The following is a 43,584-nucleotide window of genomic DNA, read 5'->3' on the forward strand; positions in this document are numbered from 1 at the left end:
TGCGCGATCGCAAACGGGCAGAGAGGTTCGCCGATACGGGGCTAGCGATACCGCACGAAGGTTGACTCACATCATGACGAATTCGTCTGAAAGGGTTTTTTATGCCTGACGGGAACATTGTCGATTCGGTGTTTTCGGCCACTTACAAGAAAGGAGTAAGAATGGCCTCGGAGATTTATTGCGGCACTCTTTGCTAAGTTATTGATTCTAAATGGTGGCCAGAGACGGACTCGAACCTCCGACCCTCTGGTTCGAAGCTTACTGTTCAGGGTAGAGGAACCGGTCGAGGATTGCTTCGCGAACTCGACCGGTTTTGCTGCTTGTACGGGTCCTGCTGAACAGATAGAACCCACTGCCCCGGAGAGCTGCGAACCTCTTCAGGCCTCCGAATTGTAAGGCTTCAATGCTTGCGTAGCCACGGAAGCAGATACCGGTTGTGAATCTCCTCGTACACCTTGAGGACGACACAAACAATGAGTGTCGTGATCGAAGTCAGCACCACGGTCTCCAATACCTTATGAAGGAGCACTGATATGTACTCCTCCGGCCTCAGCCTACCACCCTCCCCCCGTTGAGGATCGAGGGACAAGCACAGGCAAGTACGTATCGACAGGCCTAACGGTACACCCCCTCGTCGATCTGATGTAGCGTCTGTTCAACTGGTCTGCGACCTTCATCAGTATCTAGCAGCTCAGGCGGAGCATGTCCGTCTAGGGCAGAAAGGGAAGTCTGCAGCCAGGCGCTGGCCTTCTCCGGATTGGCGAAGACTCGTTCAGCAAGCGCGATCAGCTCTTCAGCGCTCATGGCGAGATTCTACGCTTGCCTGAGCTGCTGGAAGGTGACAGCGATATGGCTACGGCTGCAGCTCGAAATGGGTGCCTATGTAGGTCTTAGCAGCGATGCAGAGTGGGGGCTTTAGTGGGGCCTTTTGCTTGATCCCCATGCAGCAATCCAGTAGGCAATGTATGATTGTCGACAGTGGGACTCCTGCCTGGGCCACCATAAGACCCTGAAAATATTGCTGTTTTGAAAAGATACACTCCATGGCGGGGGGTGACGCATCCCGTGGGCCCTTGGTAACAGCGCAGGCTTCCGTTCTACCACGGCTCAAAGGCAGCAAAGTGACGGGTGTGGCAGATGAAAACGCGCCGGAAGGGACACCTTAGGAAATTCAAGTGAGCCGATCTGCAAATCCTGAAGATCTCCAACGTCAGGAGTCCATCGTAGGCAGATGTGCGCGAGACTCCGTCTGAGGAGCCTGCGTATGTAAAGAAGACAACGAGGTCTTTGCTAATAATTCCAGCGGCATATATCGAGCGGTGTAGAACAGGAAAGAGACGTTCGTGCCGGAGCCAAGCTTTAGGCGAACGGGTCGCGTCCCGTCGGATAGACGAGCCGCGATGATGACGACCTGAGCGGCCGCATGCTGTTAGTTGTCCGAGCTGGTGTCACCAGGGCGATATGCGGCCCTTTGACGTCGGCAGCCATGGCAGATGAGTTGTCGAGACAGAGCAGGTTCAGAGCATTGTCGATCAGCATATCGAATTCGCCGAGAAAATCCTCGGCGAGGACTCCGCGAAATAAGTGGAGATCGACGGAATGGGAATTCTGGAAGTCAAACACGATTACCTTTTGATTGGCGACAGCATGGGAGCCGACTTCCAGCAGGTCGAGTTGAGCGAAGGGCGCGGATGCAAGAAATCCGACTCCTGCTACCCGGCGGAGCTCTGAGTATTCAGATAAAGCTCAGTAGCCAGGGCGGGATCGACCATCGTCATCTGGGTGCCGGTGTCCAACAGAAGTCGTACGGGCCGGTATGGTTGATTTCAACCGGAACAACAATCATGGAACGCTGCACCATAAGGAGGCGTAAACTGGTGACGTTTCCCGGACAATGCGGTTTCTGCATAGCTCGCGGGAAACGTGGCGAGGGCAAGACTGGCGGAAGCAAGCCACTTTAGAGTTGTCATGGAGAATCACCTCAGCCGGTGTGGCTGGATGAACTCTCCGCGTATCGCTCCGTACAGTCATGAAGGGCTCCTGATCATCTGCTGGATCGCAGGTGACAAAAATATGACGGAGCATAAGTCCTGTGTTTTCACATTCGAGAACATCGAGGTACGCGAGCGTGAGTTCTGCATCGTTGAAAAGGGCGAAGTTCTGGCCGTGGAGCCAAAAGCATTTGCGTTCTCCTCTTCCTCCTCCGTAATCCACACGAACCGGTTTCAAAAGATGAGTTGTTGGACGCAGTGTGGGTGACTGTCGGTATCGGAAAACTCGCTTACCCAATGCGTCGCAAGTTTGCGCCGTGCCCTGGAGACGATATCCACGAACCGCGTTATATCGCCACGGTGCCCACGATCGGCTACCGCTTTCTTCACGACGTTCAGGTCGCTGAGGACGACCAAATCCGCCTCGGACGCGTTCCGAACGGCCACGCTACGGAGCCCGGCGCCATCGAGACCGTGAGGCCGCCGATCCACGAGAGGAAACCTCGACCCGGGGTGCTGTCGCCGCAGAGGTGGGCAGCCGTACTTGTGATCCTTGCTGCCGTAATCATCGTCGTTGTCATCGAAGCGGGACGCTTTCGGGATTCGGCCCTGCAAAATCCATCTTCGGTCAAGATCCACTCGCTGGCCGTACTGCCATTTGAGAATCTCTCGAAAGATGCCGAACAGGAATACTTTGCCGATGGGATGACGGCTGAACTGATTACCGGGTTAGCCAAAATATCTTCGATCCGCGTAATTCCGCCTACCTCAGTCATGCGGTACAAGCGTATTCGCAAACCACTGGGTGATATTGCCCGCGAACTGAACGTCGACGCGGTAGTGGAGGGTGAAGTGTTCCGTTCGCAAAACCGCGTGCGCGTGACGGCCCAACTCGTCGATGCATCAACAGATCGGCACCTATGGTCCGAGACTCATGACCGCAACCTGCGCGACCTGGTGAGTCTGCAGGCAGACGTTGCTCACTCCATTGCCAGGGCGATCGGGGCGCAAGTGACCCCGGCAGAAGATAGCCACCGCGCGTCAACTCGTCGCGTGGATCCTGGCGTATGAGACATACCTCAAGGGCCGCTTTTTCTCGAGAAGAGAACTATGGCGGGATTCAATAAGGCAGTGAACTACTTCCAGCAGGCGGTTCGTGCCGATCCGCGCTTTACCAAAGCCTATGCCAGCCTCGCGAAGACATACAAGGCCCTTGGTACCTATGGGATATTCCCGCCGAACGAGTGTTTTCCAAAGGCCGTCGGAGGTGGCCTTCGACGGTACCGCGCGTAGGCCGTACCTTATGTGAAGGTTGAACTTATCACCGTTCCTCGACGTAATGAATCCCGCATATCCTGTTTGAATGCATGAATGTGGGGGCAGTTCAATTCCCAGGACGGAACCGAAGACCGGAGGTGTTCACTGCTCCATCGTGAACAGCACAGTGGAGCAATCCACTTCTCCATCTGCACGTCAGAAGCTGATTATGCAACAGTTGACTGGCTCCGACCCTGAGGATTTCTGCCTACCACGGCTCAAGGACGACAAATCGATCGGCGTAGCTGATGTAGACGCGTCGGAAGAGCACCGTAGGCAGCAGCCCATCCACCTCTACCTTGGGAACATCTTTCCTCGTGGCTATCGGAGTTATGAAAGATATTCGATGAAATGTGAGTGTACCGATTTGCAGATCCTGAGGGGCTAAGACGGAAAACACTCGTTCCATTCCGTCTGGACCGCGGTCATGTATCGGCACACTTACGGAGAATCCACCCGCGACCTCTTTGCCGATGTCGTAAAGGAGAGGGGTGGTTATACCGGAATCGAGGAGAAGTAGCAGCGGCCGGGCTGGAACCCCGGACAGATGAGCCGGAATGATGACTGGTTCGGTGGACAAGACCCCACCTTCAGGATGGGGAGGCGTCACCAGAGCGATATGCTTACCTCTCACCTCCGTCTGCATGATCTTCGCGTCGTCGAGGCAAAGTATGCCGTGGGCGTTATCAATGAGCACGTCTAAATGCTTCAGAAAATCCCCGCCAAGAATTCCGTGAATGTGAGGATCGGCTACCTGCAGATACCCGAGGTTTTGAACGACAACCAGGGCGTTTGCGGAAGCGTGCGAGCCGGCTTCAAGAATTTCCAGGTGCGAGAAGGAAGGATGCGTACGGAAGCTGACGCCGACGAATCCTACCGTACCTTCCATCTTCAAGTGGAGTTCAGCGGCGAGTGCCGGATCGACGATGGAGACCTGTGCGCCTGTATCGACCAGAAAGTCGTACGGGCCTGTATGGTTGATCGCGATCGGCACAATAATTTGGGAGCGCTGAACCAGACGGAAGCGTAAACTGGCGACATCTCCCGGGCAGTGTGGTTCTGCATGAAGACCGGGCAGGATCGCCGCTGCAAGGGTTGTGGAGGCGAGCCATTGGAAGGTAAGCATCGGAGATCTCCTCAGCCGGATTGGCTGGGAGAACTTTGTGGCGGTGGCTCTGCATGGTCATGATGGGGTCGTGATCATTCCCTGAATGGGGGTGATGAATTCGTGATGGGGCACAAGCCTTTTGTTTTCACCTTTGCGGATGTGGAAGTTCGAGAGCGCGAATTCTGCATCGTCAAGTCGGGCGAAACGTTGGCGGTCGAGCCGAAGGCCTTTCGAGTGTTGGTATTTCTGCTTCGAAATCCGCATCGCTTGATTACCAAGGACGAACTGCTGGATGCAGTCTGGAACGATTGCGCTGTCTCGGACAACTCACTCACGCGCAGCATTGCGCTTCTGCGGCGTCTGCTGGGGGATGACACCCACGAGCCGCGCTACATTGCCACAGTGCCTACCGTCGGCTATCGCTTTCTTTGCGAGGTGAAGGTTGCGGAGAACGGCTTCGGCGAAGAGGATGCGGCTGATCTGCCGCACCTGGATCACGGCAACCGATCTAAGCCGCTAGAGCAAACGCCTATTATTCAGAGCAGATTACACGGTCCGCAGGGCCAAGCTGCTACCGCGGATGAGCGAGCCGGTGGTATGGCGGCGTTTCCCGCCTCAGCCAATTCAGAAATCGCCCCAAGCAAGGTCCCCATTTCCTGGCCCTTGTGGTTCGCCCCGGCCACTGCACTCATGGTTGTTGTTGTTATAGTGGCCTTGTTTGTGTGGCAGTCTTTGTTGGGCCGACCAACGATCGAGAGCGCATTGCAATTAACGGATGACGGCAATCCGAAATTGTTGACCAGTGCGCTGCTATCTGACGGTTATCGAATCTTCTTTAACGAGTTGAGAGCTGGAAGCCCGGTCATCGCCCAAGTTGCTGCGAGTGGCGGAGAGACTGGCCAGATAATCTCCAGAATCCAGAGCCCGAGGCTCGCCGCATTAGCGAAGGATTCGTCGAGTCTTTTAGTTCTTGAAGAATCCAACTTCTTCGGTTCTTTGTGGTCATTGCCTTTACCAGCCGGGGAGCCGCGTCGTTTACGGAATGTGGTCGCACAAAACGCGAACTTCACTCCGGATGGACATCTAATCTTCGGCAAGGACACCTCGCTGTTTATTGCGGAAAGGGATGGGTCGGATCCCCGTAAGCTTTCCGATCTGCCGAGCTATGTCGATAGCCCGGTAATTTCCCCGGACGGAAAGAGGATAAGGCTTACCGTGCAGGGCAGCTATACAAAGTCTTTATGGGAAGTGAACTCAGACGGAAGCAACGCACATCCCTTATTGGCGGGCTGGGAGGAAGAAGGCACGGCCTGTTGCGGGCATTGGACGGCGGACGGAAGGTACTTTGTCTTTCAAAGCCGCAGGCAGGGCCGCACAGATCTATGGGCGATTCGAGAGGGTAACGGGTGGTCGGCACGCTCCTCATCCCCACTGCGCTTGACCAACGGTCCGCTCTCCTATGAACTTCCTTTTCCGAGTCCGGATGGAGAGCACATATTTGCGATCGGGCTCAAGCCGCGTGGCGAACTGGTCCGTTTTGACAGCACTTCACAGCAGTTCGTTCCTTATCTTTCCGGTATCTCCGCGCTCGACGCGACGGTATCCCACGACGGGAAATGGGTAACCTACATGACTTATCCTGATCGCAGTCTGTGGCGCAGCCGTACAGACGGCAGTGAAAGACTACAGTTGACCTACGCACCTACCGTGGTCGCGTGGCCACGGATCTCGCCCGACGGAACAAAAGTGGCCTTTTCTTCGTCTGACGTCAACTGCTCCTCGTGCGTTTATGTGCTCCCACTGGAGGGCGGCACCCCTATCAAAGTCGCAGAAAATGCCCGAACATCGGGTTGGTCGCCGGACAGCACCTCTTTGGTCACAATATTCACGGGCCAAGGCAGCGCTAACAAAGTGTGTTCCGTTACCAGTTTTGAGGGACTGGAAATGATCGATCTGCGGACTGGAAAAATCACTTTGATTCCCGACTCCCGTGAAATGGGAGGCCCCTTTTGGCCGTCAAGCAACACGCTTGTCGCACCGAGTTTAAAGCCTGGCAAGGAGGGCTTCGCTACCTTTGATTTGAAAACCCAGAAATGGTCGCTACTAGTGAAAGGCGTGTTTCAGCATTGGATGACGTCGATCGATGGCGAATATCTCTACCTGATGACAGTGGGTAACGATCCAAAGATCGTGCGCGTTCGCCTCTCTAACGGATCATTCGATACGATGGCGAGTTTGAGAAGCTTCCGTCCGGTAGTCGACGAGGATACTGACAAGTGGTTGGGTGTTGCAGCAGACGGCTCTCCCCTATTGACTCGAGACATCGGCACCCAAGAGATCTACGACCTAAACATAAAATGGAACTAAATGACAAGAGACCAGTGAGGAGAGACGCCGGTCAGGAAGCATTTGGCTCAACCGGGAGTGGTATTCAGGAAAAAGTAGTTGTGTTGATCAGCTTATGGGATCGCACACAGTATTCCGTGCTAACCCGTTTGAAGATGTGATCCAGTTCCACAGGACTCCCAGGAAATGATCACCGGCTCGTCGCAATGGATATGCGGGAGGGTGGACCTCCCGTTGAGATTATGTCTAAAAATCAAGTTCTTCTCTTTAGGGGTGTCCAGAGAGGGAGATGTTTCTCTTTTTGAAAGAACGCGGCGGCGAGATCATGAACTGAGAGCCAGAGATCTCAGTTGACGCCCCTAACCCGCGAGAAAAAGGAGCTCAGGTCACCCATTACCGCTCAATGAGTGACTCGGCGATTTATCAACAGTTGACCCGGATGAGATATGGCTCGACTTCCGGTTTGTCGCAAACTCGCCAAGTATTTATGGGTCGTTTCGAAAGGGGGCGCAAAGCCGTCACTCGGTTTGGCCCTTTTGAAACACTGCAATTACTCTAAACCCCACTCCTCATTCCACAAGGCTCGCCACGCCTCCGTTTTCTCCCCAATGAAAACATGATGGCCAAATGCTCCAAGAAAGCTGTTCCACAAGGTGTGGGCTATGAAACAGAGGAGGAAAAATGAGAAAGCGAATAAACAGACAGCAGTCGTGAAGGACACGCGACCCCGATGCCCGCTGAAAAACCTCGGTCAGATTGGCGAACGGCCAACCTGCAGGCTGTATAGTTACTCAGAGAGGTGGTCTTGCCGAAAATCGACAACGTTTCGCGCAGGACCCTATGAGCCGCAGACTCAGACTAAGATATGGGAGCTTTCTGGATTGATAGGTTTGAAGGTTACTGGGGGTAGAGCTTTTCCTTCTTTCGCTCGATCGGCTCTGATAATTGGCCACCCAGGACATGAGCTTCGCGTATATGGTTGGCTTGCATCTGCCCACCCACAGGTTTTCGTGCTCACCGACGGATCGGGCACATCCGGGATGGGACGTTTGGCCTCTACCTTGCAAGTGCTGGCGAGAGCCGGGGCGTCGTCGGTTGAGGCTTCTGCCGTCTTTTCAGACGCGGGCATCTATCAGGCAATCCTCAATTCCGAGTACACGCGCTTTACCGCGATCGCGGACGATCTGGCCGACCGATTTGTGCGCGATCAGATCGAGCTTGTTGCGAGCGACGCCAACGAGGGGTTCAATCCTACCCACGACCTCTGCCGCGAGATCACGTATGCGGCGGTTGAGAAGGTCCGGTTACTTACAGGCCGCATCATTCCTCACTACGAATTTTGCTTGACCGAGTGGGAGCAGGAGTTGCTATTGGCCCATGACGATCGGTGTGTCCACACGACGTTAAGCGATACCATACTGGCCGAAAAGATTGATGCATCGCGTGCATATAGAGAACTTCTTGATGAAGTAGAGCAGGCGCTTGCTGTCGGTGGTCCGGAGTACTTTCGTGTGGAGTGTCTGAAACGTGTCGAGGGTTGGGCTTCAATTGACGCTTGCAAGCCTCTCTATGAGAGATGGGGTGAGCAACGTGTGGTGGAAGGTAAGTACAAATTCGTACTGCGCTTTCGGGAACACATCCTGCCGATCTTCCTGGCACTTCGAGCTCATGTTGAGGTGACTACTGCGGATTCAACACAAATGGAATCGCTTAGCTGCTCCGCATAGCAAAACATGGAATTCTCCGCCTTGAAGATTCTTCTTGCGAACATCTCATTCGCGAACTATACGGGGACAGAAGTAGTCATTCGGGATCTTGCCTCAGCATTCCGCTCCGCGGGGCATCAGCCCATCGTCTTTTCGCCGAGACTCGGAAAAATCGCGGAAGAGTTGACGGGGATGGGTATCCAGGTGACAGACGATCTCTCGCGTCTCTCCGTCACACCTGACATTATTCATGGACAGCATCATCGGGTACTCGTTGAGGCGCTTCTGCGATTTCCGGCGACCCCGGCAATCTCTATCTGCCACGACGCCACAAACGCCATGGACGAACCATATTTGTTCCAACGTGTGCGCCGCTACCTCGCAGTTGACGAACGCTGCCGGCAACGCGTGGAGCGTGCGTTGGGCACAAACGTGGGCCAAATTGGAATTGTGCCCAATGCAGTTGACCTGGCAAGATTTCAGATCCGTGATCCTCTGCCGCCTCGGCCCTGTAAGGCCCTCATCTTCAGCAACTATGCGAGGCGTAATACCCACCTGAAGGCAATCAGGACAGCTTGCCGCCAGACGGGACTGGATTTGGATGTGATCGGAGAAGGCGTCGGAACACAAAGCACTGCACCGGAGCGCGAACTGCCCAGGTACGACCTGGTCTTCGCAAAGGCGCGCTGCGCGCTGGAAGCCCTTGCGGTGGGCAATGCGGTCGTACTTTGCGACTTCGGGCGGGTGGGGCCGTATGTAACATCAGGAGATTTGGATCGTCTGCGATTGATGAACTTCGGACAAGGGGTGCTCACAGACCCGCTCGATCCAGGAAAGATTGCAGATCAGATTGCAAATTATGATCCGGTTGACGCCATGACGGTGACGCGGCGCATCAGGGCGGAGGCCGGCCTTGATGCGGCATGCGCGAATTGGATCAGGCTCTACACAGAGGCCATTGAGGAGTTCGATCCGCGGGACGTGAACCGTGTTACCGAATACCGGGAATTTGCAGACTATCTCGCTACGTGGCACTACATCAAACGCGTGGAGTGGGAGAAGGAACAAGCCCTTCGGCTCAAGGCGATTCCGTTGGTTGGAGCGCAGGCAGTTCAATTCGCCCATTGGGCTTATAAGCGATGGATCTCGCCATAGAGATGCCTAAAGATTGTGTTGAGAACGATTCATCGATCGCATCAGGAGACGCTTCTATCAGTAATTCGATCTTAGATCGCGGCCTCACAGTGTGGCTAACTGGCCTTAGTTCCGCTGGCAAAACGACTTTGAGCGATGCTGTCTTCAGGGAGCTTTCCAGCCGGGGATACAGGGTCGAGCAGTTGGATGGTGATGTAGTGCGCCAGCATCTGAGCAAGGAGCTCGGATTTAGCCGGGAGGACCGGGAGGAGAATATCCGCCGGATTGGCTTTGTTGCTGAACTCCTGACGAGGCAGGGGGTCATCGTCCTTGTTTCAGCGATCTCGCCGTACAGATCGATTCGGGACGAGATGCGGAAGCGCATTGGACATTTCCTGGAGGTTCATGTAGACGCTCCCTTGGAGGTCTGCGAGCAGCGCGATCGGAAGGGGATCTATCGTGGCGCTCGCGCGGGTGAGCTTCGTTCTGTCACTGGTATCGACGACCCCTACGAGGTACCGATCGCCGCGGAAGTGGTATGCCAGACGAACCTGGAGACAGTGGAAGAGAGCTCGACAAGAATCCTGCGGACCGTGGAGGACCGGTTCAAGCGGGTTAAGTCATCACGCTCGTGCGAAGAAGAAATGGCTGTCTAAAAACCAGGAGGCCGGTCTTCGAAGCGCGGGCTTCCAGGGCAGGATTGCTTTACTGAGAAAAAGCTACTGCAGGGAAATCGTCGCGGTCGGCGCGCAGACAGCCGCGGAACCTCCAACGTTAGAGCCTTTACGGTTGTCTCCTGCCGACACCACAGTGCCACCGCAAGTGACCCCAGTCATGTTGTTGTAGATGCTGTTATTGGAGATGCGGATCGTCGAGCCGGTTTGTGCCTGGATGGCGACTCCATTGCCAGAGATTGTGCTTTTGTCGATATTCGCGATGCCGCTTCCCGAAGCCTGCACGGCTGTGCCGTTTCCTGTAAGAAGGTCGTTCAGGGCGGTGATCGTCCCTCCTGAGGCAAGCAGTCCTGTCCCGGAGTTCTGCGTTACAACGGAGTCGCTGATGTCTACATTTCCAGACTGCGCATATACTCCATTGGCAAATCCTGTGATTGACACCTTACTCAAGGACACGTTCACCGGACTGGATGTCGGGTTGACCATGATGCCAGCCGCGCCTCCGTTCAAGTTCGTGTTGCGTACGACCAGGTTAGCGTTGCCGGTGCTGGCGACCACGATCCCATTTACCGTTTCCCCCGTAATAAAGCTGTCTTCGACGATGACCTGCCCGGCGCTGATATAACGGACACCTGACAGTCCAGTACCTGATCCGTTGATGGAAAGGTGCTTGAGGACGACTACATCACTTGAGCCAGCCGCGACCACCACGCCATCGACGTAAGAGTTCAGAACGCCCCCGAGCGACGCCTCGCCGTTGATCGTGAGGGCCTTCGCAATCGTAACCGTGCCGAATCCGCCTGGGTCTAGCACTGATATTTCTCCGCCCGCGGCGGTCTTGGATATTGCGCCCGCGAAGGTCTTGCAGGGAGCGGTACGGCTGCAGGGATTGGCATCATCGCCAACGCCCGATACCCAAGTTCGGGTGGCCTGCGCATTCGCAGCGGAGGCAACCAGGGTGAGAACAAGAACAGCAGAAAGTTTCAAACTAACGACTCGCATACTTCTCCGTTGATGGGGATTTCAAAGAAAATAACAGGGTGCAACCAGCCTCACCATATCATTCCGAAGGAATAAGCGGACTACCACTTATAGTCCAAGTCCTTCAGCAAATCACCCGCGCCGCGACGGAAGGCGGCTTGTTCGGCTACAGTCATCTCGTCTTTCCAGACTCCGATCCGCGCAGGTTCAGGCGGCGCCATCGTCAGCCTCTGCTGGTGCAGCCGCTGTTCATGTGAGACAACGACGTCACCATTTCTTCCGTACCGTTCCCGGTGCTCCTTGAGCCTGCCAGGCGCCCGCTCCCAGTAACGAAGCATGATCGGATCGAAGTCGAGTTGAATAAACCTGCAGATTTGCTCCAGGACCGGTTGAGGGTCTCGAACAAGGCTCTCGTAACGCACTTCCAAGTAAGAAGTACCGCTTGCCTGCCGGGCCCGGCGAATCATTCTCCGCCAGTACTTTGCCAGCGCAGTCATATTCTGCGAAGGTGCGAACCAGGTACGACGGAGTGATAGAGCCACATCTCTGCCATCCCGAATGATGTGAATCCAGTGGGCCTCCGGAAGCCGCTCCTCAATCCGTCGAATATGCTCGCAATAGGTCGGTGTCTTATCCCCATAGCGCACCTTGCCATGCTTGGCCGCGTACATTCTGTAAAAGGCCCGGATGCCATCTGCCTGATCGAAAGGCTCAATCCTCTGCAGCTCCCGCCACAAGGCCCCCGCATCGAGGCCGAAGTCGCCCCAGTTTGGCGAATACCCTGGGAACCCTGTGATGAGCTTGAAGAACCTCTTTCGTGCCCTGAGGCCGATTCGAAATCGGCAAATTTTCGGAAGAAATCCGGTCTCTGGTGGGATCGCGAGAGCAGGGTGTGCGTCGAGCATGAGCCTCAGGAGCGTGGTGCCAGACCGAGGTGCGCCGATAAGGAACGGAAATGGTGGGTGAGTTGTCATAGCAAGATGGGAATCGCGGCTGGAACGTTGGAATGACAGGAAGGGCATTCTGTTGCGTCAGCTCGCTGAACTATAAAGAATGTCTTCCTCCGTTGCGTGGAGGCCTTTCCTCATGCTTCCAGATCGGCCGATGTCGAAGGCCAGAAAGAACAGGGCGACCCCAATCAAAACACTGAGACGGGAGGCGCCGCTCCATCGATGAGCCAGGCCTACCTGAAGAGCGACGAGCACAGCCACCATCGCCATCGTTGTAAGGAGAGAAGGCCAAAGAATGCGAAGTTGCTCGCGGATGGGCATCGGAAGGCGGCGTGCGATCCAAGTCAGTTCCAATGGAACAGTGATGCCGACAGCCAGAGCGGAAGCGTAGGCTATGGCTTTTGTTCCCCAGGGGAGTGCCGCTACCGTTGCACACAAAACGGCGCCAGTCATGATGGCCTCAAGAACAAAACGAATACGTGGGTAGCCGGTGGCCAAAAGAATGGACAGATTAAAATTAAGCAAGGCCGTGAACGCTGCAATCAGGGCAAACGCCTGAAGCAGGGGTACAGCCGGAGTCCAGCGTGGCCCTAGGAAAGCGGGCATCCATTCTCCTGCTATGGACGCAACGGCTGCGAACGCAGGAAAAACGACTATGCCCAGAAGCCGGGTGCCGCGTTCAATCACAATGCGCAGGCGACGTTCGTCCTTCTGAAGACGCGACAGGATCGGGGAGAAGGCGCTCCCAATCACCGTGGGTACCAATGCGGAGACGGTGTCGATTTGTCGACGTGCGAGTGCGTAGTAGCCGAGGGCCTCCGCTCCCAGCCAGAACCCGATCAGCAACTCGTCAACCCGTGTCCGCGCCAACAGCATCAGATTGATTCCTCCGACAGGCGCGGCAACCCGCATGATCTCCCTGTACCGTCGCCATGAACTTTGTCTCAATAGCCGCCACGGCGCGGCGGAGATGCAGAGAACAGCCATCATCAGCGCCTCTGCCAGCTGCCGGGCGATGAGGCTCTTGACGCCCATTCCCTTGATCGCGAGAACGACAGCGATCAGCGAGCCTACAAGTTGACTGCTTGTCGTGACAAATGCGACGCGCTTGTAGGCGAGATCCCGCCTCCATAGGGCGACACTGATGTTTGAGATGGCGTTGAGTGGCAGACTCCATGCAAGGATCTGAACCACGTTCACGACCTGAGACTCAACTCGCGTTTTAGACAGAAGGTGCACAAGGGCGCGGCCCCCCAAGCTCAAGACTCCGGCCAAAACGAGACTCCAGACGAGCATCGAAAGGAAGGCAGAGCCTTTATGTCCGTCTTCCAGGTTATGGCGCTGCACCAGCGCCGCCATCATTCCCTGGCCTGAGAGCAGTTGGGCAACGGAGACGAGTGTACCTCCCAACGCATAGATTCCGAGAGAGACCGGACTGATATACCGGGCCAAAAGAAACAAAACCGCAAACTTGATGGCGTGAATACCCCAATGCTGGAGGCCGGTCCAGAGTAGGCTTCGCTGTATCTGCAGGTGAAGATCCTTCCCTGCCGCAGGGCGCATTAACGACACGCACTTACCTCAAGCACAAGACAACTTTCACGGAGCGGCAGGCAAAAAACAGAAGGTCGCATAGGAAAAAGCCACTGCTGTGATACATCAATGCAAGTGACAGGTGCATATTCATTATCTCCTATCGCTGGACTCAGTCTTGTGCATCTCACGCCGAAAGATCGGCGCCCTCTACGGAGCCAAAGACTCGGAAGCGATCTGTCACCACAAGGGGGCAAAATCTTTCGCCTGATCTTCGAGCCCCTCTGTCTCATAGCCCACACCGGGCCACCATAAACCATAAAGAAGAAGCTTGTTACACAGCCTAATGGTGCAGCCCGCCGTCTGCGCGGCACGTATCCGCTCTCAGCCTGTGCGACCACTTCTAGTACGTTGTGCCTGTCGGGGCAAGATGAAGCTTCTTTACGCATGCCCAAGGCCCATATGGCTGTAACTGAGTGACAGTACGAGCTTCGACAGCCGACTGCTCGCGCCTAAGACTGCGGTGCGAGCGGTGATTGGGCTGGCGTGGGGTGCCGTTGGCGCCACAAGCCAAGTGGCTTTTGCGGCGGAGACTGTCGGTGATCCGAATGCGGGCGCACTCCACACCCTCAACGGGGTTCAACACGGGTGGTCTGCCAATCGAGAGCGTTTGCGTCCGGTAGGGTGCTTGCCTGTAGAACAGGTTTCACGGTTTTGATTTTGATCGAACATTCCCCTAAAGGATAGGGTAGAGACAATGATGGATAAATCCCGAACCTTCTTATCTGTGGGCCGTGTAGCCAGCTTCGGTATTGTTGTGGCACTAGCCGCGTTCGCAACTCAGCCGGTTGTGGCGCGTACTCCTGCGTTGATTCCTATGCCTGCGCATCTGGAGCCCTCGGCAGGAACCCTGATACTCCAAGACGGCGCAGAGATATCCTATCCTGCAATGGACGATGGAGCACGGTTCAGCGCTATGCATCTGGCGGAGCTTTTGAAGCGCACTCGCGGGCTCAGCCTAAGGGTCGTGGAGAGTGTCGGCACGCAAGACAAGGCAGCCATCGTATTTGAGCGTACTGCCGACCCCATGACTAACCGGAACAAGGAGGCCTATGACCTCGTAGTCGGAAGGAATGCGGTGAAGATTTCTGCAGCAAGCTCCGCTGGTCTCTACTATGGCTCGGTCACTCTGTGGCAGCTCGTTACCGACGCAGCAGGTGATAAGGGCACGGTGCAGTTGGAGTGTGTCGCTATTCAAGATGCGCCCGAACTGCCGTGGCGCGGCATCATGCTGGACTCAGCGCGACATATGCAGTCCGTGACGTACATCAAGCAGTTGATCGATCGGATTTCGCTGGAGAAGTTGAACGTTCTGCATTGGCACCTCACCGATGACCAAGGATGGCGGCTCGAGATAAAGCGCTACCCCAAGCTCACTCAGGTGGGTGGCTTCCGACGTCTGCCCCATGTCTTCGGTTCTGCAGCTAAGCCTACAGGACCAAACTACGGCGGCTTCTATACGCAGGCGGAGGTGCGTGACCTGGTGAAGTATGCCGCACAACGCAATGTAATGATCGTGCCGGAGATCGAGATGCCGGGGCACGCGTCCGCTCCGCTGGCTGCATACCCTCAGTTCGGCTCGACGGACCTTCATCTCACCGCGCCCGCCAGTGAGTACGGGATATTCCCTTATCTCTACAACGTAGATGATAAGACGTTCGAGTTCCTCGAAAACATCCTGACGGAAGTGATGGATCTGTTTCCTTCGCCTTACATTCATGTTGGTGGAGACGAGGCGATTAAAGATCAATGGAAGTCTTCCGCCACTATCCAGGCTCAGATGAAGAAGCTTGGCATCGTAAATGAAGACGCGCTGCAGAGCTACTTCATCAAGCGCATCGACACCTTTATCACAGCGCACCATCGGAGAACACTTGGATGGGACGAGATACTTGAAGGCGGCCTTGCTCCTAACGCCGCAGTGATGTCGTGGCATGGAATCGCTGGAGGAATAAGCGCGGCCAAGCAGGGGCATGATGCCGTGCTTGCTCCTGTACGGCCGCTGTACTTCAACTATCGCCAGACCGACTCCGCATCAGAGGCGCCCGGTCGATTCGCACTCAATTCCCTTCAGAGTGTCTATAACTTCGATCCGCTTCCGCCCTCGCTGACCGCAGATGAGCGAAAGCATATTCTTGGAATCCAAGCGAACTTGTGGACGGAGTATGTGCAGACGGGAGACCGCGTAACCTGGATGATCTTCCCCCGCGCAGCAGCCCTGGCGGAGGTGGCCTGGGCGCCTTCCCACCCGAGGAACTGGAACGAGTTTACTTCGCGTGTCGCGGTAGAGCTGCAGCGCTATCGCAAGCTTGGTATCGTCTACGACCCGAACGCCTTCCGCGTGAATACGCAGGAGACGATCGAGACTAGTAACACAGTAATGGTCGCGCTGAGCAATCAGGCAGGGGTGGGTAGTATTCGATACACGTTGGACGGCTCACCAGTTACAAGATTTTCAATGGTCTATCGTGATCCCTTTTCGGTGCAGCTGCCGGCACGTTTGAGAGCGGCAACATTTATGGAGAGTGAAGTCGCACAAAGCGATCTCGACCGCACCCTCGATTCGGCCAGCGTTCGCGTTCGCTATAGTCAGGATCTGCAGCTATGTGTGAACGATCCCGCAATCGCGATGCAACAGGACCCGCCGCAGGGTTCGCGACCTGTCGTACTGGTGAACTACAAGAACCCTTGCTGGATCTACAAGGGTGCAAATCTGAACGGCATAACGCAAATTTCGGCAGGCGTTATGGCACTTCCTTACGTGTTCCGCGACAAGAACAAGCAAGCTCCGCCTCTGGGCGATAGCAAGACCAAAGCTGGCGAGGTAGAAGTGCATCTGGACAGTTGCACTGGCAAACTGCTTGCCACTATCCCGATTGGACCCGCTGATCGTCATCCAGGCGTGACGCTCCTGTCTGCACCACTTGAGAGAAGTTCAGGCGTTCATGATCTTTGCGTAAAGGTCGTCCGGCCCACTGTAACTCCGCTCTGGGGAATCTATTCGATCGGTTTTACGTTCGATGAGCACAGCTCGCCGCAGAAGGTGGAACCGTGAAGAGCGGCATGGGCAGCTTAGACTGGATCGTACTTGCGGCCTACTTCCTGGTGATGGTGGGAATGGGCCTTTGGGCTCGAACCAAGGTGAAGAACGCGAAAGACTTCTTCACGGCTGGCGGCGCCATGCCATGGTGGCTTTCTGGTGTTTCCCATCATATGAGCGGTTACAGCTCCGCAGTGTTCGTTGCTTATGCGGCGATTGCTTACACCACCGGCATCAATATCTATCTTTGGTGGGCATGCTCAATATCTGTAGCTCTCGTGCTGGGGTCTCGCGTTTTTCCGGCTCGATGGTCTCGTCTCAGGCAGAGACTCCAAATCATATCGCCGCTTGAATATCTGGTGACGAGATATAACCTGCCCACGCAGCAGCTACTCGCGTGGAGCGGCGCCGCACTGAAGATCTTCGATGTCGGGGCGAAGTGGACGGCATCGGCCATCCTGCTTCAGGCATTTGCTAACGTGCCACCTCTATGGGGTGTTTTATTAATCGGCGGCGTTACGCTTGTATACTCGGTGGTTGGTGGGCTATGGGCCGACGCTCTGACTGACATGAGCCAGTTTGTGATCCAAATTGTCGCAGGCTTCGTGATGCTGTTCGCGGTACTGCGTCACCTTGGAGGCGTATCTGCGCTGTGGACTGTATGGTCACGATTGCCTGCGTCCCATACTCAGCCATTTGTCGGCGAATACACCGCCACGTTCGCAGCGGTGTATCTGCTCATCAACTTCTTCTCTTATAACGGCGGCACCTGGAACCTGGCGCAGAGATTCATTGCAGCGCCACAGGCGAGGGATGCGCGCAAGGCCGCGCTCCTTTCTGCGGCCCTCTATCTTATCTGGCCGCTAGTACTGTTCTTCCCGATGTGGTCGGCACCTTTGCTGTTGTCGCATCTCGCCAATCCTTCTGAGTCCTATGCTCTGCTCACGCGGATGCTCCTGCCGTCGGGGCTTGTAGGGCTGGTTCTCGCCGGGCTCTTTGCACACACGATGGCGATGACGTCATCGGATGCGAATGCCATCTCGGCGGTCGTCGTGCGTGACATCCTTCCGGCGTTGCGGGGCAATCGCCCGTCGCTCTCCGACCTGGCTCAACTGCGCGCAGGCCGGATCTGCACGCTGTCATTTTTATCTCTGAGCATGATCATCGCTCTCAGCGCAGGTCATTTCGGTGGCGTGATGGGGCTGTTGATCCTCTGGTATGGGGCTCTTGTGGGACCCATTGCGATCCCCATGCTTTTGGGCATGCTTGGAATATTTCGGCGATCGGGTGCTCCCGCGGCCATTGCATCGTGGGCCGTTGGAGCGGTCGCGTTCGGCCTGATCAAATTCGTATTTGCTGCGCGCATTGAGCGGCTCCCGGGTGACCTGACGACAACGATCACTGTAGCAGGGCCTATACTCTCGTCGCTGTTCGTGTACATCGGTGTCGGCTTAGTATGGCCTTCCACTAACCCCGCTGCAGACACCCTGATTCGAATGATTCAGACAGACCATGCGCCCGATGCAGAGTCAGTGCCGTGCGCCACAAAGTAAGAGGACATAAGCTTCCATGCAATCCCATTTCGCACAAGACGCCAAAGTTCCTTATCTCATAGCCCGTTCCCGGAAAGACCTCGGCACGCGAGCGGCAGCAGACATTGCGGCAGAACTTCGCGCGTGCGTGGCCAAGCAGGGAAGTGTTCGGATGATCTTTGCTGCAGCGCCGAGCCAAGCTGAGATGCTGGCAGCATTGATTGTGGAGCCTGGCATTGACTGGAAGCGCGTCACTGCCTTCCATATGGACGAGTACCTCGGCCTGTCTCAGGACGCACCACAGCGGTTCGCATCCTGGCTCGATCGACACCTCTTTACTCACGTTCCGTTTGCTGCGATACATCGCATGCAGCCGGATATCAACCCCGAAGAGTTTGCGGAGCATTATTCTGCGGCACTGGCGGAGGCGCCGATAGATATTGTGTGTTGTGGTATCGGCGCCAACGGTCATCTCGCGTTCAACGATCCCCCTGCTGAATTCAACGATGTCAAATCTGTCAAGATTGTGTCGCTTGATGAGGCATGCCGACAGCAGCAAGTGGACGATCTGTGCTTCAGCTCGTTGGAGCAAGTGCCGGTGCGCGCGTTGACGCTCACCGTTCCACGGCTGCTTGCATCTGGCAGCATCTTCTGCTGTGTGCCCGGATCTATGAAGAGCGAAGCGGTGCGGCTCGCATTGACCGGGCCGTTGAGCGAAGAGTGCCCTGCATCTGCCTTGCGTACGCATCCAAACTGCAAGGTTTACCTTGACCCAGACTCGGCCGCAGGCCTGGCAACTGAGCGGACATCCGGGGCGATGTAATGACGAAGGTGACTGGAAGAGATCTGCGTACAGGCAAGTCGATTGAAGTTGCCATTGAGAATGGGCGGATTGCAAAAATTCAGGAAAGTGCGGACGCCGCGCCTCTGTGGATCAGCGCCGGCTTCATCGACCTGCAAGTGAACGGTTACGCGGGCCACGATCTGAACGAGGAGGCGATAACCCCTGAGACGGTGTTCGCTGTAGCTGAGGCGCTTGTGTCAACGGGTGTAACCACCTTTCTTCCTACCCTGATCACGCAATCCCAACAGAGGCTTGTGCATGCCCTTCGTATGATCAAAGCCGCGCGTGAGAGGTATCCACTCGTGGCCCAGATGGTGCCAGGTGTCCATATGGAAGGGCCATATATCTCCCCCGAGGATGGACCCCGTGGCGCGCACCCGCGTGAAAGTGTGCGCATGCCTGATTTCGAAGAAGTGGCCGAGTGGCAGCAGGCTTCTGGCAACTTGATCACGCTGGTGACGTTGTCGCCCCATACTGAGGATCACATCAAATTCATTGGTCAGCTACGATCTGTCGGGATCCACGTTGCAATCGGACACACGCACTGCACACCCGCACAGATACAAGCCGCCGCCGAGGCTGGTGCAGAGCTGAGCACGCACCTGGGAAACGGGATCGCCGCAACGTTGCCGCGCCATCCGAACATTTTGTGGGAACAGCTAGCAGAAGATCGTCTCACAGCAACGTTTATTGCTGACGGACACCACCTGCCGCCAGCCACGCTTCGTTCCATGTTGCGCGTCAAGAGTGTGGAGCGAAGCGTTCTGATATCCGACGCTGTTTCGCTCGCTGGCATGCCACCTGGCCAGTATCGAGCCGCGGTCGGTGGAGATGTATTGCTGGAGAAGGACGGAAGACTCAGCATAGTTGGAACGCCGTTCCTTGCAGGAGCAGCCTTGCCTCTCAGAAGTGGCATAAGCCGGGCCGTGCGGGTGGCGGGAATTACCTGGCCTGACTCAATTCAGATGGCGACAAAGAATCCCGCGCGATACGCGGACAGACGAGGAGAGTTAGTGTCCGGAGCAGAAGCTGACATCGTACTGTTCGATATCTTGGATTCAGGCGAGCTCGAGATCGGATCCACGTGGCTGCGGGGAAGTCTGCAGTTCGAACGAACGTAACGGGAATGTGCTTCACTCGGTCTCCAGCGAAGCAAAATACCGGATTGCTGACAGTGACGGGAGGAAGAAGTAGGCGCCTCCCCTGACAGTCACAAACTGAGGCATACCTGTGATGCGCTTACAAAGTCCGTTTGGCTGGGGCCGCGAAAATCGATCTGTTACGGCTCCTGATATCGGTTCGCGATTACCGAGCAGGGGATCTGCTTCGTCTGTCATTGCATCGAATTTCGAGTTCATAAGCCAGGCGTTTTGCAGGAATTCGAACTGCCGACCAATGTTTGCGACTATACACATGAAATGAATTCCACTTGGTTGGGGAGGTCTATCCACGGCGAGTGCCTCGTCTATCGTCATCAAGACACCGTACTCTCTCCCTCGCCTCAGAAGACGGTGAAACCGTGTCGAAGCCTTGGCATCGCTTTGTAATGTGCGCTTTCCCAGACCAACAAGCTGCAGTACTTTTTCTAATCCATGTGCCGGCGGAGTTGGCATATCTGCATTTCTGGGATTAGCCCTGCGTATGTGCGCTCCCATTGGACATTGTGTTCCCTGTGCATCTTCATCGAAGGTGAACTGATTGCGTTCAGAATCTTTCGGGTCAATACCTTCTATCTTTTCGTGAGCAAGAGGTACGAGTGGAGTTCCATCGCGTTTACGTCCCACCATTGCCGACGCCAACGTATCGTGGTCTTCACCCTCCATTTGGCTTCTCTCCGACACAAACTTCCAGAATCCGGATACATCCTGCTCTAACGTGCGCGCGACAAGATAGCTTCCATTCCGGCCCAAGTCCCACAAGCCGGAGACATCGGGGGCTAAGAATAGCCCGGGTTCGTGTACGTGATATTCCTTGAGTAGAGGGCGTTCCGTGTAGTGCCCATATTCGTTTGGATAGCCCAGCAGGAACTCTCCCAGGCTGCACAGATTCGTGTAAGTGGTTTCCAGATTGCTTACGGCCTTTGTCCCTTCCCAATCCAACATAGGATGACTCAGGCCATCGCTGAAGCCAAATGGTTCGACACCATGCATATTTGTGGTCGAGAGAGAAGTGACGAGTTCGAAAGCGCTGTCCCACAGCTCTCCCTTGACGGTTTCTATCCAATCGTTCAGATGTCCGGGCTGCGCATACAGCAGAATCAAGATATGTGGCTCGTGCCCCGGGCCTCCCCATTCCCACCTTTCGGGAGCATTGGATCCCGTATCTCCCAGCAGGCGCGATCGTCCAGACTCATTCGCCATGCCCGCGCGAAACTCGATCGAGAAGCCATTGATTACATCCTCTTTCACTCCCAACTGTCGTAATCCCGGGCAGGTGAAAGCTATCTGCATTGCAGTCAAAGGCGCAGCTTCACAGGCCACGGCATTCGAAATGGGCGCATGCCGGAGCCAGGCGCGAGCAGCCTGAGCATTCCGGATATTCAGAAGCAAAAACACGGCCTCCGTCAGGCGACCGTAACCGAACCGGACGATCCCTTGTACGTCTTGGAAATCAACCTGATGATCACTCACAGCCAACCTCGCGATCCGTTGATCAAATCAATGCTGCCCACGCCAGAATCTCGTCGTCATCCATCGAGATTGCGTCCACTCCTGCGCGAATGAGGCTATTTCTCTGTTTATTGGCAGCTGTCAATCCAGGATTGGCGCTGTACCAGACCTCTGTCGGCAACTGGTGACGGCGTAGCACTTTCTTGAAAGTCTGCTCATCGTGGCATCCATCGAAGATGAGCCAACGTGTACGCGGGTAACCGATGCCATTGCTGAAGGTGACATTCAAGCCGAAACCTACCTTGTTGATGAAGTCATCCATGTAACTTTCGAGGCTGCCGTCGTAGATGCTTGAAAATAACATCCTCTTCCCCCCATCGAAGGGAACCCACCGTGCAAAGTGGATTGTTTGTACTCGGGCCAGGTTGCCACGATTGAAGATGTGTTGTGCAGCATACCCGGTTATCCATAAGAAGAATCTCATGGACCAGATTCGTGAGATGCCCGGCTTCAGGCTGCCAAACACGCTGAACTGGTTTGTGCAATCGTAGTTCTCAATGGATTCAAGTTCAGCTGCATGCTCAGGTGTCAATGGTGGCGCTACGGTCGGATCGGTCTTCTCTCGATGTCGAAGCTGCAATAGAAAGACAGGGATGTACAGCAACAACAGTGGTGCAAGTAAAAGGAGGACGATGGGGACGCTGATCAGGTGAAGGAAATTTCGAAGCCTCCAGCCTCGCGGCATGGAAGAGAGCGGTGTCAGTGTCAAGCGTCCGGACTGCCGCTCCTGTCGAACGAAGGTTTTGATGCTGTCCCACATCTGTTGTGGAGGCAACTCGCGTAGAGCAGAACCATTTGTATCAGTGAACGCGACAAGGGTATCTCTCAGAGCGCGTTCTTCTCTCTCCTGCTTGACTGTGCGCCCTATCCAGTTCACGTAGTTCGCGGCTGATTGTACGGAAGACTGCTCCAGGAAGTTGGCAAGGTCGCTGCCAGGTATGAATCCAGCGCAATGCGAAAAGAGTCTGGCGACGCCATCCTTTGCCTGTCGAAGAAGCTCGTGACGGAACGCTTCCTCCTCGCCATCGATCTCACCCATCAAAACCAGGTAGTCGGGTAGTCCTGTCAGTGGCAGCTTGTAGACAGTGCGATCCGCAGCAGCGAGATCAGAGACGATGAGAAGTCGAGCGAAGTGCAGATTTTCGAACTTAGCGAATGGGATCAGTGGATTCCGCAGATCAACTACGCCAGGCACATGATTCATCGAGCTGAGCAGAATGCGAAGGTCTGCCTTGCGGTCAGGCTGGATCGGTGCTGCATATAGGAAACTCGACTGTGGCGTCATCCGGATTACCCCAACTCTTCATCCCCGGTGGGCTCATAGTGTTCAACTGCATTTTCTGATTGCCGCAGCGCGGCAAGTGTCTTGTACATTGCTTTGCGAGCTCTGCCCTGATTTCCTAAAGGGCGATGTTCTGCTATGCAATGCCACGGGTTGAATGTGAGCTTTCTCGCAAAGGCGAGTTGCGAAAGATAGTCGGAACTTTGTTGCGGCAATCGGAGAGTGGCAACAGGAACCCGGGGCGACAATCGCTCAGGCCAAAGCACGCTGGCGTTCTCTAAAGGCATCAAATGCGCATCCGTTTGCACTTGTACCTTCATCTCCATGAAGGCTTCTCCGCCTGATAGGGTCGCGGCCAGCGCCTGCCGCAGATAGTCATCTGGTGGGCGCCCGGGCAGACCCGGAATTTTAGTTTTGTGTTTGGTCGTGGGCCAGAAGGAATACTGCATCGCCTGACCTTCGCCCAGGAGATAGGGAACGCAGCTGAAGTAGGGAGCTTCTAGCGGGCTGCTTTGTGTTTTCGTCCACAATCCCTGCATGATCAGGTCACATAGGTGGGACTCTCGCAGATTTAAGAAGTGATAGATCGTCGCATTCTGCAGGCTCGCTTGTTGCAGCTTAGCATTTGCACGGACGTCAGGAGTCACAAATGTCGGTGTCGAAACCCCGAAGAGGTCCTGAGTGAACTTCTCATCCTCAGCAAGCTTCGGTCCTGGTATCTTCATCAGCTTCACACTGATGCTCATGAAACCAACGTCATCGATATCTGGAGTGATATAAGGCCCAGGTCCTGAGAATCTCACCCACGCGGGAAAGCTTCGCGGCTCTGCAAAGATGCCGTGTCTCAAATGCTGAGGCAAGTCTGGATGGACCAAAAGCTCCCCGCGCACAACACCGTGGGTTTTCGTGTTGCCCCCACGCTCAAAGCGTCCGGGCTTCCACAGAAGTCTGAGCTGATCGCTGAATGCATTAATGATGGACTGCACATGTAGCTCTTCATCCGGCAGTATTCGTTCTTCGGCGAGCTCCAGACCATCGCGCGAACGCTGCAGATTAATGAGAGCTGTTATCGCCCGCGCAGTCGGGTCGCGCAGTGTCGCATCAAACGCGGGACGAAAGTAGGGATCAATACGGCGTTCGATCTGGACAGCCTTTATGATCATCCCGGCGACCCTGTTCTTCAGCACAGAACCTGTGTTTGGCTGTGGAATAGGTAGATCAGGGTTACGAATACTGTGATCAGGCTGGTTGAGGGCGTTCATCGGTATAGGGGACCCTGAGGAAATTTGAAGCTTGCAAAGCAGTCATCTGATGCTCTGTTTTCGATTAGGAGCCCGTAAATTCCAGCGCGAAATGAATCGTCCGTTTATCGTCCCAGTAAACCAGTCCCAGATAGAGACCGGGGCCAATCGCGCGGATCTCATCGCGGATATGTTTTGCAAGGAGTGATGTCTTCGAATAATCGAGAACGATGCATTCATTGCCATCGAACAGACTCGCTGCCTTATAGACTTGGGCGACAATCGCATTCACACCAAGTGCCGTAATGCGGTTGGTCAAGGTGCCGTGTGGAGCATCGAACGTTTTTCCCTGCCAAGCGAAGATATTTACGACATGCGCAATGTCCGAGGAGGCAGAAGTGCCCGCACTGATGATAGCTGTTCCATTGGCTTCGCCATTAGGGATTTCGCCAGGCGGACTCTTACGGAAAAGATCATCCAACTCGTCGGCTTTCATCGTAAGAAGCTGGGCTACGGAGTAAGCCATGAGCATCTCCAGTACTTCTCCAACTGGTGGGAGAAAAGCAAGCCAACTATCTTTGGTGCTTTGGCTTTTGTCAAGAAAAAAGCTCGTCTAATCCACATCAGCAAGAATTGCCTCAGCTGCCTTTTCGCCGACCATATACACTGCGCAGACGAGAAAGAAGCCAGGAATTTTCGGAAATACGGATGCATCCACTACACGAAGAGCACGCACCCCATGCACGCGGAAGTTACTGTCCAGAACGCCTCCCGTCTCGCGATGGCCGATCGCACAGCTGCATGATGCGTGATGTCCCCATGCGTGAGAGCGCACGTATTCTCGGATATCCTCATCATTCTGTATGTCCTTACCGGGAAGTTCTTCTTCGGCGATCATACCCTTCGTCAACAGCGGCGCGGTTAGGGTTCGCACGAAGCGTACGCCCTCCACGACGGCATCGAGATCGGAGTTGTTGTCCGGTGTGCCTTCCTCGAAGTAAGCGAAGTGAACATTGGGCGTGTCCCTGGGATCAGAGGACCGCAGCGTAACCCTCCCGGCCCGGTTATTGGTGTGTGCTTTCAAGACTGCCCACGAGAGATAGTTCAGGTTCGTTGCAAACAGGTTGGAATAGCCGGGGAAGTAGCCTTCGAAGCGTCCCAAAAAAGCCACACAGAACAGGTCCGGCACAGTCTGGTCCGGGGCGGATCGTTTGAAGATTGAAAGCACCGAGCCATTTGTCGTGTAGGGGCCCTCTTTGCTGTTCTTCCACTGCACATATTGCGGATCGCTCGTATTGAAGCGCGCATCTTTGAAGATGTGCCATTCATCGAAGTTCATACGGTTCACAACGCTTATTTCATAACGATCCTGCAGATTTCGCCCCACTCCCTGCAGATCGACACGCACCTCGATTCCGTGCGCCTCCAACTCCTCCCGCGGTCCGATACCAGAGAGCATCAAGAGTTGAGGAGTATTGAAGGCGCTCCCGCAAGAATCACTTCACGGGAGGCGAATACTCTTCTTACCTCTCCACTCTCTTCGACATGATGCGGATGTGCGCGATATATCTTTCGGCCGCTCAGGTATTCGATGCCTACTGCACGATCTTCCTCGAACAGCACCCGGGTCGCGAGGGCATTCAGCTCAATCTTCAACAGGTGTTTCTTCGCTACATCCAAAACGCGTTCGCGAGCGCCGTTTCTTGCATGCTTCTTCGTTGTCAAAGGCAGGTAGCGAATGCCAAATGCGTTGTGTCGCACCGTGCGCCAGTCATTTGGATCCAGCATACCTTCCGCAGCCCACCGGATTCGCTGAGGCAGATCGCCAATCTCTCTCACCGCAGTTACCGTGGAATCAACAATGGTTTCGATGAGGTCTGCATTGCCTAGCGAGAGCATCGGGATAGCCTTTTCGGTGCTCAGCCAACCGTCGAATCCATGCCGTGTAGGATTCCATCCCAGCTTTGCAGGCCAGCGGTAGAGTCCTCGATGATGGCAGTTCTCAAGCCGCTCGAAGTGCCTGCGCATCTTGTCGGCGCGCCAACTCTCATCTCCAGTCAGGTCCGCAATCTCGTTCCAATCCTCGTCGTGCGGATAGATGAAGATCATAGCGTTGTGTGCCGTGCATCCGCCCAGTGTCCCAGCCCGCGGATACAGCACGCCGTTCACCTGTTTGCCTGCATATGTCTCGATAAACTTCGGATCCCGGTGCTGCTGTTCATCATTTTGATAGTGCCGCACGAAATAGTCCCACCGCATTGCTTCGTTCTCTGAGGCGAATGCGTGAAAGCAGGGAACGTCATAATCGCTGGGTAAACGGCTATCCACGGTGGCGGGAGCTTCTGCTGTCGAATCACGGGGATCGCCTCCTGCTTCCAACAGAACCACTGAATGGCCAGCCTCTGCGAGCCGGGCTGCCACGGTTCCTCCTCCCGCTCCGGATCCAACAACGATGTATTCGTATTCAGCCTGCTCTGGCCGATTGTCACTCATGCGATCCAAGCTCCGTATCGGGGTACCTTCGGCTGCAGCGGTGGGAGGAGTATAGCGCGTGGCGAGAGCGCATCTGTAATGTTGCGGATCACTATCTGAGCTATTTTTTACTGTTTCCCCGTCCATTTGCTGTGGTAGATTTTCTGGAATCCTGGATCTGTCCCTTGTTTGCCTTTGTAGTGCGTTGTCCTGCTTGCGAATGCAACATCCGCGAAGTTTCACCTGGGCTCGTGTGTTTAGCTTGCGCGACGTACTGAAGAGGGTGATCGGTGAGACGTTTCAGACCATCGTCGTTCGTGTGTTTCTTCATTCTTGCAAGTACTATGTTGTTGGTCTCCTGCAAGGGACACGTCCATCCCAAGGACGAGGCGAGCCGTGCCAATCGTACGCCAGAATCTTTTCCCGCAGCTGATGAAGATTATTTCCACGGCATGGACGGCGCGATCCCTTTAACCACCGACGAGATTAAGGGCCGCAACATGTGGCTTGTCTGGACCGGTGGTGATGACAAGCTGTGGGATACTCTAGCCACGACGAGTCTGGGTACGCTGGATTTTCTCAAGACGATATCGTCGAGGCCGGGACTTAAAGCCAAGCGCTCCAATCGTTGGGAGTATCTTGGACTGGTAAATGAGCCCTGCTACAGGCAGGCCACCGGTCCCGAGCAGGATCGGTTCGGTCTCTGGCTCGATACGCGTGATGCCTCCTGCGGTCCTGAGCCTTTCGAGAATGAGGCGAAGTATCCCGGAGTTCGAGTTGGAGCTCGGGGCGAGACCGTGCCCGTAGGCTCTTACTACGGACATGCCACGGGAATCGTCGGGTTGCGGCTGTTTCCGAACCCTGACTTCGATCGGGCTGCGGCCAGGCACTGGGATTCAAAGCGTTACTATGATGATCCCAGCTACTACAACGACAAGAGGCTTGTTCGGCCTTACCGTGTGGGCATGTCGTGCGCCTTCTGTCATGTTGGCCCTAATCCCATCAAGCCGCCTGCTGATCCTGAAAATCCTAAATGGGAGAATCTGAGTTCCAATGTGGGAGCACAGTATTTCTGGATCGACCGCATCTTTTCATGGGAGTCGAGTCTTCGTAATTTTCCGGTTCAGCTTTTCCATGCTTCACGTCCGGGAACGTTGGACACCTCGCTTATCTCCAGCGACAACATCAACAATCCGCGCAGCATGAATGCAGTCTATGATCTACCTGCGCGCATGGCGGTGGCGGCACGATGGGGCCACGAGGTTCTTTCCGGCGGCGGCCTCAATAACAAGCAGCTCAACGACTATATCCACTCCGGACCACTAACCGGGTTCTACCAGGCTCCAGATAAGGTCGAGACCCCGCGCGTCCTTAAAGACGGGGCTGACTCAGTTGGGGTGCTCGCTGCGCTTAATCGCGTTTACCTAAACATCGGCCTGTTCAGTGAGGAGTGGCTGACGCACTTCCGTCCGCTAATTGGCGGAGAAAAGATTACCCCGATTGAAATCTCCACTGCCAATCAGAACTCTGTCTATTGGCAAGCGACGCAGATGCAGACCCCGGACATGGCGCTCTTCTTCCTGAAGAGCACTGCGCCGCATCATCTCAAAGATGCTCCCGATGGAGACAAATATCTAACGAAAGATCCTGCCACGCTCGAACACGGCAAGATTGTCTTTGCAGAACGTTGTGCACGCTGTCACTCCAGCAAGATTCCAGCTCCTGCGCCTGGCCTGGACCCCAGCGGCTGTTCCGGCAAAGATTACATAAACTGTTGGAAACGTTATTGGGAGTGGACCAAGACCGACGACTTCAAGTCGAAGATGCGCAAGATCGTGCTGGCTGCAGACTTCCTGGAGAACAACTATCTCTCCACCGATCAGCGGGTTCCGGTCACTCTTCTTCAGACCAACGCCTGCAGCCCACTTGCCACCAACGCAATAGCGGGAAACATCTGGGACAACTTTTCCTCACAGACCTACAAGGATCTGCCGTCTGCGGGAACTATCACGGTCTATCACCCCTATACCGGAGCGCCAAGCTCTTATCACCTACCTGCGGGGGGGCGGGGTTACACACGGCCACCTTCGCTCATCAGTCTCTGGTCCACTGCGCCGTTCCTCCTGAACAATACTGTCGGTGATTTCGACCCTAGTCCGTCGGTTGGCTCCCGCATGAAGTCTTTCAACGACTCCATTGGCAAGATGCTGTGGCCAGAGCGACGTGAACGTGACTCTCTACTCGGCGATAAAGTTCCGGGCATGATCGATCGCACCACAGAGATCAGCTATATCGACATTCCTGCTGGCTTCCTGCCCGATGCATTCCGCCCGCTACTTAGCCCCGCGCATCGCTTCTTCCCGGCTATCTTTGGTGAGCAGGACATCATCCTCGGTCCCATCCCCAAAGGAACACCTATCAGCCTGCTCGCCAATCTCGATCTTTTGGGCGAAGGACTGAGCGGCGAAGATAAGCTGAAACACCAAGCTCGTGTCGTCGCATTGCTCGTCAAAATGAAGTATGACCTCGCCTCGTTACCGCAAAATGCGACGAATGCAGATGCTGAACGAACCTTCGGTAACCTTGTGCCTGATCTGCTTGCGTTGAGTAAGTGTCCTGACTATGTAGTCAACCGGGGGCATTACTTCGGCACGAGCTTCACCACCCAGGAACCGGCGCTCAGCGATACAGACAAGAACGCACTCATTGAGTTTCTAAAGACGTTTTAATACGGATCCAGAAGGTATCTGCGTTTCTAGGTCGTGTGACTGAGATGCCGATTCAGATTGCAAGCTTCAGAGCAAGTCCTGTGCCTACGCCCGTCCGAAGGCAAAACCCGACCTGAAGCCGCGTGGTTTCAGGTCGGGCGGGTTCTGTGGATGTGGCATGCAGTGTTTACCTGCGGACTTGCTCGATGTCGTAGCGATCGAGGTTCATTACCTTGTTCCAAGCGCCAACGAAGTCGTGCACAAATTTCTCGTGCGCGTCGGTGCTTCCGTAGACCTCAGCCAGTGCGCGGAGTTGGGCGTTCGAGCCGAAGATCAGATCCGCACGCGTTGCCGTCCACTTCACTTCTCCCGTCTTACGATCTCGGCCTTCAAAGGTATCCTGGGCGTCCGAGGTCGCCTTCCAGACTGTGCCCATATCGAGCAGGTTGAGGAAGAAGTCGTTGGTCAACGCTTCGGGCTTGTCGGTGAAGACACCAGACTTCGACTGTTCGAAGTTGGCGTTGAGCACACGCATGCCAGCGAGAAGTACGGTCAACTCCGGCGCAGTAAGCGTGAGGAGTTGTGCCTCGTCGAGCAGCGCGACTTCGGCCGGTTCATGACTGGTGCCGTTGGTGTATGAGCGGAAGCCGTCGGTCGCCGGTTCGAGCACCGCAAAGGATTCCACATCGGTCTGCTCCTGTGACGCGTCCATGCGGCCCGGAGTGACCGGGACAGTGACGTGGATGCCCGCGTTGCGCGCCGCCTGCTCTACACCGGCTGCGCCAGCGAGCACGATGAGATCGGCGAGAGAGATCTTTTTCTCGCCGCTCTGCGCGGTGTTGAACTCTTGTTGAATGCTTTCGAGAGTCTTCAACACATTTGCGAGCTGCTCGGGCTGATTGACCTTCCAGTCCTTCTGCGGAGCGAGGCGGATCCGTGCACCGTTAGCGCCGCCGCGCTTGTCGGAGCCTCGGAAGGTGGAAGCCGAAGCCCACGCAGTAGTAACGAGCTGGGAGACGGTGAGGCCGGAAGCGAGAACCTTCTCCTTGAGGGCGGCGATGTCCTGTTCATCGACTACTACGTGGTCGAGCGAAGGGATCGGATCCTGCCAGATCAGTTCTTCCGTCGGAATCTCTGGTCCGAGATAGCGGGGGCGTGGTCCCATGTCGCGGTGGGTGAGCTTGAACCATGCGCGGGCAAAGGCATCGGCGAACTCTTCCGGGTGCTCGTAGAAGCGACGCGAGATCTTCTCGTAGGCCGGGTCGAACCGGAGAGCGAGATCGGTGGTGAGCATGCCCGGAGCGCGATGGTTGGCAGAATTGTGCGCGTCGGGTACGGTGCCTGCGCCTGCATCGCCCTTGGGCTTCCACTGGTGCGCACCTCCAGGACTCTTGGTGAGTTCCCACTCAAATTTGAAGAGGTGGTCGAAAAAGTCATTGGACCATTTGGTCGGCTTGGTCGTCCATGTCACCTCCAGACCACTGGTGATGGCATCGCCGGCTATACCGGTGGCATAAGCGCTCGTCCAGCCGAGGCCTTGCTCTTCAATTGTGGATCCTTCCGGCTCTTTACCCAAATGTGTGCCTGGTCCGGCTCCATGGGTTTTGCCGAAGGTGTGGCCACCGGCGATAAGGGCGACGGTCTCTTCATCGTTCATGGCCATGCGGCTGAAGGTCTCGCGGATGTCTCGGGCTGCGGCGACGGGGTCGGGAACACCTTCGGGACCTTCGGGGTTGACGTAGATCAGACCCATAGTCGTTGCGCCGAAGGGCTTCGCCAGGTCGCGCTCGCCGGAGTAGCGCTTGTCCGTTCCCATCCATGTGGTCTCCGCGCCCCAGTTCACGTCGAAATCCGGCTCCCACACATCGGCGCGTCCTCCAGCAAAGCCGAACGTCTTGAAGCCCATCGTCTCCAGTGCTACGTTGCCGGCGAGGATCATGAGATCGGCCCACGAAATCTTCTTGCCGTATTTCTGCTTGAGAGGCCACAGCAGACGCCGAGCGCGGTCAAGGTTTACGTTGTCGGGCCAACTGCTGAGCGGAGCAAAGCGCTGCTGGCCGCGTCCGCCGCCTCCACGTCCATCCAGAGTCCGGTAGGTTCCGGCGCTGTGCCATGCCATGCGAATAAACAGCGGTCCGTAATGGCCGAAGTCCGCAGGCCACCACTCCTGGGAATCAGTCATAAGAGCAGCAAGATCCTTCTTGAGAGCGGTGTAGTCCAGGCTGTTGAACTCCGCTTTGTAGTCGAACTCTTCGCCCATGGGGTTGGAGAGTGAGGAGTGCTGATGCAGCAGGTTCAGGTTCAAGCCATTGGGCCACCAGTCCCTGTTCGTTGTTCCTGCACTGCCGGCGTGAGGGAACGGGCACTTCGCTTCGGATGACATGCGTACTCTCCTTCTGGTTTCAATTCCGTTAATGTTTTCGCAAATCGGGCATCAAATCGTAACGAACTGAATGTAGCACCACCGGAGATATAGTTCCAATACCTGAAACGCCTCCGAGGTATAGGATGAACCTATGGAATTTCACCAGCTCCGATATGCCTGCGCAGTAGCGGATACAGGCAGCTTCAGCCGCGCTGCGGAACGCTGCCAGATTGCTCAGCCTTCGCTGTCCCAGCAAGTCTTGAAGCTCGAGAAAGATCTGGGGGCGAAGCTTTTTGATCGACTGGGTCGCAGCATACGTCTAACCGAGGCTGGCCATAGCTTCATCCCACATGCCCGCTCGATTCTGGAACATATGGAGTTGGCACGATCGAGTGTGGTCGATAAGAATGCGGATGTGCGGGGCAGCGTGGCCGTCGGCGTGATCCCAACCATTGCGCCATACCTGATGCCGCGCTATACGGCTGCCTTTGCGAAGAGATATCCCGAGGCCAGGTTACGCATCGTCGAGGAGACAACGCCGGTGCTGATTGAAGGTCTGCGGGATCTATCCATCGATATAGCAATCCTGGCGCTTCCGTTGCGCCACAAGGACCTGGAACTGTTTCCCATCCGCACAGAGCCACTCTATGCGGTCTTGCCAAAAGACCATCCCTGCGCGGGAGCGGAGTCGCTCGCGCTCAGCGAGCTTCGTGGGGACGCCTTTGTCATGTTGCGCGACGGCCACTGCTTCCGTGACCTGAGCATTGCCGCCTGCACCCACGCCCTCATCACACCAAACATTGCCTTCGAGAGTGGGCAGTTCAGCAGTCTTCTCGGAATGGTCGCCGCCGGTATCGGCATTTCGCTGGTTCCGGAGATGGCAATCGATCGGAATATGGGCTGCCGTTATGTCCGCCTGAGAGACGTACGCGCTAAACGCACCATCATCGCTGCAGTTCTCAGGGGGCGCAGCTTGAACCGAGTACAGCAGGCTTTTGTTTCCGGGGTAAGGGAAAAGAAGGTGGCTGGTCTACGCGTGAAAGCACACTCTGCGAATCGTTCTTCTTCAGGGTGATGGCTATTCCTTGCGAAGATCTGTTACCGAACCCGTGCCCTCGACTCTCATCGGGGATGTTGAATCGGTCTACTTGATGCTTTCAAGTCTGGGTTCGTTACGAGATCGTATTCGTTGCGCTATCTCCGCTTGTTGTTTGGCTTCATCTGCTCGTCCCAGCTGACGGTAGGCCTGCCCCAGCAGGTTATGTGTCATCGAGTTTGAGGGATCCATCTTCGCAGCTCGTTCCAGGTACATAGCAGCATTTACAGCATCCTGACGCTTGAGAAAGGTTTTGCCAAGCAGGATGTAGGGGCCCGTCGAACTGGGCTCAAGAAGAATTGCCTGCTGCAATACTTGTTGCGCCTTGGTATAGTCCCCGGCGCGTGTGTACGCGTCGCCGAGCCTGTCGTAACTGCTGGCCTCCAGGGGATTGCGTTTCCGCTCCTTCTCAAATTCGGCGATAGCCTCCTCCACGTGTTCGCCTGCCAAGGCGATCTCTCCTAACAGCACATGGGTCAGCGGTAATGCGGGATCCAGCTCCACAGCTTTGGTCGCAAACTCTTTTGCGACCGGAACGTACTCTCGCCGGAGAAGAATACGAGCTGCGAGCAGATAAGCTGCTGCCGAGTCTGGCGGAAACCCGTACTGAGTGGCGAAGGCATGGCGAGCGTCATCAAATCGACGCGCATCGATGTAACAGAGCGCCAGGACATAGCTGGGATCGGTTTTTGTCTCCGCGTTCCAGTTGTGTGCGGTCTCGAGCAGAGGTATTGCTTCTGCCGGCTTACCCGCTCGGAAGAGGGCCAGCCCTCGCATCTGGATTGCTTCCTCATCTTTTGGATTCAGATTTATAGCGGATACGAAGGCCGCGTCCGCTTCCGCAAACCGGTTCTCGCTATAGAGAGCAATCCCACGTAATCGATCTAGTCCTGGAAGGTTCGGTGAGCTCGCTTTCAACTTGTCCAGCTGCTGCAACGCTGGGCCCGCTTGTCCACGGTCGATCAGAGCCCGAATCTCAGAGACTTTAGCAACAGGCTCTCCTGGAGCATCGGGCAGGCCTGAGGCTCTGGGACCTTGTTGTGCCGGCGCCATCAAGCCAACGGACAACAGAGCAGTAGCGGTAGCGGTAGCCGGGTGCAGATGAAGGCGAACCATGGTGGGATGAGTGTACAGCGAAAAGAGGAGGCCCCAGCCCTCCTCTTTCGCTGGTACCGTCAGAGTCTCAGAACTGCACTCGCAACGAGAACTGAAGCTGACGCGGATTGGTCGTTCCATCCACACCGGGACCAGCGCTGATTGCCCCATCCTGTTCGATATTGCCGCTTGGAGTGCCGAAGTTGATGTGATTAAAGACGTTGTAGGCGTCCATGCGGAACTGGACGGCGAGAATCTCCTTGATCGGGAAGTTCTTCTGAACGGCGAGATCGGTATTGAAGAAGTGAGGTCCGAAGACGCTGTTCCTTCCGATGTTTCCGATCTGGTCAAGACCGGGCGCTGTAAAGGCGCCACCGAGCTTTTGTCCTGGGAAGTAGGTCAGATTGTGTCCAGGATATCCGGATATGTGCGGTTGGAATGCACCGGGATTTCCATTGACATAGCATGGAGCTGAAGAAGGAACGCTGTTGGTGCATGAGCTGTAGGAGAGGGTAAAGGGAAGACCGCTCGAGTAGTTCAGGACCGGGGCCAACTCCCATCCCCCGACGATCTGATTGACGAAAGCGTTTGCCTGGCTTAAGAAAGGTTTATTGCGACCGAATGGTAGCTGATACAAGCCATAAACGATGATCTGCTGCTGCCGGAGGGCGCTGTCGCGGCCTTTGACAGCTCTCTTGTCCCAGGTTGAGAAATTTGTTGCATAGCTCGTTGCACGTTGCCAGGCGTAGTTGGCATTGAGAGAGAGTCCGTGGCTGAACTGTTTGGCCAACGAGACCTGGAGAGCGTTGTAGTGCGAGTCGAAGTTATTGCTGTAGTTCGTGATTCCATTGGTCCATCCGCACTGGCCGCCTGAGATAAGAGGATTACTTACGTGATAGGCCGGATCTGAACATGCCGAAAGTTTTCCGCCGTAATAGCGTTGCAGATAGGTGGAGTTATTGGTTCCCCCATTGGGGGCGATGCCAGCAACAGGTTGGCCGTTGAGTGCGTTGACTCCATAGTTCGTTGTCGAACTGACGGAGGAATCGTAGTGCAGGGGCTGACCTGTGATGCTGTATTCTGCGGGCAGAAAGATAGCCGCTTCATTCGGGTTGTTTGTATTGGCACTGTTGTCTCCCATCGTATGCGTGCCCTTGTTCCCGACGTAGGCAATCGTAAGCGACAGCGTGGAGGTCAGTGACTGTTGCAGGCTCAAATTCCAAGCGTCAAGAGTAGGAAGCCGAAGGGGATTGGGGCGAGCGCGTGAACTGACAGCGTAACCAGGGTTTGGCAGGAGTCCACTTGAGGGCACCGGTATAGGGCTGGGAGCAGGTGGCCCGGATGCAAGCGAGAATGCTTGACTCAACGGGCCAGCAGTTGCGACGACCTCCTGGCTGGAGAGGACTGGAAGATTCTGTGTCGCGGCATGCCCGAAGATCGAACCGAAAACACCAATGTCGAAGCTCCGTCCATAACCGCCGCGGATAACAGTGGCGGGCCTAATCTGATACGCAATGCCCACCCTGGGACTGTAGGTATTCGTATTTCGACCCCAGTTCATATTGCTGGCGATGTTGCCCACTCCGGCCACGTTGAGATATCCGGTATTCATATCCAGAAGAGCACCACTTGCCGCCGCGTTGATCGTTTCGGGGAAATAGAACTCATACCGAAGGCCGTAGTTGACCGTGAGCTTGTCCGTGACGCGCCAAGTATCCTGCACATAGAAGAAGTCGCGTTTCTGGAACTCCTTGGCATTGGTAGAAGTACTTACAAATCGCTTGAAACCCGTAACCTGGCCGAGAACAAATGTGGCAAATCCAAGCCCCCCTTGCGACCCATTCGTTATAGATGGGTTTGAAGTAGGCTGATTGCTGAAGTACAGAATTCCGGTGCGGTCATTGTCGCTTGGCACGCGGAGATTGCGAGCGTAACGTAGATCGGCCCCGATCTTGATGGAATGTGTGCCTAATATCCTGGTCCAGTTATTAACGAACTGGTACTGATCTTCCCGTTCTGTCAGAGGGCAGTTACACCGGTCGACATTGAGGCCCGCACCGTATTGCGGTCCCTGGCTCTGTGGATTCGCGGGCTCTGCTCCCGTACTTGAACCAACCTCCGCCAGCTGAAAACTTGGAGCTCCGCCGGTAGCCAGAACGCCCGTATTCATTCCGGGAATACCAAGCTGGTCAGCAAACGGTACCGTCTGATTGTATTTAGACGTGATGATGTTGTAACGGAAGTAGCCCAGGCGAACATCTGTCACCAGCTTTGCATTCACAGCAATATCTGCACCAACTGCAACGCTGTCATTCGCACCTTTTGATGTGCCTCCATATCCACCTATACCGAATCCGGCTCCTCCTGCATCACCGAACATCGTTGTGCCACTAAGTGTGTCAGTGAACCGGCTGAAACGGCCAAAGAAATGAACCTTCTCGTTCATCTGGTAGTCGCCGCGCACATCCCACTGATCGCTGTTCAGTCCGCCGGTTCCGCTGCCGCTGTAATTATTCTTGAGACCATTGAAGGTACCGGGATTGTTCGGCTTGTAAGGTTCAAGCAGGGCAAAGAAATTCTTTGCCTGGGTGGAGACCTGTGAAGCAGGAATGACGTTACCGGGATAAGGTTGGCCACTTTTCTGATAGATGACGCCAGATCCGGCTGGAGTTACATTGGCGGCATACTCGCTGAAGTCGCAGCCCGGGATTCCACTGGGTCCGACCTGTTTTCCGAGGCAGGTTTCGACCAGGAGCGAAGATGGGACCGTCTGTGTATTGGACGTGCCGACTTTCTGTCGAACACCTTGATAGTCTCCAAAGAAGAAAACCTTGTCCTTCAATACAGGACCGCCTATTGAACCGCCAAACTGGTTTTTCAAAGCTTGGGGAACCTTGCCTTGAAGCGGCCCTTGCGTGAACGGGTTCTTGGCTAAATTGGCCGCGCTCTGCCGATAGTCGAAGGCCGATCCATGGAACTTGTTTGATCCCGACTTGGTCTGTGCTGTGACCACGGAAGACACCGCTTTCCCAAACTCGGCGTCAAAATTCTGTACGGTGATCTTCGTCTCCGAAAGGGAATCAAGATTCGGGTTCACCACGATGATCCCGAGGATTGGGTCCTGATTATCCGTTCCATCCAGTTCGTAAGCAACACCGGCAAACGCCTGTCCATCCACCATGATCTGTTTGCTGCCCTGCGGATTCTCACTGGCGGCGTGACTCCATCCCATCTCCTGGGCCCCCGGCAGCAGGAGTTGCAAGCCTGTGAAGTTCCGTCCAGGGATCGGCAGGTTTTGAATCTCCTGTGCGCCGAAGACAGTCGAAACATCCGCCCTGTCCGTCTTGAGCAACGGAACTGAGTCTGCATTGACCTCAATGGTCTGGTCGGCAGCACCAACCGTAAGTACGATCTGTACTTTAACCGAGGTATCTGCAAATACCTGGATTCCTGTCTGCTGGAAGTTGTGGAATCCGGCAGCTGAAACCTTGACGTCATAGATATCAGGAATCAGATGATCGGCCGTAAACTCGCCGTTGGCATTACTCTGAACCTCATTCGTCGTCCCCTTCGAAACGTCCGTCACGGTCACAGTGGCATTAGGCACTACTGCAGAAGACGCGTCGGTTACGGTTCCATAGATCGACCCGTAGACGGCTTGCGAGTAAGTGTAGATTGAGGTTGAAAATATTGCCAAAAGGCCAGCGGTGATCCACCTAATTCGTGTCGCCACATTCATGACAAGACTCTCCTGAAGGATGTTGCTGGTCTTGTCTCATCCCCGGGGGATGCTTTTGCGAAGGCGGGTGCGACGCGTATCTCGTTTTCGCAAGCTCCTCTGACTGAGACAGGATCTTTGAACCTGGGGATCCAAGAACTGCCTTACCGCAATAGCTACATCAATGCCTGCGAACGCGAACACTACATACATCAAGAGTGAATGTCAACGGCTAATTTGTGGTCTATTCAGGAGCATCTCCCCAGCGGAGCCGTATTCAGCGTGAAGGCCCGCAGATCTGAAATAGAATTACGCGATCGGTGTCCGGGATGCAGGATCGATCTTCAACACGAGGCCCGTCGTCAATGCGAGAACGTCTCATTGGACCCGTTATCATGTGCATTGCCTTGCTGGTCCTGTTCGTCGACAGAGTGGCGGTCGCGCAGGTCAGAAGTGGTCCGTCCTCCACAAAGGGTGACCCCGCGACTGCTTCATTTCGTGCTGGGTCAGAGGCCTACCAGCGCGGCGATCTTCGCACGGCGCATATGCAGTTTGCCCGCGTCGTCCGACTCGCGCCTAAGGTGGCCGCGGGCCATAGCGCATTCGGAACCGTGCTGCTGGCTGAGAACAATCCTAAAGCAGCAATGGCCGAGTTGGAGCAAGCTCATAGGCTCGATCCCGGTGACAACGGTACCACTCTCAACCTTGCTTTCGCTCATGTGCAACTCAATGACAAAGCAGCAGCAGTCATCCCGCTGTTTAGGGCCGCGGACGAGGCGCACGAACCCTTTACACCGGAACAGGTAATTGCCTACGCGAGCGCGCTTGAGGCCAACTCGCAGCCTGACCTGGCAGAGGATCGTATAGAAAAAGCCCTTATAGAGTCCCCAGGGAGCGCCCTCCTACATGATGCACTCGGAACCGTACTCGTTCAAAGGGAGCAATATGGCGAAGCTGAGACGTATTTCCGGCAGGCCATTGAACTCGATCCTGGGCTATCTTCGGCGTTCTATCATCTGGGTTCTCTCTATCTTCTTGAGGGCAATCCCAGCGATGCTCTAGCTCCGCTCACTCAGGCGCATTACCTTGTAGACAACAATCCCGCATATGCGGTCCAGATTGGCCGTGCGCTGCGCGCCGTCGGCCAGGATGAGGAGTCGATACGTATCTTGCGTCAAGCCGTCCAGCTTGCCCCTACCTCGATAGACGCTAGATATGAGTTGGCGCTCAGCCTGCAGGCAAGTGGAAATCCAAGAGACGCCATTCCTCTTTTCCAAAGCACGATCAAGGCCAAGCCCGATGATTGCTCAGTGCTGACAAATTATGCGCTCGCGCTCGTACAAGTGGGAGACGCCAAAACCGCTATCTCTCTCTTCCAGCAGGCCCTCGGGCTCACACCAGGAAGTCCAACGCTGCGTGAGGATCTTGGTGTCGCTTACCTGCAACAGGCTGACCTGGATCATGCGATCGAGCAGTTCCTCGCGGGTTTGGCTATCGCTCCCTCCAATTCTCAACTCCACTATGATCTCGGACTCGCTTACAAGCTCAAAGACGATGTCAACGCCGCGATTCTCGAGTTCGAAAAGGCGGCGAGCCTGGATCCCAGCCTTCCTGATCCTCCATACACACTGGGCATCTTGTATATGCAGCTTGCGCGTTTCCCCGAGGCCCAAACGCAGCTTGAGCGTGCTACGACGCTAAGGCCGGATCATGGTGATGCGTGGGCGATGCTGGGAAATGTTTATAAGCAGAACGATCAGCCCCAGAAAGCTATAGTCGCTCTACGGCATGCGATCCAGTTGATGCCCGCTCAGCCAAGTCCACACATTACTCTTGCGTCAGTTCTGGTTCAGCTGGGTGACACGACAGGCGCCGTATCGGAGCGCAGGATCGCCGCGGATCTCAGCCGTGCGGCCGTCGGTCGTCAGCGGTCGCAGTTTGCTCTCGACAGTGGACGGGCCCTGCTGAAACAGGGAAACGTGAAGCAAGCAGTCGAACAGCTGCAGGCAGCAGTTACCGCAGATCCAAACTATAGTGAAGCTCACGTCGCGTTAGCGCAGGCGCTCACTCGGCAGGGTCGCATTGCTGATGCGGCCGTGGAGCGCGAGCAGGCCCAGAGACTGGCGCACGCGCAAGAGCCCAGTAGAGAGTCTCGACGTTGAGAGAGGGCGTGGCCATGCCGCAGTAAAAAACTCTATGGAGCACAAGGTTGGCTTTGCGATCACCAGATGCCTGCATAACGCATTGCCTCGTTGCGAGTGGTTCTCTATACTTCCGGCACCTATGGCAATCGAGTTCCATATGCCATGAGCCCGGCCGCAGAAGGGAGACTCTTAATCTTGATCTGGTCCCGTCGAATGTTTCTAACCTCTCTCTCCCGAACTGCCCTCGTTCTTTCGCTCGACGATGTTCTCTCGCTGGCACAATCGCCTCAGGCCACACAGCTCGGATCACGTCCTGTCTATAACGCAAAACCACATCCTGCTCCAAAAGGGCCGCCATCTCCTGTAACGGGCACCCCACTCGGAGTGAGCTTCATCGACGTTGCGCGACAATCCGGGTTGAACATCAAAACTATCTATGGAGGTGAGCACAAGAACAGATACCTTCTAGAGACCACCGGTTGCGGTGTCGCTTTCTTTGACTTCGATCATGACGACTGGCTAGATATCTTTATCGTCAACGGTTCTCGTATCGGAGGGTTCCCGAAAGGACAGGAGCCGATATCTCACCTGTTCAAAAATAATAGGGACGGAACCTTCACCGATGTGACACAGAAGTCTGGTTTGGCGCGAAGTGGATGGGGTCAGGGCTGCTGTGTGGGCGACTACAATAACGACGGATGGAACGATCTGTTTGTCAGTTACTATGGCCAGAATGCCCTCTATCGCAACAACGGGGATGGTACGTTCACAGACGTTACCGTAAAGTCCGGTCTTATGCAGTCGAAGACGCGATGGAACACAGGTTGTGCTTTTCTGGATTACGACCGAGACGGCAATCTCGACCTCTTTGTCGCCAATTACATTGACTTCGACATCAAGACCGCTCCTCTACCAGAGGCCGCAGGTTGCGCTTACAAAGGCATCCAGGTAGCCTGCGGTCCGCCGGGACTTCAGGGCGGGAAGAATATCCTCTATCGCAACAACGGCGACGGTACCTTCACGGACGTGTCGGAGAAAGCCGGCATGTGGAACACGATCGGCACCTATGCACTCTCCGTTGCCGTGGCAGATTTAGATGGTGATGGATGGCCCGATATCTACGTGGCAAATGACTCGACAGCATCCACCTTCTACCAAAATCAGAAGGACGGTACGTTCAAAGATGTGGCGATCGAATCTGGGGTCGCATATTCTCCTGACGGAAAACCCCAGGCAGGAATGGGAGTATCGGTTGGTGACTTCAACCGCGACGGTCTCCTCGACATCGTCAAGACTAACTTCGCCGGAGATACAGACTCACTCTACGTCAATTTGGGTGGGGGTAACTTTGACGATCACACCTACTTGTCCGGCCTGGGCGTAAACACCCGGTTTCTTGGCTGGGGCGTGGGCTTTTTCGATATGGATAACGACGGATGGCCCGACCTGCTGATGTCAAACGGTCATGTTTACCCGGAGGTGGAAGGTACAAACGTGGATGCCCCCTATTCACAGCACAAGTACCTCTATCGCAACCTTCGTAACGGACAGTTCGAAGAGGTGACGACCGAAGCCGGTACCGGAATGACAGCAACAGCGGCGGCCCGTGGCACGGCATTTGGAGATTTCGATAATGATGGCGATACCGACATCATTGTTAATTGCGTCAACAGCGTTCCCCAGCTTATCCGGTGTGATTCCACCACAGGTCGGAATTGGATCAAAATCCGGACCGTAGGCAAGAAATCCAATCGCAGTGGCATCGGCGCACGAATCACCGTCACAACCCAAGTGGCATCGCAACCGAAGCCGTTTGTTCAAATCGATGAGGTTCGCAGCGGAGGTAGCTACTTCTCGCAAAACGATCTCCGTATCCATTTCGGACTCGAAATGGCTCGTCAGGCAGACATCGAGATCCGTTGGCCCTCCGGCGCGATCGACAAACTTCCGGGGCTTGCTGCCAACAGGCTCTATGTAATTCAGGAAGGCGGGACCCTCCTGAAGAGCGTTCCCATGGGAAGAACTCCAACTGAACCCGCAGCGTCCCCTTCCTGATAGATCTCTCATCCCGTAGACGCTTGGGAATCCAGGCGCAAAAAGGCCATCGTTCTACAAGGAATGTTAAGGCAATTCGGCATTTTGCTGCCTAAGCCACGTGATGGCTGAAGGTAGCATCCGAACAAGAGTTGGGCACGTTCGTCGATTCCCGCCGACACAGACGTCGGATTAGTGGAGAGTGCCCTTCCTTGAGATCAGCTGCGCTCCTTCCTGGACTTGCTTGAGCCGGCACTGAGGCGTGTTCACAAACATCAATTATGGAGATTTGGTTATGGCAAAACCCTTCGCACTTGTAACTGGAGCTTCAAGCGGCATCGGTCGGTCATTGGCTGCTGAGCTTGCGCGGCGAGGTTATGACCTCGCCATCTGTTCAGCAGGTGAACGGCTGGAGGAGGCAGCCGACGACCTACGGCAACTCGGCGTCGAGGTCTTGGAGATCAAAGCCGACCTAGCGACACAGGAAGGCGTGAACGACCTTTGGCAACAGATCTCTCAGAGCGGACGAAAGGTCGATATAGCCTGCATCAATGCAGGTATTGGTGTCGGAGGATTGTTCGCTGAGACAGACCTTGAATCAGAATTGAAGATGATCAACCTGAATTGCACAGGAACCGTACAACTGGCAAAGTATGTCGTTCGTGACATGACAATGAGAGACACCGGGAGAATTCTTTTCACATCCTCCATTGCAGGCGAGATGGTGGCGCCCCGAGAGGCCGTGTACGCGGCTACTAAAGCTTTTGTATTATCGTTCGCGCATAGTTTGCGTTACGAGCTGCGTGATTCAGGCGTAACGGTAACCGCATTGCGACCAGGTCCGACGGATACAGACTTTTTCCATCGTGCAGGTATGGATAACACCGAAGTTGGATCCAAAGGGAAATCCGAAAGTGATCCAGAAGACGTAGCGCGCCAGGGAATCGAAGCACTTCTTGCAGGTGAGGATCATGTCTACTCCGCGTCTATGAAAATCAAGCTCGAAGGGTCTCTCGCGAACGTCACGCCCGGTGCAGTAAAGGGCGCAATGCATGAGAAGATGGCGAAGCCGCTCGACAAGACTGCATGATGTTTCATCGTTTTTGTGATTCTCAGCTTCGATTCGCCTGAGTCCGAGAAATCCGGGGGAGGAGTAGATGCCGGTTGTATCGCTGCACGACGATGCAAGGCAGATTCAGGACCAGACCCACAAGTGCGCGGCAGTATCAATTCAAGACGACCAACGTCATCCGGCGGTGCGAGCAGGAATCAATCATCCGCAATCGCGGAGGTGATGAGGTCATCTGCACACCCGACGAGGATCTCAGGGGACGCCTGAATGAATTGACCTGGTGCAAGGGAGTTGAACGAGCGATCGACTGCGTTGCCGGAGGACTTGGATCTGAAGTTGCGCGCAACCTCGCTCCGCCGGAACCATGCTTGTGTATGGGAGCCCTTTCGGGTCACCGGCAGACGGACCCCGCGAAATTCATCATGCCGATCTTTGCTCCGCGTTTGATTTATTCGACAGCGGCGGTTCGCGG

Annotated in this window: 31 protein-coding genes and 2 pseudogenes; 16 read left to right on the forward strand and 17 right to left on the reverse strand. The window is 55.3% G+C overall.

Translation table 11 applies throughout. The features are described 5' to 3' along the window. Window positions 1–400: 400 nt before the first annotated feature. From JAO29_RS21985 to JAO29_RS23700, 4 genes and pseudogenes are all read right to left on the reverse strand, one after another. On the reverse strand, window positions 401–529 hold the full coding sequence (locus JAO29_RS21985; RefSeq protein ID WP_334270427.1) for a hypothetical protein: 129 nt from the start codon (window positions 527–529) through the stop codon (window positions 401–403). 86 nt (window positions 530–615) lie between these two features. Next, window positions 616–804: an MbcA/ParS/Xre antitoxin family protein gene (locus JAO29_RS21990; protein ID WP_334270428.1), complete on the reverse strand. Its 189-nt coding sequence runs from the start codon at window positions 802–804 to the stop codon at window positions 616–618. 555 nt (window positions 805–1,359) lie between these two features. Beyond that, the gene (locus JAO29_RS21995; protein ID WP_334270429.1) at window positions 1,360–1,623 is read right to left on the reverse strand and encodes a hypothetical protein; all 264 of its coding nucleotides are present in this window, start codon (window positions 1,621–1,623) and stop codon (window positions 1,360–1,362) included. 89 nt (window positions 1,624–1,712) lie between these two features. Further along, window positions 1,713–1,802 (reverse strand): annotated as a pseudogene (locus tag JAO29_RS23700) (hypothetical protein); the annotation flags it as partial. Window positions 1,803–2,288: 486 nt separating this feature from the next. Between JAO29_RS23700 and JAO29_RS22000 the strand changes: the two are divergent. Beyond that, the gene (locus JAO29_RS22000; protein WP_334270430.1) at window positions 2,289–3,062 is read left to right on the forward strand and encodes a hypothetical protein; all 774 of its coding nucleotides are present in this window, start codon (window positions 2,289–2,291) and stop codon (window positions 3,060–3,062) included. A 39-nt stretch (window positions 3,063–3,101) separates the two neighbouring features. Beyond that, window positions 3,102–3,284, forward strand: coding sequence for a hypothetical protein (locus JAO29_RS22005; RefSeq protein WP_334270431.1), 183 nt, complete (start codon window positions 3,102–3,104; stop codon window positions 3,282–3,284). A 232-nt stretch (window positions 3,285–3,516) separates the two neighbouring features. Here JAO29_RS22005 and JAO29_RS22010 read toward each other — a convergent pair whose 3' ends face one another. Continuing rightward, window positions 3,517–4,434: a retropepsin-like aspartic protease gene (locus JAO29_RS22010; protein ID WP_334270432.1), complete on the reverse strand. Its 918-nt coding sequence runs from the start codon at window positions 4,432–4,434 to the stop codon at window positions 3,517–3,519. A gap of 105 nt (window positions 4,435–4,539) precedes the next feature. Between JAO29_RS22010 and JAO29_RS22015 the strand changes: the two genes are divergently transcribed. From JAO29_RS22015 to cysC, 4 genes are all read left to right on the forward strand, one after another. Then, entirely contained in the window at window positions 4,540–6,783 is a 2,244-nt protein-coding gene (locus JAO29_RS22015; protein ID WP_334270434.1) for a winged helix-turn-helix domain-containing protein, read from the forward strand. A gap of 1,028 nt (window positions 6,784–7,811) precedes the next feature. Then, window positions 7,812–8,489 carry a hypothetical protein gene (locus JAO29_RS22020; protein WP_334270435.1) on the forward strand — a complete coding sequence of 226 codons (678 nt, stop codon included), beginning with the start codon at window positions 7,812–7,814 and terminating at the stop codon, window positions 8,487–8,489. A gap of 6 nt (window positions 8,490–8,495) precedes the next feature. Then, window positions 8,496–9,623 carry a glycosyltransferase gene (locus JAO29_RS22025; protein ID WP_334270436.1) on the forward strand — a complete coding sequence of 376 codons (1,128 nt, stop codon included), beginning with the start codon at window positions 8,496–8,498 and terminating at the stop codon, window positions 9,621–9,623. A 68-nt stretch (window positions 9,624–9,691) separates the two neighbouring features. Next, entirely contained in the window at window positions 9,692–10,258 is a 567-nt protein-coding gene (cysC, locus tag JAO29_RS22030; RefSeq protein WP_334270458.1) for an adenylyl-sulfate kinase, read from the forward strand. A 63-nt stretch (window positions 10,259–10,321) separates the two neighbouring features. Here the strand turns inward: cysC and JAO29_RS22035 are convergent, their stop codons facing one another. The 3 genes from JAO29_RS22035 to JAO29_RS22045 form a co-directional block, all read right to left on the reverse strand. After that, window positions 10,322–11,278 carry a right-handed parallel beta-helix repeat-containing protein gene (locus JAO29_RS22035; protein WP_334270437.1) on the reverse strand — a complete coding sequence of 319 codons (957 nt, stop codon included), beginning with the start codon at window positions 11,276–11,278 and terminating at the stop codon, window positions 10,322–10,324. A gap of 80 nt (window positions 11,279–11,358) precedes the next feature. Next, window positions 11,359–12,279, reverse strand: coding sequence for a sulfotransferase family protein (locus JAO29_RS22040; protein WP_334270438.1), 921 nt, complete (start codon window positions 12,277–12,279; stop codon window positions 11,359–11,361). 9 nt (window positions 12,280–12,288) lie between these two features. Further along, window positions 12,289–13,770, reverse strand: a complete 1,482-nt coding sequence (locus JAO29_RS22045) for a lipopolysaccharide biosynthesis protein (protein WP_334270459.1) — start codon at window positions 13,768–13,770, stop codon at window positions 12,289–12,291. Window positions 13,771–14,497: 727 nt separating this feature from the next. On the opposite strand from JAO29_RS22045, the gene JAO29_RS22050 reads away from it, so the two are divergent. From JAO29_RS22050 to JAO29_RS22065, 4 genes are read left to right on the forward strand one after another with little or no spacing between them, the layout of a single operon-like run. Beyond that, window positions 14,498–16,855, forward strand: coding sequence for a family 20 glycosylhydrolase (locus JAO29_RS22050; RefSeq protein WP_334270440.1), 2,358 nt, complete (start codon window positions 14,498–14,500; stop codon window positions 16,853–16,855). An 8-nt stretch (window positions 16,856–16,863) separates the two neighbouring features. Beyond that, complete coding sequence (locus JAO29_RS22055; protein WP_334270441.1) at window positions 16,864–18,393, forward strand: sodium:solute symporter family protein; 1,530 nt, start codon at window positions 16,864–16,866, stop codon at window positions 18,391–18,393. A gap of 16 nt (window positions 18,394–18,409) precedes the next feature. Beyond that, window positions 18,410–19,195 (forward strand): glucosamine-6-phosphate deaminase, encoded by a 786-nt coding sequence (locus JAO29_RS22060; protein WP_334270442.1) that lies wholly within the window; start codon window positions 18,410–18,412, stop codon window positions 19,193–19,195. After that, window positions 19,195–20,337 (forward strand): N-acetylglucosamine-6-phosphate deacetylase, encoded by a 1,143-nt coding sequence (locus tag JAO29_RS22065; RefSeq protein WP_334270443.1) that lies wholly within the window; start codon window positions 19,195–19,197, stop codon window positions 20,335–20,337. Before JAO29_RS22060 ends, JAO29_RS22065 begins: the two co-directional genes overlap by 1 nt. Before the next feature lie 12 nt (window positions 20,338–20,349). Here JAO29_RS22065 and JAO29_RS22070 read toward each other — a convergent pair whose 3' ends face one another. The 6 genes from JAO29_RS22070 to JAO29_RS22095 form a co-directional block, all read right to left on the reverse strand. Continuing rightward, window positions 20,350–21,846: a Dyp-type peroxidase gene (locus JAO29_RS22070; protein WP_334270444.1), complete on the reverse strand. Its 1,497-nt coding sequence runs from the start codon at window positions 21,844–21,846 to the stop codon at window positions 20,350–20,352. 22 nt (window positions 21,847–21,868) lie between these two features. Next, window positions 21,869–23,170 (reverse strand): hypothetical protein, encoded by a 1,302-nt coding sequence (locus JAO29_RS22075; RefSeq protein ID WP_334270445.1) that lies wholly within the window; start codon window positions 23,168–23,170, stop codon window positions 21,869–21,871. A gap of 5 nt (window positions 23,171–23,175) precedes the next feature. Further along, on the reverse strand, window positions 23,176–24,330 hold the full coding sequence (locus JAO29_RS22080) for a catalase family protein (RefSeq protein WP_334270446.1): 1,155 nt from the start codon (window positions 24,328–24,330) through the stop codon (window positions 23,176–23,178). Window positions 24,331–24,493: 163 nt separating this feature from the next. Continuing rightward, on the reverse strand, window positions 24,494–24,934 hold the full coding sequence (locus tag JAO29_RS22085) for a hypothetical protein (protein WP_334270447.1): 441 nt from the start codon (window positions 24,932–24,934) through the stop codon (window positions 24,494–24,496). A gap of 87 nt (window positions 24,935–25,021) precedes the next feature. Further along, on the reverse strand, window positions 25,022–25,867 hold the full coding sequence (locus JAO29_RS22090; RefSeq protein ID WP_334270448.1) for a GMC family oxidoreductase: 846 nt from the start codon (window positions 25,865–25,867) through the stop codon (window positions 25,022–25,024). Next, window positions 25,867–26,901 (reverse strand): GMC family oxidoreductase, encoded by a 1,035-nt coding sequence (locus JAO29_RS22095; RefSeq protein WP_334270449.1) that lies wholly within the window; start codon window positions 26,899–26,901, stop codon window positions 25,867–25,869. The genes JAO29_RS22090 and JAO29_RS22095 overlap by 1 nt, the downstream gene beginning before the upstream one ends. Before the next feature lie 431 nt (window positions 26,902–27,332). On the opposite strand from JAO29_RS22095, the gene JAO29_RS22100 reads away from it, so the two are divergent. After that, on the forward strand, window positions 27,333–29,609 hold the full coding sequence (locus JAO29_RS22100; protein ID WP_334270450.1) for a hypothetical protein: 2,277 nt from the start codon (window positions 27,333–27,335) through the stop codon (window positions 29,607–29,609). 166 nt (window positions 29,610–29,775) lie between these two features. Here JAO29_RS22100 and katG read toward each other — a convergent pair whose 3' ends face one another. Further along, window positions 29,776–31,971 carry a catalase/peroxidase HPI gene (gene katG, locus JAO29_RS22105; protein ID WP_334270451.1) on the reverse strand — a complete coding sequence of 732 codons (2,196 nt, stop codon included), beginning with the start codon at window positions 31,969–31,971 and terminating at the stop codon, window positions 29,776–29,778. A gap of 133 nt (window positions 31,972–32,104) precedes the next feature. Here katG and JAO29_RS22110 point away from each other — a divergent pair, with 133 nt between their 5' ends. Further along, window positions 32,105–33,028, forward strand: a complete 924-nt coding sequence (locus tag JAO29_RS22110) for a LysR family transcriptional regulator (protein WP_334270452.1) — start codon at window positions 32,105–32,107, stop codon at window positions 33,026–33,028. A 69-nt stretch (window positions 33,029–33,097) separates the two neighbouring features. Here JAO29_RS22110 and JAO29_RS22115 read toward each other — a convergent pair whose 3' ends face one another. Together JAO29_RS22115 and JAO29_RS22120 are read right to left on the reverse strand one after the other, a co-directional pair. After that, window positions 33,098–34,285: a tetratricopeptide repeat protein gene (locus JAO29_RS22115; protein ID WP_334270453.1), complete on the reverse strand. Its 1,188-nt coding sequence runs from the start codon at window positions 34,283–34,285 to the stop codon at window positions 33,098–33,100. Further along, the gene (locus JAO29_RS22120; protein WP_334270454.1) at window positions 34,233–37,883 is read right to left on the reverse strand and encodes a TonB-dependent receptor; all 3,651 of its coding nucleotides are present in this window, start codon (window positions 37,881–37,883) and stop codon (window positions 34,233–34,235) included. Before JAO29_RS22120 ends, JAO29_RS22115 begins: the two co-directional genes overlap by 53 nt. Window positions 37,884–38,227: 344 nt before the next feature. On the opposite strand from JAO29_RS22120, the gene JAO29_RS22125 reads away from it, so the two are divergent. The 4 genes and pseudogenes from JAO29_RS22125 to JAO29_RS22140 form a co-directional block, all read left to right on the forward strand. Continuing rightward, window positions 38,228–40,024 (forward strand): tetratricopeptide repeat protein, encoded by a 1,797-nt coding sequence (locus JAO29_RS22125; protein ID WP_334270455.1) that lies wholly within the window; start codon window positions 38,228–38,230, stop codon window positions 40,022–40,024. Window positions 40,025–40,168: 144 nt separating this feature from the next. Further along, complete coding sequence (locus JAO29_RS22130) at window positions 40,169–42,061, forward strand: CRTAC1 family protein (protein WP_442886467.1); 1,893 nt, start codon at window positions 40,169–40,171, stop codon at window positions 42,059–42,061. Window positions 42,062–42,335: 274 nt separating this feature from the next. Then, window positions 42,336–43,130 carry an SDR family NAD(P)-dependent oxidoreductase gene (locus JAO29_RS22135; protein WP_334270457.1) on the forward strand — a complete coding sequence of 265 codons (795 nt, stop codon included), beginning with the start codon at window positions 42,336–42,338 and terminating at the stop codon, window positions 43,128–43,130. Between the two features lie 74 nt (window positions 43,131–43,204). Continuing rightward, window positions 43,205–43,584: pseudogene (locus JAO29_RS22140) on the forward strand (hypothetical protein); the annotation flags it as partial.

Origin of the sequence: Edaphobacter sp. HDX4 (assembly GCF_036877565.1) — a bacterium.
In the GTDB taxonomy this organism is placed as follows: domain Bacteria; phylum Acidobacteriota; class Terriglobia; order Terriglobales; family Acidobacteriaceae; genus Edaphobacter.

Excerpts from the sequence above, each read along its gene's own strand:
- JAO29_RS21990 (WP_334270428.1), bottom strand. The coding sequence starts at position 804 with ATGAGCGCTGAAGAGCTGATCGCGCTTGCTGAACGAGTCTTCGCCAAT.
- JAO29_RS22000 (WP_334270430.1), top strand. The coding sequence starts at position 2,289 with ATGCGTCGCAAGTTTGCGCCGTGCCCTGGAGACGATATCCACGAACCG.
- JAO29_RS22005 (WP_334270431.1), top strand. The coding sequence starts at position 3,102 with ATGGCGGGATTCAATAAGGCAGTGAACTACTTCCAGCAGGCGGTTCGT.
- JAO29_RS22010 (WP_334270432.1), bottom strand. The coding sequence starts at position 4,434 with ATGCTTACCTTCCAATGGCTCGCCTCCACAACCCTTGCAGCGGCGATC.
- JAO29_RS22015 (WP_334270434.1), top strand. The coding sequence starts at position 4,540 with ATGGGGCACAAGCCTTTTGTTTTCACCTTTGCGGATGTGGAAGTTCGA.
- JAO29_RS22025 (WP_334270436.1), top strand. The coding sequence starts at position 8,496 with ATGGAATTCTCCGCCTTGAAGATTCTTCTTGCGAACATCTCATTCGCG.
- JAO29_RS22035 (WP_334270437.1), bottom strand. The coding sequence starts at position 11,278 with ATGCGAGTCGTTAGTTTGAAACTTTCTGCTGTTCTTGTTCTCACCCTG.
- JAO29_RS22040 (WP_334270438.1), bottom strand. The coding sequence starts at position 12,279 with ATGCCCTTCCTGTCATTCCAACGTTCCAGCCGCGATTCCCATCTTGCT.
- JAO29_RS22045 (WP_334270459.1), bottom strand. The coding sequence starts at position 13,770 with ATGCGCCCTGCGGCAGGGAAGGATCTTCACCTGCAGATACAGCGAAGC.
- JAO29_RS22050 (WP_334270440.1), top strand. The coding sequence starts at position 14,498 with ATGATGGATAAATCCCGAACCTTCTTATCTGTGGGCCGTGTAGCCAGC.
- JAO29_RS22055 (WP_334270441.1), top strand. The coding sequence starts at position 16,864 with ATGGGCAGCTTAGACTGGATCGTACTTGCGGCCTACTTCCTGGTGATG.
- JAO29_RS22060 (WP_334270442.1), top strand. The coding sequence starts at position 18,410 with ATGCAATCCCATTTCGCACAAGACGCCAAAGTTCCTTATCTCATAGCC.
- JAO29_RS22065 (WP_334270443.1), top strand. The coding sequence starts at position 19,195 with ATGACGAAGGTGACTGGAAGAGATCTGCGTACAGGCAAGTCGATTGAA.
- JAO29_RS22075 (WP_334270445.1), bottom strand. The coding sequence starts at position 23,170 with ATGACGCCACAGTCGAGTTTCCTATATGCAGCACCGATCCAGCCTGAC.
- JAO29_RS22080 (WP_334270446.1), bottom strand. The coding sequence starts at position 24,330 with ATGATCATAAAGGCTGTCCAGATCGAACGCCGTATTGATCCCTACTTT.
- JAO29_RS22085 (WP_334270447.1), bottom strand. The coding sequence starts at position 24,934 with ATGGCTTACTCCGTAGCCCAGCTTCTTACGATGAAAGCCGACGAGTTG.
- JAO29_RS22090 (WP_334270448.1), bottom strand. The coding sequence starts at position 25,867 with ATGCTCTCTGGTATCGGACCGCGGGAGGAGTTGGAGGCGCACGGAATC.
- JAO29_RS22095 (WP_334270449.1), bottom strand. The coding sequence starts at position 26,901 with ATGAGTGACAATCGGCCAGAGCAGGCTGAATACGAATACATCGTTGTT.
- JAO29_RS22100 (WP_334270450.1), top strand. The coding sequence starts at position 27,333 with ATGGACGGCGCGATCCCTTTAACCACCGACGAGATTAAGGGCCGCAAC.
- katG (WP_334270451.1), bottom strand. The coding sequence starts at position 31,971 with ATGTCATCCGAAGCGAAGTGCCCGTTCCCTCACGCCGGCAGTGCAGGA.
- JAO29_RS22110 (WP_334270452.1), top strand. The coding sequence starts at position 32,105 with ATGGAATTTCACCAGCTCCGATATGCCTGCGCAGTAGCGGATACAGGC.
- JAO29_RS22115 (WP_334270453.1), bottom strand. The coding sequence starts at position 34,285 with ATGGAACGACCAATCCGCGTCAGCTTCAGTTCTCGTTGCGAGTGCAGT.
- JAO29_RS22120 (WP_334270454.1), bottom strand. The coding sequence starts at position 37,883 with ATGAATGTGGCGACACGAATTAGGTGGATCACCGCTGGCCTTTTGGCA.
- JAO29_RS22125 (WP_334270455.1), top strand. The coding sequence starts at position 38,228 with ATGCGAGAACGTCTCATTGGACCCGTTATCATGTGCATTGCCTTGCTG.
- JAO29_RS22130 (WP_442886467.1), top strand. The coding sequence starts at position 40,169 with ATGAGCCCGGCCGCAGAAGGGAGACTCTTAATCTTGATCTGGTCCCGT.
- JAO29_RS22135 (WP_334270457.1), top strand. The coding sequence starts at position 42,336 with ATGGCAAAACCCTTCGCACTTGTAACTGGAGCTTCAAGCGGCATCGGT.